The organism is Spirosoma sp. KCTC 42546 (assembly GCF_006965485.1).
Classification (GTDB): Bacteria; Bacteroidota; Bacteroidia; order Cytophagales; family Spirosomataceae; genus Spirosoma.
On sequence record NZ_CP041360.1, the window covers coordinates 3,286,560 to 3,344,230 of the forward strand.

The following is a 57,671-nucleotide window of genomic DNA, read 5'->3' on the forward strand; positions in this document are numbered from 1 at the left end:
TGCCATTTATAGTCATTTATTGTCGTTAGCATAGTCGACTACATCGAGAAATACACATCAAGCACGACCATTTAATGACAATTAATCTGCCTGAAAGATCTTTTCTAAACATTTAACGGTGATCAAATACGTGGGTTTTACGCCCAATGTGCCCAGGCTGCCCGATGCCAGCGTAGCCCCCGTAAGCAGTGGGTTGTCAGAGGCATAATAAGCATACCGAACCTTAATACTGGCCGGAACACTCCCCCGTATTTTCGACTGTGCCTGAATTGCTTTCTGATAATGAGCACCTTCCATTTCCAGGCCAATGGCTTTCCAGGACGATTTGCAGAAGTAGTTAAGAACATCTTTGTTTTGCAGCGAGGTGCCCAGTACCGTAATCATAGCGCCTTCGTACACATCAATGCCATGTCCTTCAAAGTCCGCTTTGGTAAAATCGTTGTCGAGCGGATAATTGTCGGCTGTACCTTCAAAGATGTGTGCTGTTGGAATCATCAGGTCGCCTTTCTCGCCAGTCAGGATGCCTGCTTTCCCGATCACTGAAATCGACGCTACGTTCAGTGGAACCGTTTGCTCATTGTATTCGAAGGGTTTCAGCAACTCGTCCATTGTTTCAAACGCCTGCTCGCCAAAGGCGTAATCCATGACCAGCAACAGAGGTTGAGTCGCCTGAATATGCGCTGGGTCATGAGCAATCTCGGCCGATAACTGGGTCGTATCCAGGCGAGCGGTGTCAATCAATTGTACCAGCAGACTGGTGCCGGCCAGATCTTCCAGTACGTGCAAACCGTGTTCTGTTGCGTACTCCGTGACCCGTTGGCGTAGTTCCCGTTGGGCAGGTTGACTTAGTTTTAAGGCCAGGTCGTAGAGGTTATCCCAGGTGGTGGTGTCCACTAAGGCCGCAGGTGCGTACAGGCAATTCATTACACTGTGCGGGTTAGCACTGATAATATGAATCGGCCGATCCTGTAGGTTATGTTCCCAGATGTATTGTTTCAGGCGTGTAGCCCAGCGTTCGCCATATAGGTGCTGGCCAATGCGCTCACGGAGCATCGGCGTAAAATTGATTTCACGGCCTAGTTTTGGCTCACCAATTTCCTTAATCGACACGCTGCCTAAGCCGTATACAATCTGAAATAGTCCGTTGTTGGTCCCCGCGGTTTCCTCAAACCGACGATAGGCCTGCTGAGTTTCTTCAAAGGTTCGGCCTAGAATAGAACTTAGGTACATAAGTGCCAATTCGCGCTCGTCGTCATTGACGGTTCCCCCAGATTGTACGATGGCTTCCAGTTTCTCCCATTCCCGCGTTCGGCTGCCCCGTTCCTGAAAGGCATTTCGACGAATTTTATCGGCCTCCATGAACATAAACGTCAGGTGCGTTAGGATGTCATAGATTTCACTTCGGCCATTCGTTACCTCGATCACCATCTGTTCACTGTCGATACGGTAACAGTTTCGACGGCGTTTGGCCGGTACCAGAACCGGGAAATGAGAATGCTCGAAGCCTTCGCGAGAAGCCAGCGAAATAACCCGACACGCTTCGATACCTTTCGGAAGTCGGTCCATTACATAAACGAGACCATCCAGTTCAACGCGTTGCGGGTCGCCAACCAGCCCATAAATTTCGGGTTGAAGCGTAAGCAGGGCACGGCGAATTTCTTCACCCGATACGCCCGATGGTTTGTAAAATCCCCGGTTGAACAAATGCCGCATGGTTATGTATAATCGTTCAATGGCAACGCGCGACTCCTGAGCGCGGGTGAGGGGAGGAGAAGGGACGAGATTCATGAATAGGGATTGTCAGTAATTTAATGGCAAGTTACGCGGAAAAGGCTTTTTGACAGGATTACAGCTGGGCCGACATGGGATGAATAGGATTGCTTGTCGTTAAAAATCCTGTTCATCCGGAAAACCCTGTCAAAAAATAAAACGGGTTGGGTACTTTTGACGAATGAAAGACCCGATTCGGCGTATAGGATTGCTTTGCTTGTGTATCCTATTGCTCAGCCAGTCCATTCAGGCACAATCAGTACCCATCGCACCCGCTATGCCTGATCCGTCAGGGATTAATCAGGGGCGATTTATTGGTGTGCTGGTTGGTACAGCCGCTTTTTACACCATTACGCTGCTCATGCTACGTAAACAATGGTACAAGAAAAAAGTACCCTTTCATACCTTTAATGACAATGGCGAATGGCTCCAGATGGATAAGGTGGGACATGCCGCAACGGCTTACTGCATGAGTCGGGGGGGCTATGAGCTAATGCGCTGGAGTGGTGTCGATGAGCGAGCCAGTATCCTGACAGGTGGGTTACTGGCCTTGCTGTTTCAGACAACTCTTGAAGTCTACGATGGACACGCCGAAGGCTGGGGTTTTTCGAAGGGAGATATGTTTGCCAACGTTGCCGGAACAGCTCTCTTTATGGGGCAGCAGTTTGGCCCCGGACAGCAAGTGGTGAGTATGAAATATGGGTTTCGGAAAACAATATTTCCGCCCTACCGACCGAATCTGCTGGGAAAAACGACAGGGCAACAGATGCTCAAAGATTATAATGGACAACAATATTGGCTATCCGTAAATCTGGCGTCGGTATTACCGGTTGGGCCAGGTTTTCCGCGTTGGCTTAATCTGGACCTGGGCTATAGTGGCAGTGGTATGATTGGTGGGCACGAAAATCCGGTGACGTTTGATACGAATGGGAACGAGGTGAAATTTACCCGTTACCGGCAGTTCTTTATCTCGCCCGATGCTGATCTATCACGTATCGGTACGTTCTCTCCATCCTTACAGCGGTTCATTGGCACGGCACAATTTTTCAAAATCCCGGCTCCGTCTCTGGAGTTCAATCGAGTAAAAGGGGTACGATTTCACCCACTTATTTTACCAAAAGAATAATAGAGTAAACACAGAGCCAGGGAGAACACAGAGTTATTAATTTTCTCTGTGTTCTCCCTGGCTCTGTGTTTACTTGAAAACTACAGGCGTCCTCCGCCGATATCGAAACCTAGTTTGATTCCTAAATAGGCATTTTTGCTGTCAATGGTGGTGCTTGAAAGCTTATTCGAAGTTGTGGGTACAGCGTTGTATTCAACACCAATTACAAAATGCCCGGTCTTAAGACCCGCCCGAATCATACCACCAAACTTAGTTTCGGCCACCAGAGAGACCTGTTGAGGAGATTGACCGTCGACAACTGTAACGGTACCGCCCGACGCTACCCTGTAAACCCCTAAACCTGCGCCCAGAAACGGACGGGTATTGCCTGTCCCGAATAAATAGTTGCCCGTAATCAGGTACGAGCCAAACGCACCAATATCGCCCGTAACAGAATTGCCATTGCTTACGATACTCCGTGCAACCAAAGCTGTTTCCAGACGCAGGCCCAGATCAAAATTATCGCTCAAGCCGTACTTTGGCTCAATAGCAAACAGTACTCCTCCCGATGCGCCTACGCCAAGTGGCTTGGCGAAACCAAGGGACACATTTACTTTGAATGGTTTAAACTCCTGGGCAGTAGCCGACAGGGCCACCAGCATGCATAAAGAAAAAAGGTAACCTTTCATAAATAATAAAAAGTGAATAAATGATCCTGTACGAATCAACTTGAACCGTACGTTAGTTAGACGAATCAATCTAATTTAGTCACTTTATTTTTTATATTGGTATACTCATGCTTTATTTTATTTCACCTGGCGTTACCACAATGCGTTTATGTCGGTTTTGGCGAAGTATACTTACCGGGATTTGGCGACCAATGGTATCATCGGTTAATAGCAGGTGCAGATCATCGACACTGGTGACAGGTTGCCCATTGAAGCCAACAATAATGTCGCCCTGAAGCAATTCGCCATTGCCTGCAACCCCGTCTGGCTCTACGCTGGCCACCATTACGCCCGTTTTTGCTGTAAGCTGGTTATACTGTTTAATGCGTTCTGTAAGATTAATGAGTTGACCGGCAATGCCAAGGTAGCCTCGTCGTACACGACCGTGCATAATGAGTTTTCCGGCCACTAAGGCAGTCAGGTTTGAGGATACCGCGAAACAAATTCCCTGGGCAGGCAGAATGACGGCGGTATTTACGCCAATAACATCACCAGCCGAGTTAACTAATGGCCCCCCTGAGTTGCCCGGATTCAATGAGGCATCGGTCTGAATGACGTCGTCAATCAAGCGGCCCGATTCTGAACGTAGTGTCCGGCCGAGGGCGCTTACAACACCTGCTGTTAGCGAGTATTGGAAGCCGTACGGATTGCCTACCGCAATGGCAATTTGCCCAACTTGTACTTGTTTCGAATCGGCAAACCGAATGGCTTTAAGACCATCTGCATAGATTTTTATCACCGCAATATCCGTAGCCGGATCCCGACCAATGAGTGTTGCTTCATAATCTCGGGAGTCGGGAAGCGAAACCATAATCGTCGTGGCTCCGGCTACAACGTGGTTATTGGTGATGATATACCCATCGGTTGAGATGATAAATCCAGAACCCGAGCCACCGTCCGCATCACCCCGATTGGGAGCGCGCCGTTGGGCAGGAGTTGCAGGTGTCGATCGGCCGCTTACCTTAATTTGAACGACCGACTGGCTTACTTTTTTAGCTACATTTACTACTGTAGTTGAATAGGCGTCTAACAGCGCTGCATCCTGATTAGAGGGCTCGCCAGCCTGCGAAACCGTATCGGAAAATGTTACAAAATGCGTGTTCATTCGTAAAGTTGATTCAGTTAGGCTGAATTAAACATCACGATCTGTTCCACCATAATCTTTTATTGGTAAACCAATTGTTTATCAGTCATTTTGTCATTTTTAAGGCGCTGTGAGTTCGTTGAAAGCTAAAAGATGCCTTTATTTGTATCAATTTCGGTTAAAATGGCAGCACTAACGTATGACCTTTGAAGAATATCTGAGTCAAAAGAAAATCGACGCGAATTTATTCCAGCAAGGCGAATTTGCGCGATTTAGTGAATGGAAGCGTGAGTTCGGTCACATGCATCCGGAAAGCTTTACCGCTCAAAAGAAATTTCTTTTGAATGATACCCGAAGGAAGTACCTTGCTCGTTGAACGTGTATTAAGCGGTCTGAAGGTCAGACTGCCTTTTTATTCTAATCCTCTACTTTTTCTGCATGAGCCTTACATTAGGAGAACTACGTGGCATCACAGATGCCGTTCTGAATGCCCTGAAGGCACAAGGCATTAGCGATGGTGATTCACTTCTGGAAGCAACCAAAACGCCTAAAGATCGTAAAGATCTGGCTGCTATGAGTGGTGTTGACGGAACCACTATTCTGGAACTGGCCAATCGGGCCGACTTAGCCCGTATCAAAGGCATTGGGCGGGTCTATAGCGACCTTATGGAAGAAGCTGGTGTTGATACTGTAAAAGAACTTGCTCAACGGTCAGCTGAAAATCTGCACGCAAAACTGATTCAAATTAACAGTGTTCGGCAGTTTACCCAACGCCCGCCTTCGGTAGAACAAATTGGTGATTTTGTAGAGCAGGCAAAAAACCTGCCCAGGATGCTGGAATACTAAGAAAGGGGGTGTTACATACGCCCCCTTTTTTTAGGCTAAAAGTTAGGCCTTTACACCTGGTTCCCGCAGATAATTTTCTAAACGGCTTTCTAACTCAGTTTGGCTCAGGTTGGTGAATAGCTCGCCGTTTAATGCCAGAGACAAACGCCCACTCTCTTCCGAAACCGCAATTACGGCAGCATCTGTGGCTTCGCTCATACCCAGCGCGGCCCGGTGGCGAAACCCCAGAGAAGGCGGTAACTCATCATCTTCCGAAACCGGCAGAATGCATCGGGCCGCTCGTATCCGTCCCTCACTGATAATAACAGCCCCGTCGTGTAATGGGCTATATTGGCTGAAAATGGCGAGTAGTAGTGGTTTCGATATGTCGGCGTCGATAACCTCGCCCGATTGCGCAAATTTCTCCAGATCATCGTTTTTCTGAAGCACGAGCAATCCGCCCGAAAATTCGCCACTCAATGCTTTACAGGTATCCAGAACAGGCTTCAGAGGTGTCTGCGTTTCTACGTTGTCGGTATCTCGCAGTAACCAGCGACGAAACAGCCGACTATTTGTTAGGTTCGTTGACTTACCTATGAGCAGTAAAAAACGCCGTATCTCGTGCTGAAAAATAATAATCAACGCCAGGGCACCCACGCTGATGAAATATTCCAGAATGGTCGTCATCAGGTTTAAGCCCAGTGCTTTTACAAGCAAATAGGCCAGATAGACCAGCAGATAGCCCACAAATACCCGGCTGGCTACGCTTCCCCGAACGAGGTTATAAATTTGATAAATCAGAATAGCCACCAACCCGATATCGAGCAGGTCTAACCAGCCTATGTCTAAAAATCCCAGGCGAAATGCCAGCATGAATACGTGAAGAATGTTTCGGGGCTAAAGATAAACAGAACTTACTGGTTTACCCACGCTATTGCATTAGCCACTACAGGCGATCGCTAGCTTAATAAGAACAACTACCAGCCAGATAACCCAGCCATAGCTCCTGGATTTGGTTTCAGAAGCGCCAGGTTTATGGTGATAGTTTTCTCGGTATATCTGGTAATTGCTTTGAATTGTCGTTTTAAGGCCTGAATCACAATTGGTTCGAACGAGTTGGTGGGTGATTTCATAAACAAAATCACGCAGATAATGCTGAACGGCCACTGTATAATTCACCGCAGCTACGCAGTAGTCATTAACCACATGCCAAAAAGCGCTTTTGGGGAGGCTGTTTAAGAAATCAGCCCAGTCATCGTATACAATATAGCCAAAGGTTGTTGGATCCCGTCTATGGTTCGGTACTTTCTGGGCTTCCTCCAGTTGAGCTGTGATGTCTTGTATAAATTCGTAAATAGTTTCCTGAAGCGTATACGGTAAGGGATCGGGTAATGAAAAAGCAAGGGCCAACGGGTCTATAATCGTTGAAAATTGCCGACGCTTCAGAAGATAAGAGCAATACGCTTGAAGGCCATCGGCCAGAATTTCATCAAAAAAAGGGCTCTGCTGGCCGCTCCAGTGCTGATCGCTGATTGACTGTATGGGAAACTCAGCACCTGTCGGATTTTCGAGCCAGGCCAGTAAAGGTTTATCCTGAAAAATGGCAGCGTGATCGTTCAGGTGCTGCAGCTCTTTCAACTGGTCAATAGCTTTCAGCGCTTCATCTTTTGTGTACTGTTTGTTTCCTACGGCAATGGTAATGTCGGGTGTTAAGTTAAACTCGGCCAGTATTTTTTTACGCACCTGAACCAGGCCTGCTGGATTGAGCTGGCTGGGCTCGATTTGCAGGCTATCTAACAAGTGTAAAGGTGATTGGTAGGGCATTGTAGAAAATAGCGATTAACCGAGTCCAGTACCTTTAATTTTAGTTTCAATGACGTCACTGTTTTTAGTCAGACCGAGCAGATTGAGCAAAACGCCCCGCAGCTCGTCATAATTCTGACGATCAAGGGCTTTTTCGCCCCGTTTGATTTCAGCCTGTGCCCGCTGGTAGTCCGTATAGTCATCTGGCGACTGACTGGCGTATGAATGGAAGAAATGGACCAATATCGTGGGGGTATAGAGGACTGCGTCGTTGTAGATCCGACGGCATTTAGCCAGATGGGCCTCCACCCGAAAGTACGTATTCCCCCGCATGGCTTCGGGTTCATCGGCTTTTAACTGCTGAATTTCAGCGCGTACCTTTGGTGAGAGTTCCTGGAGTGTATCTGCCCAATACTGGAGCGATTCCATAAGGGTATAGTAACGCTCCTTTGTACGTAGAACCCGATTGCTGACGGGGCCATTCGTGTATAGCTGCCGGGCCAGTTTTCGTTTGGCTTCATCGAGTTGATATTTCTCGTCGGTGAAAGCGGCCGGTTGCAATGTTTTCGCCTGATGCTGTAATGTTCTGGCCCGGTCGGTCAAATCCTGAATTCGGGCGGCTGCTTCGTAGTCTTCCGTTTGTAGTGCCTTCTCTAAATCCAGTTCAAGCTGACTGCGTAATTCAGTTAACTCGTCGCGTAATTTGGTTAGACTCACATACCGTTGGGTAGGACTAAACACCTCATCGAATTGCTGGTCGGTCATACCCAGATGGATACTAACCGACACATCCCGGGATTCACTCATGTCTAGTTTAATCTCCACATCCGACCCTTTCACCAGATCCGTGGGCAGATCTGCGGCCCGAACCTCAATGACCCCTATATTCTTATTCGTGCTGGGATGTTGGGTTGCATCACCTTCAAGCAGATTAATGATCAGACTTTCGTCGGAGCCTTTTCGAATCGTTCGGCTAATTTCCCGGTAAATTGTTTTGGTGAGCGGCAATACACTGTTCCGGCTGAACACCAGTTCGCAGCGGGTTGCATTGTTGTGTAGATCGTCAACTTCCAGGCAAATGTCTTCGGGTAATGGCTGGCCATACAAACTAAACAAGCCGTGGGTAATGTCAACGGGATCGACCTGAACAGCTACTGGGTTGTTATAGGAATCGAAAAGGCTGATTGTAAACGTATTGACCCGGTTCGGAAGCAGCCCAACGAACTCGCCGAAACGGGCAGTAAGCGGCCGTAGTGCTGTATCAAAACCACCGTCATTACGTGTAATTCGATAGGAGAGACCCTCCTGGAAATTGATCACATTTGCCGAAATGTATTCTTCCAGATCTTTTGTCGTTTTGCTGTAACCCGTCTGAATGCGTATTGAATTGACTCCTTCGGCAGCCTGAGTCGTGGGCTTGACCAGTTGCCGGATGGGTGTATTACCCGCAAAATAAGCTGCCCCAACCGCCACCGCCGTAGTGGGATCGGCTTCGGTATTGATCGGTAGCCCCGTTCGTTCGGCAAGTGTTGTTCTAACGTAGGGAATATAGGTGCTTCCACCAATCAGGATGATTTCAGCGAGGGCATCGGTGCTTACATTATTGCGGACCATAATCGTTTCCAGCATCTCGATAGTCGCGTCGATACGGTCGCGGATAAGGGCATTAAATTGCTCCCGCCCTAGGGTGATCAGTAGATCGACTTCCTCTCCGTCGCCCATATCGAACGTCACTTCAATTTCCGTTGTCAGCCGGGTGCTGAGCTCTTTCTTAGCTTCCTCCGCTTTAAGGAGAAGTATGTGGTATAGTTTTTCGTAGCGGGCATCGCGCGTGAGAAGCTGACTGGCGAGGTCGGTCAGGCCAGTTTGCCGACTAATTTCCGGTATCAGGATGTCTACTACCAGACTATGATCGAAGTCCATGCCGCCAAGGTAATTGTCGCCCTGATGATCAAGAACGCGCATTTCATTGTCTTCTATACCGATCAGGGCTACATCGAACGTGCCACCCCCCAGGTCATACACCAGCCATTTCCCACGTTCCTTTTCGGTCGTGTACTTGTTGAAATAGGCCAGGGATGCCGCAATGGGCTCCTGAAGCAAAACCACCTCCTGGAAACCGGCTGCTAAACCAGCCTGTTTGGTGGCGTTGCTCTGAACGGTATCGAAACTAGCGGGAATGGTAACGACTATACTTTGGGGGATTTCGCCCGAATGAATGAAATTCTTAAGTTCTTTCAGAACAAGTGCCGACAGGTCAATGGGGCTAATGGATTCGCCACGCGATTGAATCTGATAGGTCTCGCTCGTGCCCATTTTACGTTTGAAACTCGAAAACACGTTGAGCGGGTCCTTCAATAGCCACTCACGGGCTTTATCGCCCACAAATACGCGCTCTTTACGAAAGGCAACGCAACTCGGTAGCGTCTCTTTCAACCCAATTGGGTTTTTGAACACCTCTACCTGAACCCCCATAAAACGGGCAATTAGCGAATTCGTTGTTCCTAAATCTATCCCGAAATTGATCGTTTGCATGACGAGTTGATTTACACGCTCTCGACAATGACGATGCCTGCCTGAACGATTTGTCCGTTTATAGTGACGATGGGTTTGATGACCTGGGTAATAGTCAGATTATCCGTTGACTCCCCGGCTACACTGGCTTCAACGTCGGTACGGGTTTCGGAGTAACGTTCCCCATCGGGGCTATGATAACTTACCCCTAACTCAAGGAGCGCCTGCCGAATCCGTTGAAGAGGGCGATTATACCCGCTACCCGCTTGCTTGTCTTTTTCTGCCTTTTTCTCGAGGGCGTGCACTTGATTTGCAATATCAACCAGGGGGCGCATTGGGGTTTAGGTATTGATAAGTTATATTTTTTAACCACAGAGGCACCGCAACGGCGGACCGTAGAGAACACAGAGGTTTAAAAAATTAAAATTATCAATTTAAACCTCTGTGGTTAATTTTTTATTTCTCAAATTTCAATCGTTTGGCCTTCGATGGCGAGGTAGGTTTCTGGAAAAACTGCCCGGGCTTCGTCTAAAAAAGGCTCAAACTGTTTGTACCGCGATGAGAAATGGCCAATTAACAAACGACCAACACCGGCTTTGGCCGCAATGGTAGCTGCTTGCTCGGCAGTAGAATGAAAAACTTCGGCAGCTCGTTGGCTATTGTCCCGCAAAAACGTTGCTTCATGGTAGAGCAAATTGACGCCCTGAAGTTGCGGAATTAACTCCTCCACGTAGCGAGTGTCGGAGCAGAACGCGTAGGAACGGGGAACAGGGCCTGGTTCGGTGTATTCGGCGGCTGCGTAGAGGAGTTGACCCTCCGCGTCCAGAATATCCAGTCCCTCTTTCAACCGTTTTAAATACGCAATTGGGACATCGGCAGGGAGCTTCTCCCGCAATAGATGAGGTTTAGCTGGTTTTTCCCGGAAAAGATAACCTGTACAGTCGATCCGGTGCTGGAGCGGAATCGACTGTACCGTCATGAGCGGATGATCGAGTAAGAAGGCCGGTTGGTCTGGCTCAACGATCTGAAAATGCAGTTTGTAGCCTAAACGAGAGTCGGACACTCGAAAAATAGTGGTCAGGACCTCATCCAGACCGCGAGGGCCAAACAGGTACAAATCTTCTGTACGGCCAGCCATATTCAGCGACGACAGGAGAGGAGCCAGGCCAAAGTAATGATCACCATGCAGGTGACTGATGAAAATATACCGTAGTCGCCCCGGCCGAATGCGTTGTTCGATTAACCGGAACTGAGTACCTTCTCCACAGTCAATAAGTACATAGTCATTCCCAACCGCCAGCAACTGGGCCGTTTGGTGGAGCCTAAGTGTGGGTGTAGCAGAGCCTGCCCCCAGAATTGTGAGGGCGAAGGGTAAATGAGTAGAGCGATGATGTTCCGATTCGTGTTGGGTCATTGTGGCCACATTAGGTCCGGCCAGGTCAGGCTTCGACACTCCCTCCGACATCGTACTCATCATCTTCTTCACTCCGAAAATCATTTTCAAGCTCATTCATAAACACAGCGTCTACCGCTTCTTCCACCGTTGGCATGATCGTTAGATCGGTGAGGTTAGACCTGTCCAAAAGTTCAATCAGATCATCATTCTTGGTAACGGCAACCAATAGCCCTTCTTCATTCGTGCATTGCCGACTGACTTTCCGAAGAACCATTACGCCAGCCGGATCAACCAGTTGAACGGGTGCCATATCCACAATAATATTACTGTATCCCTCGCGGAATAAACCACGGCTAAGGGTTTCGAAATTGGCGGGCACCTCCTCTCCAAACGTGTTCTCGGCTAATCGGATAAGGGCGTACTGTTCGTTTTTCTCGATGGTATAATTCATAGACTGCTTAATGTGTACTGAATAATGATCAAATTCTGATGTAGTTTGGTTGAACTCATTTTACATTATTCACTATGCATTTTACATTATTAATTTATTGCTCTTAGTATATTCGTTTCGATCCGAGTAAGCGGATCCGTTGCCTCATCGGGTTGAAAAGGCTGACCCGTAACGGTCTCAAACAGTTCAATATAACGCTTCGAAATTTGATTTACCCATTCGTCAGACATAACGGGTACTGTCTGGCCGGTTTTACCCTGAAAGCCGTTGGCAATAAGCCATTCTCTAACGAATTCCTTCGATAATTGTTTTTGTGGCTGACCGGCTTGCTGGTTTTGCTCATACGTGTCTGCGTAGAAATAACGCGACGAGTCAGGCGTATGGACCTCGTCAATCAAATAGACCTTACCATCCAGGTTGCCGAATTCATATTTCGTATCTACAAGAATCAGGCCTTGTTTCGCAGCCATTTCGGTGCCCCGTGCAAATAGGGCCAGCGCGTACTTCTCCAACTGAACATACTCGCTTTCCTGAACGATACCCCGTTCCAGAATTTCTTCGCGACTGATGTCTTCGTCATGGCCTTCGTGGGCTTTGGTCGATGGGGTGATGATTGGCGTTGGCAGGCGGTCATTTTCGCGCAGGCCATCGGGTAAAGATACACCGCAGAGAGTCCGGTGTCCATCGCGATATTCCCGCCAGGCATGGCCTGCCAGATAACCCCGAACAACCATTTCAACAGCATAAGGCTCGCATTTCAGGCCGATGCTTACGTTAGGGTCGGGTGTATCGAGAAGCCAGTTGGGTACAATGTCGGAGGTCGCTCGCAGAAAATAAGCGGCCGTCTGATTAAGCACCTGTCCTTTGAACGGAATAGGGCGGGGTAATACGACGTCGAAGGCTGAAATACGATCTGACGCAATCATGACGAGTTTCTCGGGAAACGCGTACACGTCCCGAACTTTACCGCGATAAAATCCCGTTTGACCGGGGAATTGAAAATTAGTTTCCTGAATGGCGTTCATGTAACGTAGGTTGTGGTTCAACGTTCGTAGTTTGAGGTTCGAGGTTTATAGTTGGCTGAACTCCAGGCTAACTACAAACCTCGAACCTCAAACTACGAACGTCGAACCATTTTATAATTTCTCAATAACAATAGCCGATGCGCCCCCGCCCCCGTTGCAAATACCGACGGCCCCGTATCGTCCACCGTTTTGCTCTAATACGTTGGTGAGTGTTGTTACGATTCGGGCACCGGATGCGCCGAGGGGATGGCCAATGGACACCGCCCCCCCAAAGGTATTTAGTTTCTCCTGCGGAACGTTCAGCACCTTACTGAACACCAGCGGAACAACGGAAAACGCTTCGTTTACTTCAAAAAAGTCAATAGCATCGACGGTTAGCCCGGCCCGTTGAAGCGCCAGCGGAACGGCTTTGGTTGGTGCTGTGGTGAACCACTGAGGCTCCTGCTCGGCATCGGCATAGGCCAGAATCCGGGCCAGCGGTTTCAGTCCCAGTTCGTCGGCTTTTCGTTGGCTCATCACAACCAGGGCAGAAGCCCCATCGCTGATGGGCGATGAGCTGGCTGGTGTGACCGTACCACCGGGTGTAAAAGCCGCTTTCAGCGTCGGAATTTTGTCGTAAATAACGTTTTTATATTCCTCATCTTCGCTCACCGTCACGCTGCCTTTGCGCCCTGCCACCTCTACAGCTATGATTTCGGCACTAAATCGGCCACTTTGCGTGCTGGCCTCTGCCCGACGGTACGACTGGACGGTATACGCATCCTGTTCCTCCCGGCTAATTTCATACTGCTGGGCGGTCTGATCGGCAAAAACGCCCATGGCACACTGATCGTAAGCATCCACAAGTCCATCTCGGGCGAGGCCGTCGACGAGTTCCGCATTGCCATATTTGTAGCCAAAACGAGCTTTGGGAACGTAATAGGGAGCATTCGACATGCTTTCCATACCCCCGGCTACAATGACATCGGCCTGGCCGAGTTGAATGGCCTGGGCTGCCAGCATAATCGCTTTTGTGCCCGATGCGCATACCTTGTTGATGGTTGTGCAGGGGATGTTGGCAGGCAATCCTGCTTGGAGAGCCGCCTGTTTGGCAGGAGCCTGGCCAACGTTGGCCGACACCACATTGCCCATGTACACTTCCTGCACCTGATCGGGCTGGACGCCCGCACGGCTGAGAGCACCCCGAATGGCCGCTGCGCCCAGCTCAACGGCAGACAGGGTTGAGAGTACACCTCCAAACCCACCAATGGGCGTTCGAACCGCAGAAATAATGACTACCTCGTTCATCTGTTTGTTGTACTCGTTTATGGTAGTTGGTAGTTGGTTTGAGGTTTACGGTGGGCTGGCGCAGTTTGTTATGCATGCGCCAGCCCACCGTAAACCTCAAACCAACTACCATAAACTCAATTTCACCAACGGTTCTCTCCTTCTTTCGGCTTCGTTTCAGCAGGCCGGGCTGACCGTGTCAGGGCATAGGGGAGGTCATCGCTCCGCATGGCATCAAGGAGTTGCAGCGCCTGCTCTTCACTCAGATTCAGCCGTTGGAAACGACGCAGCAACTCATCCTGACGATCCGATCGTTCGACACTCTGGCCGCCCATCGGCCGGGGTTTGTTAACCAGCTTTGGTTGCTGAGCCGATGAATTCTGCTTCGCGTGTTTGGCGGGAGATTTTCCCGAATAATAGGTCTTTATAAGTTCAAAATTATACCGGGCCGATTCATTATCCGCGTTTTCGAGTAGCGCCTGCTGAAATAAAGTCAGAGCAGTGGCACTGTCGCCTTCCAGACAAGCCATCACCCCTAATTGCGTAGCGGCTGCGGTTCGTAAATCAGGCCGATCCGATTGAAGCAGTGTTTCGTACTGCGGTTTAGCCCTGGCGTATTGCTTCAATTTAAAATACGTATGCCCCAGGTTTAACCGCACGGCCGGATCAATCGTGGTGGTCCGGGTGCTCAAATACGCGTAAAGGGTCAGGGCACGCTGGTACTGACCGGCCTGATAGGCGGTCTGCGCTTCCTGTCGAGCCTGGTTGTTCTGCGAAATATGGTTTACCGGAAGCATGTCGGTTAACCAAAGCCAGGCAGCAATCAGTATGTAAATCATAATGACATAACGTATGGCCGCCCAAAAATAAGACGAAACGGTGAGACCAACTCACAGCCGGAAGGTTCGGATGGTCAGAATTAAGTCAATGGCCAGAAAACCCAGGGCTGCCAGCAGGAAATAATAATATTTATTGGTGGAGACAGCTATATGATGCTGATTGATGACTCCACCTTTCAGGGATCGTAAAATGCCCGCTAACTCATTCACATACCGGCCATTGGCGTCCGCTTCAGTATAATGACCGCGTCCGTCGCGGGCCAGCTCCTGCAAAAAGGAGCGATTCAGCCGACTCCGTACAATCTGATTATCGTCGTCGCGTACAAAATCGCGTCCTTTCCGAATGGATGAACCGGCTTCGGAGCCCACGCCGACCGTAATGAGGGGCATTCCCTGGGCGCGAAGGCGGGCAAACGTAGTTCGTTCGCAGGGTCCAAAATTTTCGCCATCGCTAAACAGTACGATCGATCGAACGCTCTGATGAGTGGAGGAGTCCGTGAGCAACTTCTGATAGGCCAGTTCAAGGGCGCTGCATAAATCGGTGCCGCCGGTAGGGGCAACACTGGTATGAACCTCCCGTATGAATTGCTTGAGGGCATCCTGATCGGCAGTTAGGGGCGATAGCACAAACGACTCCGACGAGGCCAGCACGACCCCAAACCGGCTGGCGGGGAGTGTATCGCACAAGTGCTGGATATCGTACTTGACCCGTTCGAGCCGGGTTGGAACCACATCGTTGGCATCCATGGACCGGGAGATATCGACAACCAGGAACGTATCGTGGCCCGTTGTGGTCAGATCCCCTTCGGCTTCGCCAAACGATGGCCCTAGTAAGGCAACAATTAATAGCGTGAGGTAGCTGCTGCGAAGAAAAAACTTAGGGACAACCCCCCAGGCCGACGTATTTAGCTGGCGTGCGAGCCGAAATGTGCGCCAAATGTAGAGCGCATAGAGGCTAACGAACAGGGCTATGAAAAAAAAATCGGTACGGGAAAAGGGGTATAACCAGTTCATTTAACGCAAGTAGTAAGCTGATGCTGACCTAGTTTAGGTATGGGGCTAATGCATCAGGAAGGCCAAAATTAGCGATTAAGAAAAGATTTTTAGAGAAATAGCTTGACAAAAAGATTGTATTCCCCTACCTTTGTGTCCCAATCATTTAAGAAGGAAGTGGTTGGCTTCGGAGAGATGCCTGAGTGGCCGAAAGGAACAGTTTGCTAAACTGTCGTACTGGTAACGGTACCGAGGGTTCGAATCCCTCTCTCTCCGCTGAGTACAAGAGTAATCCTTCGGGGTGTAGCGTAGCCCGGTATCGCGCCTGCTTTGGGAGCAGGAGGTCGTAGGTTCGAATCCTGCCACCCCGACACTAAAAATCAGCCACTTAGCTAACTGCTAGGTGGCTTTTTTCGTTTCATGTACAACGATAGGTACAACAATATCCTGGATCAGTTCCAAAAGTTGTGGAGGGCATTGTATTTTTTTAGGTTTGTGAATTAATCAAATCTAGTTGTTTTGGAGAGTTTCTTGCCCATCGTTCAGTTTCTGTTGCCTGAGTTCATCCTACAAAATTTTGAATTGACCTCCATCGACCGCCCTGAGGGAGTCTTTCATGTTCATATCGAAGAGAAAAATGCCGATGAGACGGACCCTCAACGGAAGAATCTGCTCTCCAAAGGCTTTTTCCCCACTATCACCGTCCAGGACTTTCCCATCCGGGGCCACCAGGTATTCCTGCATATCAAGCGCCGTCGCTGGCTTAATACCAAAACAGGAAAAGTCGTTTATCGAGACTGGACTCAAGTAGCAGAAGGAACGCGGATGACCGGTGAGTTTGCCGCTTTTTTAAAAGACATCAGTCGATACCAACCCGATTAATATCCGATCAATTGGCGGATTTTATGGGGTTGGTGACCGAGCCTTATTGCGCCAATATCGTGATTTTCAGAGTGGCTTTACCGATTGGGATCAACGAGGCCACGCTAAAGAGTGGCTGTTGTATGCCCACAATCTGGGGTCGCATCTGTCATTGGATGAAACCAGTCTGTCGCAGGGAGAACTCTACACCATCCTGACGAATAAAGCGGCTAAAGGTGGCAAAGGAAGTATCGTGGCCATTGTCGCAGGAACTAAAGCCGATACAGTCATTGAAGTCTTGCGTAAGTTGCCTGAAAGTCAGCGCAAAAAGGTAAAAGAGGTTACTCTGGACATGGCGGGTAATATGGCTCTGATTGCTAAAAAATGTTTTCCCAAGGCTACTCAGGTGACTGATCGGTTCCATGTGCAACAATTAGCGCTGGAGGCTGTTCAGGACATGCGGATTGCGTATCGCTGGCAAGCCTTGGAAGCCGACAATGAAGCCCTGGAGCAAGCTAAGCTTAACCAGACCGACTATCAACCAGAGATGCTTGCCAATGGCGATACGGTCAAACAACTGCTGGCTCGCAGCCGCTATGTGCTCTATAAAAAGGCGACTAACTGGACAGAAAGCCAGCGTGAGCGGGCTATGCTGCTATTTGAGCGTTATCCAGATTTGAAGACAGCCTATGAATTGAGTCAATCCTTGAGCTACATCTTTGAGGCTACCACCAATAAGCTTTACGGCTTAGCTCGGTTGGCTAAGTGGCATGAGGGGGTACGTCAAGCGGGCTTTAAAGCCTTCAACACGGTGGCCCGCTCCATTCAGAACCACTATGAAACGATCTTGAATTATTTTGACAATCGCAGTACCAATGCCTCAGCCGAGTCCTTCAATGCCAAGATCAAAGCGTTCCGGGCTCAGTTCAGAGGGGTTCGCAACGTAGAATTCTTCTTATATCGGCTCACTCAGTTATATGCTTAATCCAAGTTGATCCACAACTTTTGACCTTGATCCAATATCCTTCCTCCTCAACTACAATTAGCATTACATTAAGTTAGTGCGTTTGCGTTTTCATACAGTATACTTCCTGAATCGGTCTCTTCTTGTCAAGCTAACTCACACACCGATTGATGAAAATTGCAGATAACCCGACCTCCTTACTACTCAAAAAAAGAATTGCCATGCTTGAAGAGCGAGCAATTACTTCTGACCAAAAAGCTGAGGTGGCTAGATTAAAGGAAAAGTTTAATGAGCTAAGTACTATAGGCGATTCGTTTAACTCAATATTCAGCTCAAAAGGGTGGATAGCATATGATTCGATGGATATGCGGGTAATGAGAAAAGCCATTGAATTATCGAAGTCAAAAGGTATGAGTCAGGCCAATGATCACTTGGTTGACTACTATGATCAAGACGTTGTCAGATCAGGAATTACAGGCCTCTGGGGCACCGAGCCGTTTAGGGCTCGGCTACACCTCATCAAACTAGCTTATGAGGATTTTTTATGTGGTCGGTACTATGCTTGCATTCCGGTACTACTTATGATGATCGATGGTGTTGTGTCAGATGCTGGCAATAATTTGGGCTTTTTCTCAGAAAAATCCGATGTCACAGCATGGAACTCAATAGCAGGTCATGAAACAGGGTTACTTGCAATCAAAGCGATCTTTTATGCGTCAAGGGGAAAGACAGAAAAGAATAAAATTACTTTACCCTTTCGAAATGGTATCATGCATGGAAGAGATCTGGGCTATGCTAATAGAGAAGTTGCAGCAAAGTGCTGGGGACTACTCTTTAGCATCCGTGATGTGCTGGCTGCTAAGCGTGATGAGGAATACAACAAGAAAAAGCATGACATAGAAAAAGCGAAGTCAGCCGAAGACATTCAAAGCGAGATGAGGGCTATACACCATAGCTTGCAAGAAGTCATCGAAATGGATTCATTTAAACGTATACCGTTGCTTATGGGAATTGATATTCCTACAACGGGTACTCCTGACGATTACCCGCCTAACTCACCAGAAGAAGCGTTAGTTGAATTTATAGAACTTTGGAAAGCTAAAAAGTATGGCCCAATGGCTGAATATATTTACTTGTCTAGCTACTTGACCAAAACCAAAATGGCTGGCCGACTACGGCAAACATTTACGGGTAAGCAACCTCATCATTTTTCGCTGATTGAAGTTCAGGACTTATCTTCTTGCAAGTGCGATATAAAAACTATAGTAGGGCTAGCACACAAGAGTGACTTTCCCATTGATTACACAGTAACTTTTAGATTGTTATACTGCGAGTTGAATAGTACAGAATTAGTTGTGAATCCGGCAAAGGAAGGCCGGTGGAAGATCGTTGATAGTTTTTCCACTATAAACCAAATCGGCACTAGCTTAGAATACTTGGAAGAGTGATATGGTAAAATTATCAATTCGACTATTTACAAGCATAATACTGATTCTGGCACTCAGCCAGTGTAAGCAGCTAACCATACCAATTCCGGCCGGTAAGACACCCACGCTTGAGAATAAAATGCCGATAGATAACGCTGATGAGCTAAGCATATATTAATATTAGCATAACTAAGCCACTACTATTTACATATTTGAGCTGAGCTTTTGTTCGAATGAAATTTAAGTTTAAATTTTATAATATTCAGAACCGATGGGTGATATGTTGCCTGAATTAAATTCAGATAATTTAAATAAAGCTGGCGAACTAGTAAAACAGACGGCAGGCTACCTGAAACTTGCTGATATTATCCGCAATATTTTAGGCGAACAAGCAGCACTATTTTTATTTCGGAAAAAGACAACTTTAGAAGCCGAAAGAGCCCAACAGTTGGCGGAAGTTGAATTGTCAAAAAAATTTATTGATAAATCAATAGATAATTTTGCCTCAACCGAAGAGGGTAAATATACCATGAGTGCCGTTGGAGCAGCGTTCGCTCATCAGCAACTACGCAAATTTAACAACCTAAGTAATATAATAGATACTGCCTTAGAAGAGCTTGAACAGAAGGAATCTGCTATTTCAGAAAAGGCCGTTGATGAAGATTGGGTGACTCGATTTTTGAATTATGCCGGTGACGTTTCGAATGATGAGATACAAAGATTGTGGGGGCGTGTCTTGGCAGGAGAAATAGCTAGACCTAGTTCCTTCTCCGTCAGAACAATTGAATTTTTAAAAAATGTCTCCAAGGTAGAAGCTGAAATTATTAATGATATGGCAAAAGTTTGCTTATCTATGAATGTTATAGCTTTTTTACCTGGAAGAATCAGCGATTATACTTCTGAAAATCAAAGTAAATTAAGTCAAGATGATTTAACTCGTTTAGATGAGCTTGGGTTAATTCAACTTCAAAATAAAGTAATAAATTTAACAATCACTCATAGTCAAAATCAGACTTATATTACTTTTAACTATGGAAGATTTATTGTCTTTTTCGACGTTATAACTGACCTGTATAATATATATATACCCGCTATAAGTTTGAATCAAACGGCCAATGAACTAAGGCAATTAATTGATTTTGAAATAGATACAAAGATTCTTATGCAAGTAAAAAAACTCATTATAGATGCAATTGGCAATAAGCATCCTATGACCTGTAAATATATAGATTCGCGTTATTTAAAGATTGAAAATTACGGGAGAGGCCAAACAATATTAATCTATTTTCGCACATCAAAAAATGAGAAGGAAATAATACTAAATTAAAGCAATAGATGGCACAAAGGAGAAAGCTTCAAGTATTTGTCTCTTCTACCTATACGGACCTTAAAGAAGAACGTCAAGCTGCTGTTGAAGCTATCTTGACGGCACGCCATATTCCCGCTGGCATGGAGCTATTGGCTGGCTAGAATGAAGATTATACTAATTCAATACTGGTTTGACGCATCTCTTATATATGGAAACGCGGTTATCGATACCACTTTATCGGCCAATAATTCGACCGCTTCTTGCACGCATTGTTGAGCCTGCTCCAGTGTGGTAAAGACCCGACTTTTTAGCTGTCTGCGCACTTCCTTGAAGAAACGTTCCACTGGATTTAATTCGGGGCAAGCTGTCGGTAAACGAATAAAGCGCAACTTGTCCTTAGCAAAAAACTCGGCTTTATGGGCCGTGGCTCCATCAGCAATAAACAAAGCCTTGCTGATTAAACAAGTTTGTACTTGCTCGATGAACCATTGAAACTGCTCCCCATCCAGTCGGGGTAAAAAAGCGGCAAAGCCTTCACCCGTCAAGGGGCAACTTGTCAAATAGAGCCACACGCTTTCATAGCCAATCTTGACAGGAGCAACCGGGCGATGACCCATAGGTGTCCACTTAGTGCCAAGTTCAGTCCGGGTACCAGTCCGTAATTCATCATGGAAAAAGATGGCCTCATCAGCGTAGCCTTGCCTTAGCTGTTGAAACTTTTTTTAAAAGCCTCGACTGCCCCCGGTTGCTGACGGGCATTAACCGGGCGGCCCTGTTTGGGCTTGACTTCGAGTCGTTTGCAGAGTTCACTGACGCCACCAATGGTGTAGTCAACTCCAAACGAGTCCGCCAAGAAGGTTTGAATATTGGCTAAAGTTTGGGCCTGATTAGTGAGCAGATAAGCCCGGAGTCGGCTGATTTGGGTAGTGGAGAGTTTGCCCCAGTAGGGCACGTATTGGGATTGAAGCAAGCCGGTAATTCCTTTTTGTTGATAGCGTTGCCAAAGCCGTTGCGCTTGTCGAAGGCTCAGGTTAAGTTGCTTGGCAACGGCCAGTTGAGTCGTAAGCTGTCCTGCTTTAAGAATCCGCAGGAAACGGACATAATCGCGCAGGCGGGCATTGGTTTGTTGCTTTTCAAGCCTGAGCAGATCGTCCAAGTCTTGGGTGATTTTACTAGCGTAATTCATACTGCAAATATACGACTTACCACATTTGAATTAGTATAATTTCTCTATCCGCTGCCAGGTTTCGCCCAATCGTACCAGAAACTGAGTTAACTGAGTAGCATTAAAGATACGGGTCAGATCTGCCTGGGTAATTGGATACTCCTTTGAAGGTTCGTAATCAGATTCAGGATCGAAACCAATAGCTCTGTGTGTGCACTCTTGCAGTAGCTCATTAACCAGCTCTACAGGACCAGAAGTACCTGCTTCGTTGAGGAAGCCATTAATTAAGCGGTGTAGCTCCCTATACTGGCTACTGAGTAAAGGGTTTGGTTGCCGATTGTCAACCGTAGAAGACGTTTGGGCCTCGTTTTGGGCCGATTGTGGAAGGGTAGTTGCATAGTCTCCCTTACCCACGTAGTTTTGCTCCGTGTTCATTTTTACTTAGTAGTTAAAATGCTCACAATGGCCCCAACGTTCATTCCACCAAGTCTGTAGCGTTGGGGTTCCCTGTGTTTAGGCAGATGATTTTCACCTGCATGACATTACAATATTAGATAAACTTAGAATATGTTCAAAGCTTTGTGGTAATTTTTTTTATTCAAAAATCAATCGAGCTTTTAGATTCAAAGCCTCGGCAATCTTCTGAACCGTCTCAAGTGAAAGATTCGCTACGCCGTTTTCATACCTATTGAATGATGCCTCTGTGATGCCCATTTTTTTACCTATTTCTTTTTGAGTTAACCCTTTGGCTTTTCTCGTATCGCGTATGAGTTGCCCAACCTGAACTTTTATGTCTTCCATGATTATGAGGTTTCATTCACAAAGATAAGACTCAAACTTAATACATATTCTAAGTAGCATCTCGGTTAATCGAGCGGCAAAATTACATGTAGATACACGTTATAGATAAGTTAATTCAGTCCATCCAATTACCCTACCAGATGCGTAATACGTGTAATCTCACCGAAAAAAGGGTGTTTTTCCCGTAGGAAATTTATAGTTAACAGCAGTTCTTGCAGAAGAATTACTAAAAGATAATGCGGATTTTTGAAGATAAAATCAACTTATCTAAAGTCATAATTAGAAATTTGAATCATAATCATAGACTTATATTGTGATTCAATCAATTAGTAGCAATTCAGAGATAATTGAATGTAAAGAAATATATTTTTAAGGGTTTTATTGCATTATAACCAAAAAGCAATGCTGACTACCACGAAGTTTCAATCTTATGTTCTAACCATAACAACATTTATAGTTTATACATTATGGTTTAAGTACAATGAATATATACAAATAAATCCATATTTAAAGCTTATTTCTACTTCATTATTATCGCTGGGTTTGTATAAACTTATTACTATTTTATTTCTGGCAATATTTCAGAGAATAAGGTTGGTAAGGAAATTTTTCCTCGGCCCCAAATATTTAGAAGGAACTTGGGTTGGATTTTATATAGGTATTGGTGGGAGCGTACGCTTTATAGTTGAACATTTTGAGCAAGATTTTGAAATATTAATTGTTAGAGGAAGAGCTTATAATGATCAAAAAAAATTTCATACATCATGGATCTCATATCCAGCAAATATAGATATAGTAAAGGGTGAATTAACTTATATGTATGAGCTAAAAGGAGCACAGCAAATTTCAAATGGAACAGGCATAGTTTATTTTAATTTTTACCGTAAAAATCAAATTAGTGCCCCAACTATGATAAGTGGTTTTTCTGCTGACCTAGAAAATAAGGGTGTAAGAACAAAATCTTTGGAACATAAAATATCAGATGATGTCAAAATTACTGATTCTCAGGCACTAACAAAAGCAATTGAGTTTTATAATTTGAATAAAGATAATTTCTAAAGATAAAACTTTGCTTTTAGAGATTATTTATGGATATATAAGACAATAAAACTTACATATTGTATCCTTTAACCATAGCAATATGCAAATTTCAATAAAAATTCCCGATTTTCTTTTAGAGAAGCTTAAAAGGTCAGTTTATAATAAACTCGTAGAAGATGTCTTGTCGAATTATGTCGATTGGATAGCGCGAAATGAAACGGTTTTTTTTAGAGAATATACAGATCATGGCATAGATCATTTAGAAGGTGTATTAGAAACATCAGTTTCTTTATTAACCGATAAATCTAAGAATATTTTTAGTGACTCGGATGCTTGCTTATTGGTAATCTCAACTATCTTACATGATGTGGCATTACATATACATGAAGATCAATTTATTATATTAGTTAGTAAGGGTTCATATACAAATCATATTAAAGAGCTTGATTCAGAAACTTGGCACACCTTATGGATTAAATATGCGGCAGAAGCAAGTCGATTTAGTCAATCTCAATTACAACTATATTTTGGAGTGTCGGAAACTATACCTATCCCTGATTTGAAGTCACCTCAATCATGGAACCCATTGCAATATCAATTAATAGGTGAATTTTTGAGACGTAATCATCCAAGACTTGCTCATGATTTTGCCGTGTTTGGTTTCCCTGCTGTAGAAAACGGTAGCAATATATTTATTAAGCCTGACGATGGGAAATTTAAAAAATTCATAGACTTAGCAGGGTTAGTTGCAAGAAGTCATGGTACTTCTTTGAGAGGGTTATTTGATTATATTAAAAATACATTTGGTCATCTAAGAGATCAGGAAGGTTCGCATGCAATCTATATAATGACTGTTTTACGAATAGCAGATTTTCTTCAATTACAGTCTTCAAGAGCACCCAAAGGGCAAATGATTGTAAAAAATTTAAAAAGCCCTCTAAGTAGGAGAGAATGGAGTATTCATTCTGCAATTCAAAACATAGTATATGATCAACATGAAGATCCAGAAAGTGTTGAAGTAATTATTGATCCATCGAAAATCACTATTGAATTATTTTTAAGAATTCGAGATTTACTGAATTTATTACAAAAAGAGTTAGATTATTCTTGGGCTGTTTTAGGTGAGGTATTTGGCAGGTTCAATGAAAGTGCCCTGGGCTTAACGATTAGACGTGTACGCTCCAATATTGACGATAATAAGAAATTTAGTAAACAAGCAGGCTTTGTAACAGAAAAAGCTACATTTACAGCTGCTGATGCGGAACTATTAAAGTTATTTATTAAGCCTTTATATGGAGATAAACCGGAAATTGCAGTACGAGAGCTTATTCAAAATGCAGTTGATGCAGTCAGAGAGCGATTAATATTTGAACCCAATAACACTGATCTAGAAAACTCTCCTGCTGTTATAGTCTCTATCCATAAAGTTGAAGATAGTAAATGGATGCTTCGTGTTGAAGATAAAGGAATTGGCATGTCTTTAAATACAATAATTGGTTACTTTTTAAATGCAGGGGCCTCATTTAGATTATCAACCATTTGGAAAGAAAAATTTATTGACGAAAAAGGTAAAGCTAAAGTTTTAAGATCAGGCCGATTTGGTGTAGGTGCTTTAGCTGCTTTTATGTTGGCAGAAGATCCTACACAAATTGAAATGAAAGTGACAACAAGACATATTTCAAGTAATATTGATGGAGCTTATGAATTTACTACTAAATTATCCGATACTCCCATACAGATTAAATATGTTGATAAAAAAGAGCCAGGTACAGTTATAGAGATAATAACTGCAAACCCACCAGCATTCCTCCAGGAATCATCAAAGGAAAATACTTCTGAAAATTGGGATTGGTATTGTTTGGATAAGCCTATAGTCGAGCGGTTAAGTTTAAATGGAAAGCGCCTTCAGCAAATGGTTTCATTGCCATCCTCATTAGAAACATCTAAATACGATTACCATTGGATAGAGCCAAAAGATTATGAAAGTATTGGTTGGACGTACTCTGATTTTCCGCCAGTCGTTTGTAACGGTATAATAGTAATTGGCAATAAAAATAGTGCAAAATATACACTTGCAGATGGTAAGTTTATTAATAAAGAAATCAAGATGAATTTGCCATCTTTGTCAATTTTCGATAAAGATGGCAAATTACCAATTACGTTAGATAGGTTAAGGATTGAATACAATCAATTGCAATTTCTTGGGGAAATTAGAGAGGATGTTGAAAAAAACATTTTAGCATTTTTTCTAACTGCGGCTCCAAATGAATATATTGTTAATAATAAAAATTTCAATGAGCCACTATTGAAAATTCATCCATCTTTAAAAGGTCATTTAAGTAAAATACCATGGATGTTTTCTGAGTCAGGAACTATACTCTATTGCCCTGAGTTGTTGAGTAGTTCAAAAAATAAAAATATTGTAGAAGTTGCTGATTCATCGCTTATCCCATACTTAACTTCTAACTTGCCTTTAAACTTGAAAAATCCATGTTTCGCTATTGACGTTTATTCAATATGGGATGATTTGCAGAGTAGATCACTGAAAGTAATAGGTGGGTCTAGATTGAAAATAGAACGACAACAGATTGATCAAGGCAAGCTATATAACATTTTAAGTTTATTAGACAATCGTATTGCCATAAATAGAGAAAACTATATTTCTCTTGATTCAATAAATAGTTTTCTTCGTCAAAAATTCGAATATACAAATTTGAATAGTTTTGATGATATACTCGAATTAATCGAAAGAAAACTGCAATTTTTTAGACCATATCTAGATACTGATTCTGATGATTATTATTTTGAAGCAATGACAACTATTCGTAGAAGAAGTTTTTCAATAGATGTATTAAAACGCTTTCTATATGAGTTAGAGGATGCGAATATAGCAACGGAAAGTCATAGTTTCTTTCAAATTTTTAATAACAAGAGAGAGACTGGCAATTTGTCTAAAAATAAAAATATCAAAGCAATAGTTGCAAATTTCCTTGGCAGGAATCATAGACAGTATGATAAAGAATTATTATATAGCATTGAACGCGAGATTGGGCATCTTTTTGATAATAATTTTCAATTTGATAATATTGAATACCATAGATTAAGAGAGGATATAATGCATAAGATTAATCGGCTAAATCAAAGGGCAACAAATTACACTGATTTAAGTTTTATATTGCAAGAAATAAAAAATTTAAATCAGTTACCACCAGTCATTGATGTTGAGAGTTTTGGCCAAGCCGATAGAACTCTAGATTGGATTAAGATTAAGACACTTGATTTTAAGAGAGAATCTGCATCCTTTCCAGTTGCTGAGATTGTATTAGATAATGATTTCAAATATACATCATCTAATAACTTCTTGGCAAAAATATGGATTGAATATATTGGTTATAATGAAATTCCATTTGATGAACCCTCAAGACGAGAGCTTATTGATAAAATTCAAACTAAAGTTAATATTGAAAGGCATATTTTGCATTGGAATAATGCCCTTAATGAAGAGGCTAATAAACGTGCCATCAAGTAAAATAATATTCATTTATCTTCTGTATGGTAATTGAAGGTTAATGAATATTATTTTCTAAATCACAGCGTAATTAGCGTAGCGTTACAGACCATACCCGAACGGTACGGACCAAGATTGTTTAAATAGAACAAATTATCGTTAATATCCAGACTGCCTAATCGTACTCCTTTCAAGCGAATAGGTACAGACAGATCCAGCGTAGCAATGTCCGAAGGGAGTAGGTAAAAGGAAGCATTTAGCATTCTTGGCCTTCTTAATATGCGTTTTGTGGCCGTAAAATAGCGCGCGATTAGGCTTTCTTCCATTTGCCCTGAAAGATCTGTAAACGCCAAAGAAAACGCTTTATCATCCGTTCTGTCTATCGACAGCGAAAACGTGCCCTGCATGATGTCAGAAATCGTTAAGGCTAGGTTCAGGCAAGTTATAGATGGCAGGTTTCTATTCCCTTAAATACATCTGACGCGTCGGTGCGATTGTCTGGTCATGGTTCAATTAATGTTTGCGCAAGCTGGCTCAACAAAGCCTCCAGTCAAACGGAGCAAGTCCAGTAGCCTCTCCGTAATGTATCGGTACTGGTTTATACAGATGCGTACTACCGTTCACTCAGTTCATGGAAGGGCGAAAGTGCTATAAGGTGTAAATTGCTTTCGTGCTGACTATCAATAAAGAGGCCGTTGAGTAAACCTTAAATACCAGGCAAATGGGCTACTTGATTACTTTCCTGATTGGCGTTCTTTTCCTTGCCGGTTCACTGTACTTAGTTTCTACCTCTGTTCATTTTATAAAGACCGGTACGCGTACCGTGGCCACAGTCGAAGAGCTTGTTCAGGAACGTAGCAAAAAGGGGAAGTCCACTTACCGGCCTATTTTTAGATTTACGACGATCACCGGTAAAGACATCCATTATGCCTACAAGGTGGCCAGCTCTCCGCCAGACTGGGCCGTGGGCGAAAAAGCTACCGTTGTGTATAAGCTAGACGATCCTGAAAATCCAATGGTGCTCAGTTACTTTGGCGCCTTTGGCTGGGCAGTCATTGCATTGGCCATTGCCTCCGTACTACTCATTGTTGGGGGCGGCTATTACCTGTTCGGCTATTACGCAAAGCAATTTTTAGTGTAGGTATTAGCCATTGCCGGACTTGGTCATCTCACTCTCCTTATTTTGTATTCACTATCCGTTGGCGCTCTAATTGTTGGCGAATCAATTGAAGCCGTCGAATGCTGGCTTTGTTCCCATCCTGAGCGGTGGCAACGGCCAGCTTTACACAGTTAAACAGATTGGAGGTTTTCGCCCAGGGAGAAATCACAAATGGTGTTTCGGGCAGGTGGCGACACCGGAAATAAGTAAGCAGTTCGTCTAACTCGTTCATAGTTACTTACTATACGATTGAGGAGGTGGCGAGGTTTTGAAAATCTACCATTCTTTACTAAAAGGTAGGTTGTTCCACCCAATTCATGACTTGTCTGGTAAACCGGCTTACGATGGCATTGGGTTTTAGTTGATTAGCTGACCAGCTATTGGATCAAATGGATAGCTTTTTGTTTCCAATCAGAAGGACTGGAATGCAGCAGGAGCCAGAGAAAGGAGCGAGTAGTGTGTTGCCGAAATCTGGATGGAATTTAGTAAATGTTAATAGGTAATTAAAAGGAGTAAACTACAGATATACAGTTTTTTAGCGACTCGAAAATTTATGGTAAATATTCATCCGTTCACTCATAAAAACGGAGTATTGGCAAGGTTTTGGCATCGTTTCATGTAAAAAAACAACAATCGTCATGGCCTCTCCCATAAACATCCATTTACTGAAAGAATACATCAAGACATTCATTGCCACGGAGGTAGTCTTTCCGGGTATTCCGCCCCGGCAGTGGGGTGCCGAGTTTAGCCGTTCGGAGTTGAATGCGATTTACGTTGGGCTAAAATTTGTCATTAAAAAGGCTCACCCCCTCCAGGACAGAGCGATGATTGCCGCCTTCGAGCAAATTGACGAGTCGGAGTCGTTGAATTTGCATTGGTTCTTGTACGATTATTGGCGCGAAGTGGTCATCATCCTGGGGCTCTACCCTAATTTGGGTGATAGCCACCCCTCCAGTTATAGTCCCAGGCAACCCTACCAGGGTTGGAGTTGGCACTAGTCAGTCAGAACTAGTTGCCTGATGTACCGTCGGCATAGGCGGTTGTGTGCAGAAAATTGGTATGGGTACGATGAAGATATAGGCTACCAGAGAGGGTTGAGGAAAGGCCTGGCCAACTCGACATGCTGATGAAGCGCTTGCGGGAAACAAAATAAATTTCCAACAAAAAAAAGCCCCTTCCTTTTCAGGTTGGGGCTTCGTATATAGGTTGGTTGTCTGCTCTTATGGACTAGAACGGCAGGTACTAGTCTTTAGATAACGGAACCCTGAAAAAGTCACAAAAAACGCTGGACTCAAGCGGGCCAGCGTTAAAATCTACTCCATAAGTGATTGCTAAGTGCAATTGGAAACTAATAGACGTTAAACTGGCTAATTAGTAACATGGGAATGATACAAACAGCTTGAGGCCGTATTTCCGGGTATGAAAAATGGCTACGCCTGTTAAGTTAGTTACGGACGCCTATGAGGCCCAACAGCCAGCTCCCCACGCGACGTATTGGACGTGTGGTTTTCTCGTCTGGAGAAACTGGACCTGCCTCGGGACCTGATGTGTCGGTAGTAAGCTGTCTTTTGATGGATTCAATTACAGTATCTGATGGCTTTTTGGATTGAATAAGCCGAACGGCTTCAATAGGAATTGTTAGTTGTTTACTCCCTGTTTTTGTTTTTACCAAAACTGAATAGTTCAGCTCGTCTTTGGGAGAATGCTCCAGATACTGAACAGCGCCAGCCATACCCAGTAACAACTCGATTGGCTCTTTGTCCGATTTGTAATATGCGTTCATTGTGTAGTTGTTTATACCGCTTCAGATCGGTCGATGTGCTTGGGTATAATGACGCATTGCTAAAGCAAAAAGCTGCAAAATCAACCACACTATGACTATGCCGCTCGATTAGTCTACACTTTTGGTGAAACAGCACGAGATCATACGCTTAGTGGGTAACAACGCTCGCTTATCGGCCATCTTTATCATCGTTGCTGATTTTCTTGCCTTTTTTACCACCCCCCGTATTCATTTGCCCAAAGCGCCATTCAAAGGTGAGCCGCACGGAACGACGGATAAAATAGGAGTGAGCTTCTGATTCAAAGGTCGGTGCCGATTGCCGGTTGGTCTGACTTACTCCTCGGTTAAACGGATTGTTCAGCCCGAGTGTCAGACTGGCCTTTTTGTCCATGAATTCGCGTTTGGCAGAAATACTGTGCCAGTAGAAACCCGTATTGATACCTTGCAGACTTAGCCAGCCCGAACTAAAGTTTCCATTGGCCTGTAGGGTATAGTTTTGAGGTAGTTTGTAGCTGGTGTTTAAATTGACACTCCAGACCAGCCCACTGTTACTCTGATTTAGCGCCGGGCTATTCAACATTACATAACGAATGTCGCCACCTCCATTTAAATTCCAGTTCTTAACCGGCTGACTGGATAGATTCAGGTTTAAACCAACTGCTTTTCGCTGGGCAATATTCTGGGGCTTACTGATGGAGATGCCGGCTGCGTCAACCGTTGAGAGGTAGTCGATCGCATTGTTGGTAAGCCGATAATACAGAGCCGTATTTACCGATAGTCCTTTCTTGGTACTCACATTGTACGAAAGTTCACTGGCATGGCTCAGTTCGGGATTGAGATACGGATTGCCCGTCTGGATATTTTTAGGATCGCTTTGGTTGAGCCAGGGATTCAGATACCAGACCATCGGACGCTGAATGCGTTGGGTATAGCTGATCTTCAGGGTATGCGTTTTAATACTTTTGGAGAGGGTGATGCTGGGAATCAAGTTCGTATACTCACTGGCGAGTTTGGTTTGCGTGGTCAGGAAATCCCCCCGAATATCGGTATGCTCAAAGCGGGCACCGGCATTCAAACTCCACTTCCGTTTCGTATCGATCCGCAAGGCAGTATAGCCCGAATAAATCCGTTGTGTGTAGTTGAAGTCGTTTGATTGAGAGGAGTCGGCTACCAGGGGACTCTGCCCATCCAGCGACTGCGTAACCCGGTATTCACTACCAATGTCGCGCAGAATACCTTTTGCGCCAATCTCAAGTTTGATATTGGTTGTGTCTCGTCGTCCATTAATTGTGAACGGGTGGGTGTAGTCAGTCTGGAAGGTGTATTCGGTATTGTTGCTGTAGTTGGAACTGTGTTGCCGATAGATCAGTAAATCGGCCGTGGAAAATCGGTCGGTGTCATACACGTAATTGTCAGGCATTCGGCTGAACTGGGTTAAGATCGAAAACTCCTGTCCGGGCTTTTGAAACGATTTAGTGTAGCCAAGATCAAATTGCCCATTGCCGTATGGATTCCGGAAGTTAACGTTATTTCGAAAGGCCTGCAATTCAGCCCCAGCCGGATTCGTCAGTCGGTTCACCACCGTGCTGTTATTGGGATAATAGCCACCCCATGCATTAGCCGCAAAGTTGATATGATTGGTAGAATCCGGGTCATAGTCAACACTCATCTCGCCATATCCGCCGGTGCCCGTATTGTCGGCACTACTCGTCTGGGTTAGTATGTTCAGCGGCACGCTTGGGCCATCACTACTGGGTAGGAGGGTGGTTCGGACGGATTGATTTTCGCGCTGGTTACGAAACTGGTAACCATTGGCAGATAGCGAAAGGCCAAACTTCTTTTTCTTCAGATTAAGGCTTGTACCGATTCCACGGTTTAGATTACCCGCCGTAACCGAAGCGGTGCCATTAAAGCCCTGGAGGGCTTTTTTTGTGATAATATTGATGATCCCGGCCGATCCTTCAGCATCGTACTTGGCACCTGGGCTGGTAATGACTTCAATGGATTTGATAACATTCGCGGGCATCTGGCGGAGAGCATCGGCCAGATTACGGGCCATCATGGCTGAGGGCTTTCCGTTGATCAACACCTTGATATTTCCGTTGCCCCGCATCTGCACGTTCCCATCCATGTCAACGCTTAGGGTAGGTACTTTTCGGAGTACATCGGCCGCCGTACCGCCCGCATTCGAGATATCTTTTTCCGCGTTATAAACGAGTCGATCGCCTTTATCTTCAACAATCGCTTTCTGACCAGCTACCGTTACTTCGCCCAGTGTTTTTCCTTCCGAAGCAAGCAGGATAGAACCGAGCTGACGTTCGGGTTGATCTGCGGTAAGTACGACCGGCAGATTTTTGGTACTGTATCCCACAAATGACACCGTTAGCCGATAACTGCCTACTGGTAAATTAGGCAGTATGAACATGCCTGCTCCATCGGTAGTGGTTCCGGTAATCAGTTTAGCGCCATTCATCAGGGCCACCGTGGCGAAAGGAACGGGCTTTGTTGTTGTTGAATCCGTAAGCGAGCCGGACAGCTTACCGGGGTTAAGGGCTTGGGCCAGGGCACTAGCAGCCCCGACGCCAAGCAGAAGCAGCGTGAAAAGATGTTTCATCGAAAAGTAGATCAGAAAGAGAACCTGTTAGAAGCGAGTGACTAAGCCAGCAGGGATTAAATTGTGGTGGATAACAGCAGCGTGATCCGGTTTCACGCTTATCCGTTACTTAAATGAAAGATGGATGTTGACACACATATGTTGCATCCTACGTTAAAATAGTCCTCAGATTTTTATGATCATTATGAGTTAGGTGTGATTTTACCCGCAATAGCCAGCATTCGAAGAACCAGAAAAATCATAATCGCATTCGCGGCCAGGCAATCATTACAATCATAAAAATCTGTGTTCTATTTCGTAGACGACTCAACCGGCAAAGTATTACAGATTGGTGCTAAAAAAAGTACAGCTGAACTCCCTAAGGTACTTGATGAGCCTAATTCCGATTAATTCTCAACTCAAACTGACAACCATGATCAGGCAAGAGAAAGATATTTGCCGATGTAACTAATGACTTGCACCATGGCTGATTTTGATCATCGAATCCTATTTGTGACTATCTACGCGGCTTTTAATGCACGGGCTATTGACGAGGTACTGGTTAATATGCATCCTGACGTCGATTGGCCAAACGGCTGGGAAGGAGGATGGGTAAAGGGGCATGATGCTGTGCGCGACTACTGGACCCGTCAGTGGAACGTAGTGAATCCGCGGGTTGAGCCACTACGCTGCGAAACCGATGTGAATGGCCAGATTGTTGTTGATGTTCACCAGGTTGTAAAGGATCTGTCAGGTACTATTCTGGCAGACGGGATGGTACAGCATGTCTACCAACTGGAGGATGGGCTTATTCGGCGGATGGAGATCAGGGAAGTTTGAGTAAGTGCCTACTTTCCATCCGCCAGCAAGGGTTACTTTTGGATAACCGGAAACTGCGAAATCCGTAGAGTCGTGCATCCATAGGGAACCAGGCTAATTTCTTCTTCCTGTTCGGCTTTCAGAGTATAGATCGGGCTGTACGGAATTGGTCCAGCCATCTCGCTATAGAGTTGCCAGAACGGAATACGCTTCGCTTTTACCCGAATTTCTGAAGGGGCATTTTCCAGATTCCAGGGGTAATTTGTTATCGTTTCTTTGTTGATCACCTTTGTAGTTTGGGCTAACTGCTTATCGGCTACGTCCAGTAATCCGAAGTTCCAGGGCGTGGTGGGACGAACCTCCGTATAGTGGTTACCGTAATTAATCGGGTCTTTGTCATTCTGGACACCGGTCGATTCTTCTCCCATTTTCAGCGCGTACGTCAGCGGGCCCCGTTCAATGGAAACGGAGTTTTCGTACCACTGATTTTTGAAGACGTGCATGGGCAGGCGCAATTCGACCACATCGCCCGATTTCCACGTGCGATTGATCACGACGATCTGATTACCTGCTGATGTTTTTAAAAGCGTACCGTTTACCGAAATACTGGCCTCCCTGCACCAGGCTGGAATTCGCAGGTGGAACGGAAATTTGAGTGGATTTGCAGACTTATCTGTCGTTAATGTAAACCGGATGAGGTCATTGAACGGGTAGGTAGTTTCTTCCGTGAAACTTACTTCATGGCCGCCCGCCACATAGGCCTTTACCTGACTGGGCGAATAAACCAAAGCCGCTAGACCCTGATCAGCGGTAGCATACCATAGGCTTTGGGTAAATTTGGGCCAGCCCTGGTGCATGTTGGCCGTGCAGCAAGGATAGCCCGTCAGCAAGCCCACGCAGCCATCGGTGCCGCCATGATTTTGATCGAAATTACGTACATGTCGCGTCAGCATGACCTGATTGGCCTGTTGAAAATACTGACGGCCCATAAAGTCATCGCTAACCTGAGCAGGCAAGGCATTAAAGGCGATTTTCTCCAACTGGTCGGCAAAGGATACGTTGCCCGTAATACCGACCATACTTTCCAGGCTAAACATCATTTCCACGGCCGTACAAAGTTCAGACCCCTGGGTGGGATTGTTTCCATGCAGGGCTTCGTCGCCCCCGTACAGGCCATGGGCCATCCCATTGTACCGGCGGATGTCGGCAAATCCTTTGGTTACGGCTTCCAGATACCTGGGTTCGGTATGCTGCTGGTAATAAATTATTGGCTCTTTAATTCCCTGAGCCAGGTTTACACAGTGAATACTGCCTAGTTGGGAGAGCATGTTGGTGTTCAGAAACCCGTTGGTATAATCGAAGGTTTGCTTGTGAAGGAGGTCGGCTAGTTTGAGCAGAAATGCATCGCCAGTTTGGTTGTAAAGCCAGTAAACAACCATCAGGTTATCGCCAGCCCGGTACCGCGCCCAGAACGTCCAGTGATCGAGCGGGTAGGTGGGGAGTTGCTGCAACTGATATTTGAAGTAGTTGGTCATCAGCTTAATCACGCGAGGATCTCCGGTTGCCGAGTGGTACTGCTTCAGGATTTTTAGCATCACCATTTTAGGCCACCAGTCCTGACAATTATCGCGTTGCAGACCTGCCTCATGCGGATAATCTTTTAATGGACCAAAATAGCCATTGGGTTGCTGGCTGTTAATGGCCCACTCTACCCAGGGTTTCGTTTTGGCAATCAGTTCTTTATCATCCAGCAGATAGGCGAGGGGCAACAGACCGTCGATCCAATACGGGCCCCGTTCCCACTGGTCACCATCACCACCCAGCCAGCCATTCCGATTGCCCATCACGGATGGATAGAGCTCATCGAGACGCCCCGATGCCCCCGTCTTTTGCCGTAAAAGCATTTCTTTAAGCCAGCCATTAGCCTTGATAGCCCCCAGCGGTAACTCGATATAGGGATTGGGACGAAGTGGCTTTCGGTTGTTTAGATAGGTCCGGGAGGGAATGGGCTTACCTAATGGCTGAGCACTTGTTTGGATGGCTATCAGTAAACAAAATAAACACAAAAGAGATGGGCGCATAAAAGGTCGAGCAGATGAATCGTTTCCTGTATCAGATGGTAAAGGAACAAATGACTAAAAATTACCATTTTGGGCTAGCCTACAAAACTTGACGACCGTTTGCACGGAAATTGGAGATGCAGGTTAGTCTTTTTGCTTATTTGTTGCCTAAAGGGTGGATTATGGTGTTGAATTGAATTAAATAGGAACATGAAGCTAGTATGAGAGTTCGTCAAATTGCGGTTTCTGTTTTAAGCATGTTCGTTAGTCATGCGGTTTGGTCGCAAAGCCCTGTTAGTGGAACTGGAAGCCTCAGTTCCGGTGGACGAACCCGTACGTTCTCCTATCATTTACCCACTAACCTTCCCAAAGACAATTTGCCAGTTGTTCTTGCCTATCATGGCGATGGTGGAACAGGGGCTTCCTTTCAAGCCTATGCCGGATTGGATGCGGTTGCCAATGCACAGAATTTCATTGTGGTCTATCCCGATGCCGTACCGGTAGGAGGGAGCCTTCAATTTAACAAATACGCCGATACAGCACCCGGATTTGGCACGGCTGGTGATGCAAACGGCCCCAATCCCGCTGACCCCAATGCGCCCGACGATGTATTGTTTACATCAGATCTGATTGACTATTTCGCTCAGAAATACCGCATCAACCGAAATCGGGTGTATGTGACCGGCCACTCAGGAGGGGGCTATATGTGCTATTTCCTGAGTATGGCGTTGCCGACTAAAATTGCAGCTATTGCGCCTGTTGCGGCCAGTTTATGGGGCAACAACAAGTACCTAAACACCTACTTCTCCGCAACTACTTACAAACCCATCCCCGTTTTGCATATTCACAGTAAAGGTGATCCGACGGTAGATGCCCCCATCATTCCGTACCCAAAAACACCGGCTTACGTCTGGCCACTCTCAAATTACTCAGGCCTTAACTGCAATAACTGGAGTACATACTCAACCACGGCCGTTAACCCGAACGTAGATTCGTTAACCTTTTGTGGGTCCGGGAAAAAGGTGGTGCTATTGATGACAAAAGACGCTACCCATGGCTGGAGTTCGCAGTTTAACGTGGCACAAACGATCTGGAATTTTGTAAAAGCCTATCAGCTCAATTCGTTTCCAGAAGTTGATAATCACCTGAAAGTAGATCAGTTCGGCTATCTGCCATTGGCCCGGAAAACGGCTGTGATCAGCAGCCCGCAAACAGGCTATAATTCATCAGAAACCTTTACACCCTCCAGCTATTATCAAATCCGCAAAGCCGCGAACGATGCCGTAGTGTTGCGGGGAACGCCAACAGCCTGGAATGGAGGAGCTACCCATGCTCAATCGGGCGATAAAGTCTGGTGGTTTGATTTTTCATCCGTTCAGGAAGCGGGCCAGTATTACGTCTATGATTCACTTCAGCATAAACGTTCCTACACCTTTGAGATCGGAAATACGGTCTACCAACCCGTTCTGAAGCAAGCTGCACGCGTTTTTTTCTATCAACGGAGCGGTTTTGCTAAACAGACACCCTATGCTCAGGCCCCCTGGACCGATGGCGCTGCGTTCCTGGGTACGCAACAGGATACCGATTGCCGACTCGTTAGTAACACGAGTGCGGCTACTTCGCTTGACTTACAGGGAGGCTGGTTCGATGCGGGCGATTACAATAAATACGTACCGTTTACCTACGGCCCACTTGTCGATATGCTCCTGGCTTATCAGGAGAATCCGGTAGCCTGGACGGATGATTTTGCCATTCCGGAGTCGGGAAATGGGGTGCCGGATTTACTGGACGAAGTAAAATGGGAACTCGACTGGTTACGACGGATGCAGCAGCCGAATGGCTCGTTGCTTCATAAAGTATCGGTCACGGATTTCAGTGCTACCTCGCCCCCCAGTGCCGATACGCACGTTCGTCGGTACGGAGCCGCCAGTACCGATGCCACGGCAACGGGGGCGGCTGTATTTGCGCTGGCAGCCATTCAGTTTAAATCGCTCAGTAACCCACAAATGCAGACCTATGGGAGCACACTTCAGGCCGCGGCCATCAGTGCCTTCAACTGGGCGACTGCCAATCCGGCCGTGCTATTTAACAACAATGGATTTCAGAGTGTTGCGGCTACCTATTCAGACCATGACCGATTAGCACGTCGGGTTGCCGCAGCTGCTTTTCTGTTTGTACTCACCGGCGACAATACGTACAAGACTTTTTTTGATGCGAACTACAGCCAGATTCACCTGCTTCAGTGGGGATTTGCCTACCCATTCGAGGCAACCTATCAGGATGCCTTATTGTATTATGCCCGCGCTCCGGGCGCTACGGCCAGTGTCAAAAATGCGATCTTATCGACCTATACAGCCAGTCTGAAAACGACGAATTCGGATAACCTGCCTGCTTACCTGAATCAATCCGATGCGTACCGGGCTTTTCTGAGCAATACCAATTACACCTGGGGTAGTAATGAGACAAAAGCTCACCAGGGGAATATGTTTTTTTCGATGAATACCTACAATCAGGATGCCGTCAACAAAACGAATTACCGGGATGCAGGCATGGGTTTTATTCATTACCTGCACGGTGTGAATCCTACGGCCTATTGCTACCTGACGAATATGGGCACTTATGGAGGAGAGTTTTCGGCGCCAACCATGTACCACTCCTGGTTTGGCGATGGTACCGTTTTTGATTTTAATCCGCCACCGGCCTATCTGATGGGCGGTGCGAATCCTACCTACGCACCCGATGCGGCATATTCAGGGCCACTAATTAGCCCTCCGCAAAACCAACCCATTCAGAAATCCTATAAAGCCTGGAATACCAGCTACCCAGAGAACTCCTGGCAGCTAAATGAACCCGCCATTTATTCGCAGGGGGCTTATTTACGACTGCTTGCTCAGTCAATATGTTATACGGATGTGGTGACCAGTGTAAAATCGGGTAGTTGGAATGATCCTTTTACCTGGGCGTGTGGTCGAATTCCGTCAATTACTGATCGCGTGAGTATACAATCATCACACATTGTTACAGTCGATGCCGTCGTCAACGCTAAAAAGCTGGAGTTGAAAGGGAAGCTAACCTATACCAATGGAAGTAAGCTCAATATAGGTAACTAACATTGCCAAACCTCCCAGTTCGCATCTATAAATGCTGACTGGGAGGTTTGTTAATAAATAATTGGTTTGTTCGCCTACTCGTGCGTAGCTACTATAGAGGAGGGCTCAGGCACTTTATCAACAAGGTCAATTTTCTCTACAGATACAACCAGTGTAGCCAGCGCATTTTTAGAACGTTCGTCAACCATCAGGACCCAGTCTGTTTTCACAATACGGTGGGTTTTATGGCCAATGGGATTATGTACAGTTGCGTTGGTGGCCTGCCGACGAGCCAGTGTCATGTTAATCGTATCACCTTCTTTGAACGTAGGCACAAAGCTGAAATAGCCATCTGCCACAACATTGCCTGCCTTGTTCTCAGAACCGGACTCGTAAAATATAACCTTCAGGTTTTCGGATTGATTGCTCATGTGGGGGTAGTAGGATTAAAGGTACTAACACGTACCTAACAGCCTGGCCCTGGTAAAAGTTATTAGTTTCGTTTCGATACAGCAGGTTTCGTAAACGGTAACGTAAATAACATTGGTAGCCGGTTTTTTGCAAAACAAGCGCAATCGGCGTACTTTTGCGGCTATAAAGAGGGTCCCGTAGCTCAGCTGGATAGAGCATCTTCCTTCTAAGAAGGCGGTCATTGGTTCGAATCCAATCGGGATCACATTGATAATCAGTCAGTTAGCTTAATGGCTAACTGACTTTTTTATTGACGGTTTAAATAATGGTTTAAACAAGTGTATTTCACATACGGGAAGATGCTCCTACTAAACTTACTATTAAATTAAACAGCTATGCACTGTACATTATTTGAGCCGCTAAACCTTAATGTCGGTGACACTATTTGGATTTTGAACAAAAGAGGGGAAGGCACCAATGGTAGGTATATAGGCGGTTATAATAGAACTCATAAAGTGTTTCAGTTCGCAAATTTCAGCAACGGTCAAACAGAATTGTTATCGGTAGATAAACTGCAAAGGATAGAGGTAGTACAAAGTAGACTTGCAACAAAACACTGGACAAATTTTTAAGCAACCTTTTGTAGTCGCCCATTATAATAGTCAAAAGGGGAAAGATACCCCAGCGCCGAATGCCTTCGTTGGCGATTGTACCGCACGGGCGGCCCTGCAAATCTCTATGTACTCAAAAACAGCTTGTTTAGCTATGGCTTGCGTTTGGAAATCCTGCTGATACACCAACTCTGACTTGAGGCTTTTGAATCGGATCGATCGCCGAAGCGAAAGCTTTCCGCCACTGCATTATCCCAACACTTACCTTTTTCGCTCATGCTTTGTACAACTAGCGGGTATTTTTTCAATAGTTTGGTAAAGCTATAACAGGCATACTGCACTCCTCGATCAGACCGGGGCGCCGGAGCGATGAAAGATTAAGGTCCGCTCGATAGGCCGCTTTTTAATGGCCATCTGCCAAGCCGGGATAGTTGTTTCAGCAGCCCTCATGGACGTACTCAAGGCCCAACCGCTCCGGCGGCCCGGCAATCACTTTTCGATCATACAAATCCATAATCATAGTCAGATACAGCTAGCCTTCCCCTGTACGGATATAGCGGGGCCGCCCGTGCGGTCAGATCCGAAACCCAGGCCAGGCCCGGTTTTACCGGATTGAATTGGCGGTTCAAATGGTTTTCTGCTACTGGGTAGGCGTGCTTTGAATCTGTAGTGGTGACCACATACTTCTTCTGAATGACGCTTTTGAGATTAGCCTGCCTAATGAGTCTAGCCACTCGGGGCCGGGATACCTTTACACCCTGGGCCCTCAGATCTCGAGTGATTTTGGGGCTCCCATACCGGCCTTTACTGGCCGTGAATAAGTTACTAATTAATTGAGTGATAGCTTCATTCTCACGTGCCCGTTTGGTGGGTCGTTGGGCTAGCCAATAATAATAGCTACTACGGTTTACTTGTAGTACTTTACACATCCGCACCGGCGGACCGGTCTCAACGGGGGACTCAACTTGGTGAGCTTTTATAAATCCAACTATTTCCCGTCGCTCCTGGAGAAGATGCCGACCGCCTTTTTTAGAATATCACGTCGCTTCGGCGATCCGATCTAATTCAGCCTGTTTGAGCTCCTTTTTTAGGCGTATTATTTCTTGTTGCTCTTGGTTCACCTGGGCCTGGCTAACGGCTAGGGTGCCTTGAGCAATCACTCGTTCTTTGCGCCACCTGGTTAGAATTTATGGGGTTATCCCCAACTCATCAGCGGTTGTCTTCAGAGAGCCTTTTAGATTCAATTATGGTTTAGTTTGGCGTTCAACGCGGCTCTCTAATTGCTCAATTCGTTTCTGTTGCTGAATCATGTACAACGTCAGTTCCTCAATTTTTTCCAGCAACGTAGCATTCATTTTGACTAGGTCAATTCCTTCTTTGACTAATTCAGTAGCCGACGGTACACCGGGTAAGTGTCCCTGCTCACGCACATAGTTTGCTACTGAGTCCAGCGGGCGGAGTTGATAGGTTGGTGAAAAGACTTTGTCGCTCCACTCAGTTACATTGCTGATACGTAGCTGATAGCGGGCCTTGATTACGTCGCCCCGTTCATTTACGGTTAGAAATTGATCCGTATGCTGGGTAGTAGGGCTGTTGGTCGTTAAATCGGCCAGTCGTAAGCCAGATACGTTCGGTTGGCCACTACTGATATGTAGCCGTGCGGTTGGGGCAGTAGTGCCAATACCGACGTTGGCCTGATTGCCTATCACCACTGCATTACTGACTGTAACGCGGGCACCGGCACCAATAGCTGTTGCATGGTGTAAGGCCATGGATTCCGCACTTGCCTGATGACCGATCATTGTGTTGCTGGTTCCTGCCCACTGACCTCCACCGGCCTCACCGCCAATAATTACATTGTGTCCTCCTTTCCCATCACCTGCCTGAGCGTTATAGCCCATCAATACATTATCATCGCTGGTAGTGATGGCTGTACCTGAATTGGGACCAATGATGATGTTATTGTTGCCCGTTGTATTATTGTAGCCTGCACCAGTGCCAACAAAGGTATTATTGTTGCCGAGTGAATTATTATAACCCGCAGATTGGCCAACAAAAGTGTTAGATAAACCCGTGTTATTAAAATATCCTGCATTAGATCCAATAAACAAATTTCGGGTGCCCGTTGAATTGCTATAACCTGAACTGTAGCCTATAAATGTATTCCAAGAACCTGATGCATTAGAATACCCTGCATTACTGCCCAAAAAAGAATTGTTAGAGCCTGTATTGGTACCTATTCCTGCCAGACTACCAACATATACATTTTCACTACCGGTTGTGGAACTTGAACCCGCAGAGGTTCCGACAAATGTATTGCGTACACCTGTCGTATTACTATGGCCTGACAAAACACCCAAAAAAACATTACTGTAACCGGTTGTATTGGCATCTCCTGACACATTTCCAAAAAACACATTGCTGTAACCCGTAGTGTTATTATAGCCTGCCTTTCGCCCTACAAATGAATTTCCAAAGCCAGATGTGTTCGTAAACCCTGCAGAGCTACCCACGAACGTGTTCTCGATGCCATCAAAATTGAATAGCCCAGCATTAGCTCCTATAAATGAATTGTCATTACCTGTTCTGTTAGTATTGCCTGCTGACCGTCCTAAAAAGACGTTGCTGTAGCCACTGGTATTATAGAACCCTGCATTTCCTCCCACAAAAGTATTGCTTCCGCCCGTTGTATTAGAATATCCTGCAGCAACTCCTAAAAAAGCATTGCCTCCACCTGTAGTAGTAAGGCGTCCTGCATTAAACCCATAAAATACATTATCTGTGCCACTGGTTAGAGAATAACCCGCGTAAGCACCGGTAGCTGTGTTGTCTTGACCAGTCAGACTGGTATTTCCGGCATTTATACCTACTAATGTGTTAAACTGACTAGGAGAGTTTGTTGCGGGCGAAGTGGCTACATAGTTATTCTGTGCTAACAAGGGGAAACCGAATAAAAGTGGAAATAAGTAAAATATTTTTTTCATTGTATAGAGGCATTGGTTTAGTTGATTCTTAAAATAGCTTCGGCGTTTTTTAGCGCAAATATGTTGCCATAAAACTTGAGTGTTACATTATTAAAGTAAACTATTTAGGTAATTACGTGCCCAAACTTGTACTTAGAACAAAGAAATAGTGTAGTACAGGCACATGGGGTGTTCAATTGATTGGCAGATAAAAAAATGGGTCGGGGGAACCACCCACCCGACCCAATGAGCCGGGGGAACCACCCGCCCGGCTCTGACCAAACCAAGTAGCCAGTAAAGGCCGCTCGTTTGGCTCAAACGTACAAAAGGTAAACCGTCAACTCAACCGTCAACCAATAGCTACTTATTGGCTATTCCGTCAACCAATCCGGCAACCGGGAAAATACCCATATTTAATTTATTGATAATCAGATAATTGACTCGTTAGGTTGTAATCCAATCGGGATCACGCTGAAAATTAGCTAGTTAACTGTATTGTTGGCTAGCTAATTTTGTTTTGGTTTAAACAACTTATACGCTCCAAGCGTAAAACACTCAAGTAGTAGGATAAAATTGGCTTTATGCCTTTTGCCTTATTAAGCCATTCTTCGGTCCGTATAAGCTGCTGTCAGGTACTCGATGCCCACCCAGACGAAAGCAAAGCTATGTATGGGATTACGAGCTGTAGTTTAAGGACAAGAAAAAGAAATTTGTTTTCGGAGCGTCACTTGTTCTGTTTAAAACAGAGAACGTTAATGATTAGTAGTCTAATTTTGTAAACAGTAACAACTTCAGTAGAGCCCCCTCACCGCGTTTGCAATCTGGAAGCAATTAATGTCTATTCAATTAAACCGTCTGTAATGAAACGCATTCTGTCAATCGTTCTATCGCTGACTACACTTCTTGCCTTTGGCCAAAACGCCGAAATTGGCCGGCAAGTAAACCAACCCCTACGCAAGAATAGCATGCCACTTACTGATAGTCTGAAATTGAACGCTCTAAAGACTGATGCAATTAACCAGCCTTACAGCATGACGCTATCTGGAAATGTAACGATAGGTGGTATTAATAAGGTTGGCAAATTAACCTATAACACACTCAATACGGCCAATTCGCTCCACATCGGTATTGATCCTGTGAATGGGGACGACACAAAAGACCCCTCCGATTATACCGTTCAGACTGAAAGTTTTACCAGCGGGGTCGTGTTCAAAACCATAGACAAGGCTATCGAATGGATAAACGGTAGTTCGGCTTATAGCTACTTCGTTAGCATTCGTAACACTACATCAGCTAACCCGGTTGTACTGAGTTCAGACCATGAGGTCAATAACAAATTCGTTTTCCTGTATTCAGCAGCGTATCCTGCCCCCGCCTATATGGTCTTGAATGGGGGGCTGTATGCCAGTCCGGGTTCAATGATCCAATTAACTACGATTGATTTAACTTTAAATGGCTCGAATCGGATTGGATTAGACGGGGGCGATATCGTTGTTCAGGGTTCAACTATCCGGCCTTCAGCGTCCTGTTCAAACCTATATGCTCTTACAGTAGGGAGGATGTACCTTGATAATTCGACCTATGTTTTTAGTGCAAACAATCAGAGTATTTTACAACCATCGGGCGGCTATGGAGCACAGGTGAGTGTTGGGATGCATGGCCCTTTGTTGTTTAGTATGGGTTCGTTCACGGGTATTTCGCTTATTTCGGCAGCGCATAGGGGCTATAATCTTAGTGTGAAGTGTAAGGATAACGCTACATTCCCTACGACCTTAAACATCGAAGGTGGGCTTTTCCAATACGGACAGACCCTTGTGCAGGGACAAGCCATTTTCGACCCTACCAATAGTAGCTATAAGAGCGTATTACACGGTCCTACACCTATCCGAACTCCGGATATGAACAGTACCAGTGCCGATTTGACGGGTAGTTTAAAAACGGTGGTCGTTGATGAAAATGGACGTTTTGGGGTTCGTGGTACTAGATTTACCACCGCACAACGCGATGCCCTAACGCCTTATGAAGGCTTAGAAATCTACAATCTGACGACGCACACTAAAGAGTTCTGGAATGGAACTACCTGGAAAACCATTCTTACTAACTAGGCTACTGGTGTTAACCAGGTGGTTACCGGCACCTTATCGCCAGGGCAGTCAACAGTGCCTGATTAGTAAGCAAGAAAGATTACTTACATTGCTTATGCTTATGTAATTTGATGAGATGAAACCACATCATTTAGGGCACAAGATAAGGTTGACAAAGTGGCTACTAACAGCTGCTCTGCTTGGCAGTCTTTTTGCCTTTTTAGGTGGTGGCTTTTTGAGTCAAGACCGTGTAAAAGTCAGCCCAAAGACCGAGCTATGGCTTGTTGCTAAACAGGAGGTCCGTCACCGCGTGTCTGTAAAAAAGACGACAAAATCGAAACGGTTTTTTATCGCTTATAAGCACGTCCAGTTTGCAGTCTTAAGGTTTTATAACGCTTTGACTAATAGTCATATAAGGCTATTTTGCTCCAGTAAACCAGTACTCACACGTTTGTGTACGTTCGTCCAGTTGAAGGCTATTCCTAGTAGCCCCGACGAGCCATATTTGTCTTCTAGAGGTTAGTGCCTCCCCTATAAGCCTATTAAGTGGCTTTCTCATTATTCTTCTCAGTACTGCCTTCCAGCAGTCTCAACTCATTGATATATGCTTATCAAACGAATTAAGCAGCTTTTAAAGCTCATAGGCCTGGTGTGCCTTATTACACTGGCTTTATGTGGCATAGGTATTGTCGGTGTAGGCCCCGTGTTATCACCATCCAGGGAACGCTATATTGATAATGGAATCAAAACCGAATTCCTCCAAACGAAGGGCGACGAAGGGGATTCTATGGAGGAAGAGGAATCTAAATGTTGAATTTGATTCAATATCGATAAAGAAAAATAGTACAAGATTGTATGCACTTTTAGTGAGGGAAATTCTTGTACCAGTTTCAACTTCGCATGCTCCTGATTTCTTTGAACAGTAATCGGGAACATACAAGACCGGACGCTTACTATGTTGGCTTTATTGGGCAGAGATCTGTTTTAGATACAAATAGTTAGTAATGTAGTGAATGGTTATGTCATACAGGCTACATCAATTTGATGTGGCCTGTTTTATTAATTCATTTTCCGGAGTAACCTTCCAATCACATGTACAATTGGCCCAGAATCGAACTGGACCAGCATACTGCCATTTCGACCCCGAATACACTTGTTGTCTTCCTGTAGCACGGCCCTGCATGACAGACCCTTCAATGCAGGATCCGTCATGCGGTCACCCAGATACTTGTAGTGTCTTTTAGTTTCCATATATAATCTATTTGTTAACTCTTTATTTATTATTTACGATAATTTAGTATGTTGCATACATCATAAATCAATGTGTATGAAAAAAGCGCTACCCCCCAAACAACTTATCAACCATATCGAGCCTCAGTCCGTCCTTTACCTGACGGGAGATGCTAATTACAGCCGTATCCATTTGATGAACGGAACCGTATTTTTGTCTGCTTATACCTTAAAATGGTTTGCTCAGAAGTGGCCTGAGTTTCTTCGCCCTCACAAACAAGCCCTGGTCAACCCTGCCTACATTCACCGCCTGCAAGTAGCCGCCAGCCTACGATCCCAAAGCTACGTAGTCATGCAGGATCAAGTTCAGCTACCCATATCCCGCCGTCGAGTACCCGTTATGCTATTTCAGCTAGGACGGGCGTAAACCCCCATTGTAAACACTTGACTTGAACGTTGCTCAGTTGCACTGACTGGCTTGATTTATGTTATAAACTAGCCGTGTAGAGAGGAATAAGTGTGTAAAATGTAATCTAAAATAGGGTTTCAGATAATCATATGTTTGCTGTTAATCGAAAGGTAAAAATAATTGATTTACAGATTTTTATCTGCTAAAAAAATCATGACATTTTTTCTCCTGTTCGTATAGAAAAAACGAACATTGGCAAGATTTTGGCAAGGTTTCATGTATGAAAGCCATCGCCATGTCACCGCACAAAAACATCTATTTACTGAAAGAGTACATCAAGACATTTCTGGCAACGGAGATCGTTTTTCCTGGTATTCTGCCCCGGCAGTGGGGTACGGACTTTACTCAGTCTGAGTTAGATGCGATTTACTTTGCCCTAAAATTTGTCGTCCATAAGGCTCATCCCCTTCAGGATAGACCCATGATTCTGGCCTTTGAGCAAATGGACGAGTTGGATAACCTGAACTTACACTGGTTTTTGTCCGACTACTGGCGGGAACTGGTTGTTATCTTAAGGCTCTACCCTAATTTTGGTGATAGTTACCTGGCCAGCTTAAATTGACGAAAGGATGATAAGCCGCTAGTTGTTTATCATTGTGTCAGCTGTCTTATTATCCCTAAATCGCTTTAAAACCTTTTCTGTCTGGAAGATCAGAAGCCTGCCCAACTCGTATTTCATGAAACCAACCACATGAGTCAACTTTTAAGCCGCTGGCAAAAAGTACAGTGTAGCCGTTGGCACCATGACTTGCTCCTGGTCAGGATGAGGCATTTGACCTAACAAGGGCGACCTGGCGACTACTACTTTATATGGAACTGGTTTACAATCAGGACTAAATACTGATACCTTGTGTTCCGTACCTGGCTGGAAGGTTGGCCCAAAAGCAGTATCAAAATCAATCCAGCAGTCAGGAGCTAACTTAGTGGTAGCTTGGCGTGAGCTGTCCTTGTAGAGTAAAAACTGAAGGAGTACTTCAGGATTTAATAAGGTAGCATTACTTTGCAGCGTGTTCATATAATGTAGTTGTTGTAGTATTGTATTACAAATAAAATATAAAAAGGCCAAAAAGCTAGTTATCTTAAGGGAAATGGTCTCTAGTTTGGCGCATGATTAATTATAGTTTCAAGCATACTTGCTTACAATAGGTAGCCGCAAAATTTATGGTCTGTCAAAACAGGGCTGCCAAAGGCTACCAAGACAGTAAGCAATAAAACACGTAGCCAGTTAGGCTTAATTAAGCAGGCAAATACAGTTGGTTGAAACAAATAAAACGGCTTACTACGTTAACTTTGGGTAAACGATAGGAATCATATTCGGTTGAGGTAGCAGGAATAGTCAAGCCTATTCCGATTTAGCGACACGACTTTTACTAGACCGCTTTTTCGGATCACTTATGCATATTGGTTTGATTGGTTGTGGGCTCTGGGGCCAGTTGATTTTAAAAACGCTGACGGAATTGGCTGTGACTGTTACCGTCTGTGATACCGATCCTGACATACGTAGGCAAGCTCTCCAACTGGGGGCTTTAGATGCTACGGCTTTTGTCGATACACTACTCTCTGTCGATGGGCTGATTATAGCCACACCCGCTTCAACGCATTGTGCTGTGCTGGAACAGATTGCGCCATTTGGCAAACCTATTTATGTAGAAAAACCCCTGGCCATCTCTTACCAGGAGGCACTCCGCATTGGCCGATTACCCTTGCCGCCCACCTTTATGATGCATATCTGGCGGTATCATCCTGGTATTGAGCTATTGCAAAAAATTAGTCAATCTGGTGAATTGGGAGAATTAGTACTGCTGAAAACTACCCGCTATAACTGGACAAGCCCACGCACTGATACTGACACGCTTCGAACGCTAACTCCGCATGACCTGTCTATTCTACTGCATATTCTGGGTCAGGTACCAACGCCAAAAGCAGCACTGGCCGAACGACATAATGGACAAATACGAGGCCTAACGGTATTGATGGGCGATAAGCCGGGCTGTATAATCGACGTGTCGACCCGCTATTCGGATAAACGACGGGAGGTGCGGCTCCATGGTACTGCAGGTGTAGCTGTATTGGCCGATGAGCGGGCCAGCGCCGTCGATATTTGGTACGGTACTGACCAGACATCGATCAGCCAGCGCCGGCACGAACGTCGTTTATTCGATTCAACAACTCCCTTACAACTTGAGTTGAGCGCTTTTATCGGTTATCTGAAGGGGGGACCTCCACCTATCAGTCCGTTAAAAGAAGGTATTGAATTAATGCGGATACTTGAAGAAATAGAACGGCTTACCTAACTACCTGTCTGCTCGAATGAACGAATCTATTCTGGCCACCATTATTTTACCTACTACCGCCGACCGGGGGATTTTGTTGCCGTTATGCGTAGGAAGTATACAACGACAGACGCTACAGGCCTTTGAGTTGTTTATCATCGGTGATGGGGTTGACGAGGGTACTCGAGCCGTTATTCTTGACTTGATGCGGGAGGATGGACGCATCCATTTTTTCGATCATCCTAAACACCCCCGCCGGGGTGAACTATACCGACATCAGGCACTACAGCAAGCGCGTGGCTTTTTTGTTGCGTATATCTGTGATCGTGATCTATGGTTATCTCATCACCTTCAAACCCTTGCCAAACACCTGAGTACGGCCGATTTAGTTGCCACAAATTATTATTACGTTCGGCGTAACCAGCAGTTGTTTCTGCCCTATTTGCCCGTCTCTCCGCAACAGGCAACTGTCCTTAGCATTTTATCGGCAGCAGGGCATCGGCTTGACTTTTACAAAAAACTGCCTTACGGCTGGCGGACAACCCCAGTGAACCGTCCAACCGATCTCTATATGTGGGAACAGATTATAGCCCAGCCCAATTGCCGGTTTGCTATAGCCTGGCAGCCTACTCTCTTATATTTCAAACGAAATGATCATCCTGGTTGGCCTACCGCTCAACGCTATGAAGAACTGGCCCGCTGGACTGCAATAATGCAAACACCGGTAGAGCTACAATCGGCTATAGATCAGGCTTTGGCTAGTTTGTTTTGTGAGAGAAATCAGTTCAAGCGGAGCTGGATACTTGTTCGAGGAAAACGCTTGTCCGATTTGCCTGACTGGCTTAGGGGTAAAGTTCAGCGTTGGCTAAAGAGACCATCAGATCCGTCAGCAGAGGAAAGCTGGCTGCCCGATCCGATAGAATCGGATCGCTGATTCCCCAGGGGATGTTTAGGGCTGGGTCGTCCCAGCGACAACCCAGATTATCATCTTGAGCATAGGTACTATAGCATTCCGAAACAGCTTGTAAATGGATCGAAGGGGTGAGGAAATACCAGCCATGTAAGAGGCCAGCTGGAAAAATAAGCGCCTTCATATCTGCCCCGAATAGCTCGTAAAGGGCGTATTGCTGATAGGTGCGCGAATCGGGGCGGGCGTCATACAGCCCAACCCGGCAATGTCCCTCAAGTAAGCAGAAGTATTCATCATGCCGTTGGTGAATGTGCAAACCTCGCAACACATTCGTTCCAGAACGGACTATACTCCATTGCGCGGGGGAAATCCCTACTCCCCATTGTAAAGCAAATGTTTCCGTAAATGACCCCCGCTGATCAGCTATTTCATTGAGTTGCCTTAACTCAACTCCATCCAAAAGTTTTCCTACAATTAATCTGGAAGTCACGGGTAAACTCGGCGAATGATTCATGAATAGGCTTTTTGTCTGCCATTGACACGCTAGCAATACTACTCATAAGTTTGGTGATTTGACCCATAGTTAGCAGGGTATTTTGATGAATAGTTACATTTATTGTAAAAAATATTGGATTGAGGTAGTAGCGTCAACTAATTTTTGGAGATCCAGTATGGAGTTACGGTAGGCTTATCTTCCAAGGTTAATGGACAGCTCATTAGGTGTCAAAAGATAGTCGGTCTGCAAAAAAAGTAGGCAAATAGAAATATGCTTGCCAGCTAATAACTATTTCCGTAGCTTACATAGGCAGACTTACGGCGGTTTCATTGAGCCTATTTGTAACTCAATTGACAACAAAAGTCCTGCATTACACCTGTTCGCTCCCTATCATTATGACCTGCCAGACCTGCGGCCATCATAACCAGGAAACGTTTTGTCCCAACTGTGGGGAAAAACGTTTCGACCCACACAGTTTAACCCTCAGTCACGTGGCTGAAGAAGTAGTTGAGAGTTTTACCCATGCCGATCATACACTGCTAAGGACGCTAAAAGCCTTACTGTTTCGACCCGGAAAGCTCACGGTTGAGTATGTAGCAGGTCGGCGGGTACATTATATGAAGCCATTAGGCCTATTTTTGGTGGTTAATCTGGTGTTTTTTCTGTTGGCTACTTACAATGCGTTTAACCAACCGCTAAGTAGCTTTCTCAATTATAACAACTATACCGTTTTTGGTACCAAAGAAGCAGTGCAGCAGGCACTGACTAGCTCAGGCCAGACGCTGGCAACTTTTCAGCCGATATTCGATGCGTCTATGAAAGCCAGTTCGAAAACCTATCTCATCATACTGATTCCACTGTTCGCGCTGATGTTTGGCGTGTTGATGTGGTCTGCCCATCGGACATTTATTGAGCATCTGGTCTTCTCGACACACTTCTTGAGTTTCGTATTGATCTTTTTTTTACTTCAGCAGTTCCTTGTCGTATTACCCTTCATCTGGATAATTGGGCAACTCCAATGGGAGGCCCGGGGAGATCTGATAGCAAGCCTTATTGGCCTGGTTTTTCTAGGCTTCTATCAGGCCCGCGCGTTTAGGCGATTTTACGGCACTGGTACGATCTGGTCTGTCTTTGCTGCCTTATTGAGTACCGTGTTGTTTGCTGGGGTGATCATGGCTTACCGACTGATCCTATTTTACAAAATACTGTACTTGACTCATTCATAAGCGTGCTTATTTTCCATAGTATCACACCAAAACTCAATCGCCATGATAAAAAGGAGGTTAGCTTGTTTCTACCTGATAATCGTCATGCTTTACCAGGGAAGGTCTGTTTTACGTGCTCAAAATAATACGCTGAACCAGTGTTTTGAAGAGCAAATCAATGCCAGGCACGCGGTAGTCACGAATAAATTGCCTAATCAATCTGCATCTGCATTGGGTGTACTTTTCGACCCTACACAGCAAAAGCTTCAGCAGATTGACCACGATTGGGCAGAATGCGTGAAAGGCCATCCTATACCTCTATCCACCTTTAAAACTCTCACTGGCGAATCCTATGATTCAGCTTCGTTAGCGGGTAAGATTGTCGTAATCAATTTCTGGTTCATGGGATGTGCACCCTGTCGGTCCGAAATGCCCGCATTAAATAGACTAGTAGATGAGTACAAGGGCAAAAATGTTCTCTTTCTCGGTTTTACTCCTGACAGATCGGCTTCGTTAAAACCCGATTTTTTTCAGCAGAATCGATTTGATTTTACCATAGTCCCTGATGCTAAAAACATGGCAAGTTCATTCCATTTCATGGGGTACCCAACTACCTATGTAGTAGATCAACGAGGTATTATTCGCGAAGCCTGGCTAGGAGGGGGTGGACTCAATAAACTTTATCCTTATTACAAAGCTAAAACTGCCATCGACACATTATTGCTGATGAGTAGTAAGTGATCTCCTTATCAGTAATGGAATTGTATACGTATGGTAAATGTTTCATGACTAGCTTACTCTCAGCTAATTTAATCTTAATAGAGCTAAGCTGATGAATAGTGATTGAAATGACAGCAACTCATTTTAAACAGATAATCCGCATAAATTCTAAGCCAGAGCCCGTTTCTCATGTTCCGAATTGACTACCCCAAAATCAATTAAATCATCAATGGGTTAAACCACATCAGGTTGTTTTGTGCCCATACGCCACATATGTGTGGAAAGTCTACTCCTTTTTCCACAACTTCTATAGTATGTTGAGGAATCGCTAAAAATGTAATTAACTGACTATCAGGAATATTAGGATGATATTAGTAGTTTGGCACAATTTGCGCTATAGAATAAGCAACATAGAATCAGCTAGCTGCCAGCAACCAAAGGCAGTGTATTTATAGATTGCATACTCAACGTTAAGAAAACTGAAAGAAAGAAGCCTGGCAATAGTCAGGCTTCTTTCGCTTTAAGCAGAGTACGCATTTACTACAGCGGTGCTGATTACGCTAGGTAAATGAGACTAATTACTGATACAGTCGTTGGTTCTTTTATGGCCGTTGTTTCTGTACGAATCAGCTCAGGAAGGTTGTGCAGCCATATAGAATTTTTGAGTATATTTACTCCTAAAGGATGATTGAATGGGGCGGGGCTGTATCTAATGATGAAAAAAATAATCTTCTTTCTGGGGCTGGGTTGTTCTTTGTTTACAGCCTGTCAACCGTCTGTAGAAGCTTCGACAGCCTATAATGTAGCTGGTGTCTACCAACTTGTTGGATATACCACACCGACTATAGGAGATGATAATCCCACTGGCACTGTAAGTGCTACTCAGATTGATGGACAACACGTCAATCTGGTGGTTAAAGGGACATCGGGCAAAGTGAAAATTACTTATTTATATAACAACGTTTATGTAGTTAGTGCTAGTCAGGCCATTGCAGGCCAGGATACGTATAGCTTACTGTATAAAGGTCACCAGATTGGGGTGGCAGGCAATGACGCCATCAGCCGATATGTAGAGTTATACCCCTCAACAACAATCACTCTAAAAGGGATAGAGTTTTAAGTGGATAGCCAATCGAACCATAAGGTATAGGCTCAATAATTGCCATTTATGCCTGACTGCTAGCCAACAGTATAAATAGCTTTTTAATCTCTTTTTAATGTTACTACCCATGTGATGCATGGTGTGATTGGACGGGAATAAAAAATGCCGACTCGGATGGGTCGGCATTTTTTGTTCGTATGGTACTGATAGGTTTATTTACGAATGTTAGTTTCCGCGTGCATACATAGTGAAGTAAGACGAGACAGCTTACCAGTATTTATTTGCTTGGATGGAGTCAGTACGTTCTTGGGTACTAGTTAGGTAGCTATCAGCCAAATTAGGGTAGAGCCCTAAGATGGTGACCACTTCACGCCAATAGTCGTACAAGAACCAGTGCAAATTCAACGACTCCGACTCGTCAATTTGCTCGAAGGCGGCAAGCATGGCCCTGTCCTGGAGGGGGTGAGCCTTTTTAATGACAAATCTTAACCCAGAATATATAGCATTCAACTCCAGGCGGCTAAACTCGGCACCCCACTGCCGGGGCGGAATACCCGGAAAGACTACCTCCGTGGCAATGAATGTCTTGATGTATTCTTTCAGTAAATGGATGTTTATGGGAGAGGCCATGACGATTGTAGTTTTTTGCATGAAACGATGCCAAAACCTTGCCAATACTCCGTTTTTATGAGTGAACGGATAAATATTTGCCATATATTTTCGAGTCACTAAAAAACTGTATATCTATAGTTTACGCCTTTTAATAAACTATTAATAATGATTGACTATTTATATGATATTAATTACAAATAGATCTTGCCTATCCTTATAATTTCGTGTATCCTGTTTAATTTCTTTGTTAATAAAATAGTCGCCATTAAGCCAATACCCAGCCCAATGTCTACCAAAAATCAGGTGTTAACCAGCTATTACGTATATAGTACAAAGTAAGTTTTGGAATAATACCTTCCGTGTATAGGAGCTATTTACATCCTGTTCGACTAATCAGCCCAGTTTGGCATATATTGGCGAATAGAATGTTCATACCTTTGCAAAGTAACTTGAGCAAGCTATTCTATTTAATAGAAAACAAAGCGTAAGCATGAATATGAGTAGGAGCAGCCATGAGCAGGTTTTTATTAGCAATACGTATTAGTTGTAGTCTATTTCAATAAAGTAAATCATAATGACAAAATCTGCAGATATCGGCTTAATCGGTCTGGCCGTAATGGGTGAAAATCTTGTGCTTAACATGGAAAGCAAAGGGTTTACCGTAGCTGTTTTCAATCGAACAGTTGAAAAAGTGGACAAATTTATCAGCGGAAGAGGGGCCGGGAAAAACTTCATTGGTGCCCATTCTATTGCCGAATTGGTTGCTTCTCTAAAACGCCCTCGTAAGGTGATGTTACTGGTAAAAGCCGGACAGCCCGTGGATGATTTTATTGAACAGATCATCCCGCATCTGGAACCGGGCGACATTATCATTGATGGCGGGAATTCTTATTTTCCAGACACCATTCGCAGGACCAGGTACGTAGAAAGTAAAGGGTTTCTTTATATTGGAACCGGTGTTTCTGGTGGAGAAATTGGCGCATTACACGGCCCTTCTATGATGCCAGGTGGTAGTGCGGATGCGTGGCCAGCGGTGAAAGGTATTTTTCAATCAATTGCAGCCAAAGTAGACGATGGTACGCCTTGCTGCGATTGGGTAGGAAAAGATGGTGCCGGTCACTTTGTGAAAATGGTGCACAATGGGATCGAGTATGGCGACATGCAGATTATTGGCGAAGCTTATCAGATCATGAGAGATCTGCTGGGGATGAGTGCTGATGAGATGCATGAGGTATTCAAAAAGTGGAATACCGAAGAGCTGGATTCGTATCTGATTGAAATTACAGCCGACATCATGGCCTACAAAGATGAAGACGGTACACCGATGGTGGATAAAATCCTGGATACCGCTGGGCAAAAAGGAACAGGTAAATGGACGGGAACGGCCGCCCTTGATCTGGGTATTCCACTAACTCTGATTGGTGAGTCGGTATTTGCTCGGTTTCTATCAGCGCAAAAGGAAATGCGGGTGGAGGCCTCGAAAGTGATCAACGGACCCAAGCCCGAATTTAGTGGTGACAAGGCGCAATTGCTGGACGATTTAAAAATGGCTCTTTATGGTGCCAAAATCATTTCGTACGCGCAAGGGTACAATCTGTTTATGGCAGCTGCCAAGGAGTATGACTGGCAACTGAATTATGGTGATATAGCCCTAATGTGGCGGGGTGGTTGTATTATCCGCTCTGCCTTCCTCGGTGATATCAAAAAAGCATTTGATACCAATCCTGCCCTCCCACACCTATTGCTTGACGATTTCTTCAAACAAAAAGTAGAAACAGCCCAGGACGGATGGAGACGGGTGTGTGCTGCTGCCCTACTCAACGGTATTCCTGCTCCTGCACTCACCTCGGCACTTTGCTATTTGGATGGTTTCCGTAGTGAATGGTTACCGGCTAATCTGTTGCAGGCACAACGAGACTATTTCGGTGCGCATACATACGAACGGATCGACAAGCCACGTGGACAGTTTTTTCATACGAACTGGACAGGAGAAGGGGGAGATACGGTATCGACGGCGTATAATAGCTAACCGAGTAGGCCGTCTCAAATTTTACAGGTTACTGTTCCAGTCATTTTGGTTTGACTGAATTGAATGCTGCTGATTTACTGATACAGAAATCAGTAGCATTCAATTTTAATCCCTGTGATTTACGGTAGTCTGCACATATTGTTCAATAAGAGGTAGGGCTGTTTCCACCTCCTTAATATACTGCCCAACAAGCGGAGATATAGCCGCAAAATCTTTCTTTGCCCCAATCAACGCTTCCGTTTCCAGAATTAAGCGGGTAGCTTCGCTCATTCCGAGCATTTTTGTGTGCACTTGTTGGGTATGAATGATTCGTTTTATTTCGTCTATATCCTGCCGATCTAGCGCTAGCTTGAGTTGGTCAATAGCCGGTGGAGTCTCCTCCAGGTAGATGTCCAGTAATTCGATGGTTAATCCCTGATCATTGCCTACGGCCTTTAGGAGTGGCTCAACGGAGAAACTAGTGGTAGGTGGAATAAGCGGTCCGTCTACCGTTGAAGTTGAGTCATCTGAAATCTTGACGGATAGATATTTTCGCAATAACAGCTGGAGTTCTTCCATCTGGAATGGCTTGGGAAGAAAATCATTCATACCCACTTTAAGGCATTCTTCCTGCTCACTAGGTAGGGCATGGGCAGTCATGGCAATAATTGGGATTGTACTTTTCAGTTTTGACCGGATCTGGCGAGTTGTTTCGTATCCATCCATAACGGGCATTTGGAGGTCCATTAAGATCACATCAAATGAATTTCCGTTTAGCAGATCCAGCGCCTTTTGCCCATCCGCGGCAACTTGAGCCTGATAGCCTAAGCGCTTTAGGACTTGCAGAACTAGTTTTTGATTCATTAAATTATCCTCGACGACTAAAACACGCACATTTCCTTCGATGGGCGTTGTTGTGGAAACAGGAGCCTGATGAACGCTGATCTGTTCTTTGGCAATCAGGTAAGGTATCTCCACAATAAACTGGGATCCTTTGCCTGGGGTACTTGTAACCGTAACGGAACCTCCCTGTAGTTCGGTCAGGGCTTTGACGATGTTAAGGCCTAATCCCGTACCCCCGTAATACCGGGTTGTAAAGTCATCCGCTTGCTGAAAACGCTCAAAAATAGTTGGTAACATATCCGGGGCAATACCAATGCCTGTATCCTGCACAATGAAACGGACACGTACAGATTCGCTGGTTGCCTTTTCTCCTTGTTCAACACGCAACGTTATATGCCCATGCTTGGTAAATTTGATGGCATTGTTGAGCAGGTTGAGTATAATTTGAGTAAGCCGGGTGGGATCGCCTAAGAAAATAGTTGGTAGGTCTGGGTCGACCTTAACGATCAACTGTAAGCCTTTATCAGAAACGGAAGCTTGACACATCGACCTGAGCGAAGCGGTGAGCATCTGGATACTGAATGGAATGGATTCCAGTTTAATCATTCCTGCCTCAAGCTTGGATATATCCAGAATATCATTGACAATGGTCAGCAGATTCTTACCCGCCGTTCGGATCAACCGAACAAACTCTTTCTGGTCCTGATCCAAAACTGTGGTATCCAGTAATTCAGAAAACCCAAGCATTGCATTTAAAGGCGTCCGAATTTCATGACTCATGTTGGCTAAAAAATCCTCTTTTACCTTTGCCGCTTTCTCGGCTATTTTCCTGGCTTCCTGTAATCGCTTTTGAGACTGGACGCGCTCACTAATGTCGATACTCGATGTAATTACATACTGTAATTGTCCCTGTGCATCATAAACGGGCGAAGCCGTACTCAGGAGTTGAATCGCTTTCCCATTTACCCGAAATTCAAGATCATCGGCCTGGGCTGGTTCACCTTTTAGAGCCCGGAAAGTAGGTCGCTGCTCAATCGGATAAGGCTCACCCTCTGGATAGCGGAAGAGCTGACCCCTGTTAAGTGCGTCTGAATAAGTAGTAAACTCTGTAATGTTATCGATTAATTGAGAAGCTGCCTGGTTGGCATAATAGAACTGACCATGTTGATTAATGATGACAACCGAGACAGGTACTGCATCCAGTAATTTCTTGGTTTGTTGTTCGCTTTCAGTAAGCTGTTGGTTAAGACGGGTGCTTTTTTGTAAGGATTGAAAAAGCATATAAATAGCCCACAGGATCATAATTAAAGCCGTAATGGCTCCAACCAGATTGCTGATTGTGGCATAGGAAGCAGA

53 protein-coding genes and 3 tRNA genes (1 of these 56 only partly in view) are annotated in these 57,671 nt (G+C 45.1%); 26 read left to right on the forward strand and 30 right to left on the reverse strand.

All coding sequences use genetic code 11. From position 1 onward, the window contains the following. Positions 1 to 81 precede the first annotated feature (81 nt). Positions 82 to 1,788 carry a hypothetical protein gene (locus EXU85_RS13350; protein WP_142772559.1) on the reverse strand — a complete coding sequence of 569 codons (1,707 nt, stop codon included), beginning with the start codon at positions 1,786 to 1,788 and terminating at the stop codon, positions 82 to 84. A gap of 163 nt (positions 1,789 to 1,951) precedes the next feature. Between EXU85_RS13350 and EXU85_RS13355 the strand changes: the two genes are divergently transcribed. After that, positions 1,952 to 2,896, forward strand: a complete 945-nt coding sequence (locus EXU85_RS13355) for a DUF2279 domain-containing protein (protein WP_142772560.1) — start codon at positions 1,952 to 1,954, stop codon at positions 2,894 to 2,896. A gap of 80 nt (positions 2,897 to 2,976) precedes the next feature. Here EXU85_RS13355 and EXU85_RS13360 read toward each other — a convergent pair whose 3' ends face one another. Continuing rightward, positions 2,977 to 3,564, reverse strand: coding sequence for an outer membrane beta-barrel protein (locus tag EXU85_RS13360; protein WP_142772561.1), 588 nt, complete (start codon positions 3,562 to 3,564; stop codon positions 2,977 to 2,979). Between the two features lie 112 nt (positions 3,565 to 3,676). Further along, positions 3,677 to 4,708, reverse strand: a complete 1,032-nt coding sequence (locus tag EXU85_RS13365) for a S1C family serine protease (protein WP_142772562.1) — start codon at positions 4,706 to 4,708, stop codon at positions 3,677 to 3,679. Between the two features lie 178 nt (positions 4,709 to 4,886). Between EXU85_RS13365 and EXU85_RS35340 the strand changes: the two genes are divergently transcribed. Continuing rightward, a complete protein-coding gene (locus tag EXU85_RS35340) occupies positions 4,887 to 5,063 on the forward strand; it encodes a hypothetical protein (RefSeq protein WP_168207786.1) in 177 nt (58 codons plus the stop codon). Between the two features lie 62 nt (positions 5,064 to 5,125). After that, positions 5,126 to 5,533 (forward strand): DUF4332 domain-containing protein, encoded by a 408-nt coding sequence (locus EXU85_RS13370; protein WP_142772563.1) that lies wholly within the window; start codon positions 5,126 to 5,128, stop codon positions 5,531 to 5,533. A 42-nt stretch (positions 5,534 to 5,575) separates the two neighbouring features. Here the strand turns inward: EXU85_RS13370 and cdaA are convergent, their stop codons facing one another. The 10 genes from cdaA to EXU85_RS13420 form a co-directional block, all read right to left on the reverse strand. Next, entirely contained in the window at positions 5,576 to 6,385 is an 810-nt protein-coding gene (gene cdaA / locus EXU85_RS13375) for a diadenylate cyclase CdaA (RefSeq protein WP_142772564.1), read from the reverse strand. A 66-nt stretch (positions 6,386 to 6,451) separates the two neighbouring features. Continuing rightward, positions 6,452 to 7,336 (reverse strand): hypothetical protein, encoded by an 885-nt coding sequence (locus EXU85_RS13380; RefSeq protein ID WP_142772565.1) that lies wholly within the window; start codon positions 7,334 to 7,336, stop codon positions 6,452 to 6,454. A 15-nt stretch (positions 7,337 to 7,351) separates the two neighbouring features. Further along, the gene (locus EXU85_RS13385; protein ID WP_142772566.1) at positions 7,352 to 9,850 is read right to left on the reverse strand and encodes an Hsp70 family protein; all 2,499 of its coding nucleotides are present in this window, start codon (positions 9,848 to 9,850) and stop codon (positions 7,352 to 7,354) included. A gap of 11 nt (positions 9,851 to 9,861) precedes the next feature. Beyond that, on the reverse strand, positions 9,862 to 10,164 hold the full coding sequence (locus EXU85_RS13390) for a hypothetical protein (protein ID WP_142772567.1): 303 nt from the start codon (positions 10,162 to 10,164) through the stop codon (positions 9,862 to 9,864). 128 nt (positions 10,165 to 10,292) lie between these two features. Further along, on the reverse strand, positions 10,293 to 11,243 hold the full coding sequence (locus tag EXU85_RS13395) for a ribonuclease Z (RefSeq protein ID WP_246859629.1): 951 nt from the start codon (positions 11,241 to 11,243) through the stop codon (positions 10,293 to 10,295). 25 nt (positions 11,244 to 11,268) lie between these two features. Then, entirely contained in the window at positions 11,269 to 11,676 is a 408-nt protein-coding gene (locus tag EXU85_RS13400) for an STAS domain-containing protein (RefSeq protein ID WP_142772568.1), read from the reverse strand. An 89-nt stretch (positions 11,677 to 11,765) separates the two neighbouring features. Continuing rightward, positions 11,766 to 12,701, reverse strand: a complete 936-nt coding sequence (locus EXU85_RS13405) for a phosphoribosylaminoimidazolesuccinocarboxamide synthase (protein ID WP_142772569.1) — start codon at positions 12,699 to 12,701, stop codon at positions 11,766 to 11,768. Between the two features lie 111 nt (positions 12,702 to 12,812). Beyond that, positions 12,813 to 13,988, reverse strand: coding sequence for an acetyl-CoA C-acyltransferase (locus tag EXU85_RS13410; RefSeq protein WP_142772570.1), 1,176 nt, complete (start codon positions 13,986 to 13,988; stop codon positions 12,813 to 12,815). A gap of 122 nt (positions 13,989 to 14,110) precedes the next feature. Continuing rightward, positions 14,111 to 14,806 (reverse strand): tetratricopeptide repeat protein, encoded by a 696-nt coding sequence (locus EXU85_RS13415; RefSeq protein ID WP_142772571.1) that lies wholly within the window; start codon positions 14,804 to 14,806, stop codon positions 14,111 to 14,113. A 51-nt stretch (positions 14,807 to 14,857) separates the two neighbouring features. Next, a complete protein-coding gene (locus EXU85_RS13420) occupies positions 14,858 to 15,820 on the reverse strand; it encodes a VWA domain-containing protein (RefSeq protein WP_142772572.1) in 963 nt (320 codons plus the stop codon). Positions 15,821 to 15,988: 168 nt separating this feature from the next. Here EXU85_RS13420 and EXU85_RS13425 point away from each other — a divergent pair. From EXU85_RS13425 to EXU85_RS13455, 7 genes are all read left to right on the forward strand, one after another. Beyond that, positions 15,989 to 16,075: transfer RNA gene (locus tag EXU85_RS13425), tRNA-Ser, on the forward strand. Between the two features lie 21 nt (positions 16,076 to 16,096). Beyond that, positions 16,097 to 16,170, forward strand: a tRNA-Pro gene (locus EXU85_RS13430). A 148-nt stretch (positions 16,171 to 16,318) separates the two neighbouring features. Continuing rightward, complete coding sequence (locus EXU85_RS13435) at positions 16,319 to 16,681, forward strand: transposase family protein (protein ID WP_142772573.1); 363 nt, start codon at positions 16,319 to 16,321, stop codon at positions 16,679 to 16,681. Positions 16,682 to 16,727: 46 nt separating this feature from the next. Next, positions 16,728 to 17,645, forward strand: a complete 918-nt coding sequence (locus EXU85_RS13440) for a transposase (RefSeq protein ID WP_246859202.1) — start codon at positions 16,728 to 16,730, stop codon at positions 17,643 to 17,645. A 149-nt stretch (positions 17,646 to 17,794) separates the two neighbouring features. Beyond that, complete coding sequence (locus tag EXU85_RS13445) at positions 17,795 to 19,072, forward strand: hypothetical protein (RefSeq protein WP_142772575.1); 1,278 nt, start codon at positions 17,795 to 17,797, stop codon at positions 19,070 to 19,072. Positions 19,073 to 19,331: 259 nt separating this feature from the next. Then, positions 19,332 to 20,378: a DUF2806 domain-containing protein gene (locus tag EXU85_RS13450; RefSeq protein WP_168207787.1), complete on the forward strand. Its 1,047-nt coding sequence runs from the start codon at positions 19,332 to 19,334 to the stop codon at positions 20,376 to 20,378. An 8-nt stretch (positions 20,379 to 20,386) separates the two neighbouring features. Beyond that, complete coding sequence (locus EXU85_RS13455; RefSeq protein ID WP_210422467.1) at positions 20,387 to 20,521, forward strand: DUF4062 domain-containing protein; 135 nt, start codon at positions 20,387 to 20,389, stop codon at positions 20,519 to 20,521. 18 nt (positions 20,522 to 20,539) lie between these two features. Here EXU85_RS13455 and EXU85_RS13460 read toward each other — a convergent pair whose 3' ends face one another. The 4 genes from EXU85_RS13460 to EXU85_RS13475 form a co-directional block, all read right to left on the reverse strand. Next, on the reverse strand, positions 20,540 to 21,040 hold the full coding sequence (locus tag EXU85_RS13460; RefSeq protein WP_142772577.1) for a transposase: 501 nt from the start codon (positions 21,038 to 21,040) through the stop codon (positions 20,540 to 20,542). Between the two features lie 23 nt (positions 21,041 to 21,063). Next, positions 21,064 to 21,546, reverse strand: a complete 483-nt coding sequence (locus EXU85_RS13465) for a winged helix-turn-helix domain-containing protein (protein ID WP_142772578.1) — start codon at positions 21,544 to 21,546, stop codon at positions 21,064 to 21,066. A 30-nt stretch (positions 21,547 to 21,576) separates the two neighbouring features. After that, positions 21,577 to 21,960 carry a hypothetical protein gene (locus EXU85_RS13470; RefSeq protein WP_142772579.1) on the reverse strand — a complete coding sequence of 128 codons (384 nt, stop codon included), beginning with the start codon at positions 21,958 to 21,960 and terminating at the stop codon, positions 21,577 to 21,579. Between the two features lie 159 nt (positions 21,961 to 22,119). Continuing rightward, positions 22,120 to 22,326: a helix-turn-helix domain-containing protein gene (locus tag EXU85_RS13475; RefSeq protein ID WP_142772580.1), complete on the reverse strand. Its 207-nt coding sequence runs from the start codon at positions 22,324 to 22,326 to the stop codon at positions 22,120 to 22,122. 402 nt (positions 22,327 to 22,728) lie between these two features. On the opposite strand from EXU85_RS13475, the gene EXU85_RS13480 reads away from it, so the two are divergent. Both EXU85_RS13480 and EXU85_RS13485 read left to right on the forward strand, forming a co-directional pair. Further along, complete coding sequence (locus EXU85_RS13480; protein ID WP_142772581.1) at positions 22,729 to 23,385, forward strand: hypothetical protein; 657 nt, start codon at positions 22,729 to 22,731, stop codon at positions 23,383 to 23,385. Between the two features lie 82 nt (positions 23,386 to 23,467). Beyond that, the gene (locus EXU85_RS13485; RefSeq protein ID WP_142772582.1) at positions 23,468 to 26,896 is read left to right on the forward strand and encodes an ATP-binding protein; all 3,429 of its coding nucleotides are present in this window, start codon (positions 23,468 to 23,470) and stop codon (positions 26,894 to 26,896) included. Positions 26,897 to 26,955: 59 nt separating this feature from the next. Here EXU85_RS13485 and EXU85_RS13490 read toward each other — a convergent pair whose 3' ends face one another. Next, complete coding sequence (locus tag EXU85_RS13490) at positions 26,956 to 27,282, reverse strand: hypothetical protein (RefSeq protein WP_142772583.1); 327 nt, start codon at positions 27,280 to 27,282, stop codon at positions 26,956 to 26,958. A 314-nt stretch (positions 27,283 to 27,596) separates the two neighbouring features. On the opposite strand from EXU85_RS13490, the gene EXU85_RS13495 reads away from it, so the two are divergent. After that, the gene (locus EXU85_RS13495) at positions 27,597 to 28,016 is read left to right on the forward strand and encodes a DUF3592 domain-containing protein (protein ID WP_142772584.1); all 420 of its coding nucleotides are present in this window, start codon (positions 27,597 to 27,599) and stop codon (positions 28,014 to 28,016) included. A gap of 37 nt (positions 28,017 to 28,053) precedes the next feature. On the opposite strand, the gene EXU85_RS13500 is transcribed toward EXU85_RS13495, so the two are convergent. After that, positions 28,054 to 28,266, reverse strand: coding sequence for a hypothetical protein (locus EXU85_RS13500; RefSeq protein ID WP_142772585.1), 213 nt, complete (start codon positions 28,264 to 28,266; stop codon positions 28,054 to 28,056). Positions 28,267 to 28,672: 406 nt separating this feature from the next. Between EXU85_RS13500 and EXU85_RS13505 the strand changes: the two genes are divergently transcribed. Beyond that, a complete protein-coding gene (locus EXU85_RS13505; RefSeq protein WP_142772586.1) occupies positions 28,673 to 29,032 on the forward strand; it encodes a hypothetical protein in 360 nt (119 codons plus the stop codon). Positions 29,033 to 29,478: 446 nt separating this feature from the next. On the opposite strand, the gene EXU85_RS13510 is transcribed toward EXU85_RS13505, so the two are convergent. Both EXU85_RS13510 and EXU85_RS13515 read right to left on the reverse strand, forming a co-directional pair. Continuing rightward, complete coding sequence (locus tag EXU85_RS13510; RefSeq protein ID WP_142772587.1) at positions 29,479 to 29,817, reverse strand: hypothetical protein; 339 nt, start codon at positions 29,815 to 29,817, stop codon at positions 29,479 to 29,481. A 169-nt stretch (positions 29,818 to 29,986) separates the two neighbouring features. Further along, the gene (locus tag EXU85_RS13515) at positions 29,987 to 32,431 is read right to left on the reverse strand and encodes a TonB-dependent receptor domain-containing protein (RefSeq protein ID WP_142772588.1); all 2,445 of its coding nucleotides are present in this window, start codon (positions 32,429 to 32,431) and stop codon (positions 29,987 to 29,989) included. A gap of 462 nt (positions 32,432 to 32,893) precedes the next feature. On the opposite strand from EXU85_RS13515, the gene EXU85_RS13520 reads away from it, so the two are divergent. Then, on the forward strand, positions 32,894 to 33,250 hold the full coding sequence (locus tag EXU85_RS13520) for a nuclear transport factor 2 family protein (protein WP_142772589.1): 357 nt from the start codon (positions 32,894 to 32,896) through the stop codon (positions 33,248 to 33,250). A 32-nt stretch (positions 33,251 to 33,282) separates the two neighbouring features. On the opposite strand, the gene EXU85_RS13525 is transcribed toward EXU85_RS13520, so the two are convergent. Next, positions 33,283 to 35,310, reverse strand: a complete 2,028-nt coding sequence (locus tag EXU85_RS13525; RefSeq protein ID WP_142772590.1) for a beta-L-arabinofuranosidase domain-containing protein — start codon at positions 35,308 to 35,310, stop codon at positions 33,283 to 33,285. Between the two features lie 200 nt (positions 35,311 to 35,510). Here EXU85_RS13525 and EXU85_RS13530 point away from each other — a divergent pair, with 200 nt between their 5' ends. Continuing rightward, the gene (locus EXU85_RS13530) at positions 35,511 to 38,399 is read left to right on the forward strand and encodes a glycoside hydrolase family 9 protein (protein ID WP_142772591.1); all 2,889 of its coding nucleotides are present in this window, start codon (positions 35,511 to 35,513) and stop codon (positions 38,397 to 38,399) included. Positions 38,400 to 38,473: 74 nt separating this feature from the next. On the opposite strand, the gene EXU85_RS13535 is transcribed toward EXU85_RS13530, so the two are convergent. Further along, positions 38,474 to 38,809, reverse strand: a complete 336-nt coding sequence (locus tag EXU85_RS13535; protein WP_142772592.1) for a hypothetical protein — start codon at positions 38,807 to 38,809, stop codon at positions 38,474 to 38,476. A gap of 171 nt (positions 38,810 to 38,980) precedes the next feature. On the opposite strand from EXU85_RS13535, the gene EXU85_RS13540 reads away from it, so the two are divergent. Continuing rightward, a tRNA-Arg gene (locus tag EXU85_RS13540) sits at positions 38,981 to 39,054 on the forward strand. A gap of 397 nt (positions 39,055 to 39,451) precedes the next feature. On the opposite strand, the gene EXU85_RS36140 is transcribed toward EXU85_RS13540, so the two are convergent. The 3 genes from EXU85_RS36140 to EXU85_RS13555 form a co-directional block, all read right to left on the reverse strand. Continuing rightward, the gene (locus EXU85_RS36140) at positions 39,452 to 39,586 is read right to left on the reverse strand and encodes a hypothetical protein (protein WP_168207788.1); all 135 of its coding nucleotides are present in this window, start codon (positions 39,584 to 39,586) and stop codon (positions 39,452 to 39,454) included. A 314-nt stretch (positions 39,587 to 39,900) separates the two neighbouring features. Then, a complete protein-coding gene (locus EXU85_RS36145) occupies positions 39,901 to 40,329 on the reverse strand; it encodes an IS3 family transposase (protein WP_142772593.1) in 429 nt (142 codons plus the stop codon). Between the two features lie 315 nt (positions 40,330 to 40,644). After that, complete coding sequence (locus tag EXU85_RS13555) at positions 40,645 to 42,384, reverse strand: hypothetical protein (protein ID WP_142772594.1); 1,740 nt, start codon at positions 42,382 to 42,384, stop codon at positions 40,645 to 40,647. Between the two features lie 839 nt (positions 42,385 to 43,223). Between EXU85_RS13555 and EXU85_RS13560 the strand changes: the two genes are divergently transcribed. From EXU85_RS13560 to EXU85_RS13575, 3 genes are all read left to right on the forward strand, one after another. Continuing rightward, entirely contained in the window at positions 43,224 to 44,468 is a 1,245-nt protein-coding gene (locus EXU85_RS13560; protein WP_142772595.1) for a hypothetical protein, read from the forward strand. A gap of 1,306 nt (positions 44,469 to 45,774) precedes the next feature. Beyond that, positions 45,775 to 46,104 carry a LytTR family DNA-binding domain-containing protein gene (locus EXU85_RS13570; protein ID WP_142772597.1) on the forward strand — a complete coding sequence of 110 codons (330 nt, stop codon included), beginning with the start codon at positions 45,775 to 45,777 and terminating at the stop codon, positions 46,102 to 46,104. A 262-nt stretch (positions 46,105 to 46,366) separates the two neighbouring features. Continuing rightward, positions 46,367 to 46,708, forward strand: a complete 342-nt coding sequence (locus EXU85_RS13575) for a hypothetical protein (protein WP_168207789.1) — start codon at positions 46,367 to 46,369, stop codon at positions 46,706 to 46,708. A gap of 141 nt (positions 46,709 to 46,849) precedes the next feature. Here EXU85_RS13575 and EXU85_RS13580 read toward each other — a convergent pair whose 3' ends face one another. Continuing rightward, a complete protein-coding gene (locus tag EXU85_RS13580) occupies positions 46,850 to 47,161 on the reverse strand; it encodes a hypothetical protein (RefSeq protein WP_142772599.1) in 312 nt (103 codons plus the stop codon). A gap of 379 nt (positions 47,162 to 47,540) precedes the next feature. On the opposite strand from EXU85_RS13580, the gene EXU85_RS13585 reads away from it, so the two are divergent. Both EXU85_RS13585 and EXU85_RS13590 read left to right on the forward strand, forming a co-directional pair. Beyond that, entirely contained in the window at positions 47,541 to 48,440 is a 900-nt protein-coding gene (locus EXU85_RS13585) for a Gfo/Idh/MocA family protein (RefSeq protein ID WP_142772600.1), read from the forward strand. A 16-nt stretch (positions 48,441 to 48,456) separates the two neighbouring features. After that, positions 48,457 to 49,353, forward strand: a complete 897-nt coding sequence (locus EXU85_RS13590; RefSeq protein ID WP_142772601.1) for a glycosyltransferase family A protein — start codon at positions 48,457 to 48,459, stop codon at positions 49,351 to 49,353. Here EXU85_RS13590 and EXU85_RS13595 read toward each other — a convergent pair. Further along, positions 49,262 to 49,843, reverse strand: a complete 582-nt coding sequence (locus EXU85_RS13595; protein WP_142772602.1) for a dTDP-4-dehydrorhamnose 3,5-epimerase family protein — start codon at positions 49,841 to 49,843, stop codon at positions 49,262 to 49,264. The two genes, EXU85_RS13590 and EXU85_RS13595, sit on opposite strands and share 92 nt — an antisense overlap. 473 nt (positions 49,844 to 50,316) lie before the next feature. On the opposite strand from EXU85_RS13595, the gene EXU85_RS13600 reads away from it, so the two are divergent. From EXU85_RS13600 to EXU85_RS13610, 3 genes are all read left to right on the forward strand, one after another. Beyond that, positions 50,317 to 51,051, forward strand: coding sequence for a DUF3667 domain-containing protein (locus EXU85_RS13600; protein ID WP_168207790.1), 735 nt, complete (start codon positions 50,317 to 50,319; stop codon positions 51,049 to 51,051). Between the two features lie 84 nt (positions 51,052 to 51,135). After that, the gene (locus tag EXU85_RS13605) at positions 51,136 to 51,771 is read left to right on the forward strand and encodes a peroxiredoxin (RefSeq protein WP_168207791.1); all 636 of its coding nucleotides are present in this window, start codon (positions 51,136 to 51,138) and stop codon (positions 51,769 to 51,771) included. Positions 51,772 to 52,462: 691 nt separating this feature from the next. Then, a complete protein-coding gene (locus EXU85_RS13610) occupies positions 52,463 to 52,870 on the forward strand; it encodes a hypothetical protein (RefSeq protein WP_142772605.1) in 408 nt (135 codons plus the stop codon). Positions 52,871 to 53,119: 249 nt separating this feature from the next. Here the strand turns inward: EXU85_RS13610 and EXU85_RS13615 are convergent, their stop codons facing one another. Then, a complete protein-coding gene (locus EXU85_RS13615) occupies positions 53,120 to 53,482 on the reverse strand; it encodes a hypothetical protein (RefSeq protein ID WP_142772606.1) in 363 nt (120 codons plus the stop codon). 556 nt (positions 53,483 to 54,038) lie between these two features. Here EXU85_RS13615 and gnd point away from each other — a divergent pair. Then, positions 54,039 to 55,493, forward strand: coding sequence for a decarboxylating NADP(+)-dependent phosphogluconate dehydrogenase (gene gnd / locus EXU85_RS13620; protein ID WP_142772607.1), 1,455 nt, complete (start codon positions 54,039 to 54,041; stop codon positions 55,491 to 55,493). A 105-nt stretch (positions 55,494 to 55,598) separates the two neighbouring features. Here the strand turns inward: gnd and EXU85_RS13625 are convergent, their stop codons facing one another. After that, positions 55,599 to 57,671: the 3' portion of an ATP-binding protein gene (locus EXU85_RS13625; RefSeq protein ID WP_246859552.1), read on the reverse strand. Its footprint extends 519 nt past the window's final position; 2,073 of the gene's 2,592 nt are visible here — the last part of the coding sequence; its start codon lies beyond the right edge, outside the window; the stop codon is at positions 55,599 to 55,601.

Coding starts and splice junctions, on each gene's coding strand:
- EXU85_RS13350 (WP_142772559.1), bottom strand. CDS start 1,788: ATGAATCTCGTCCCTTCTCCTCCCCTCACCCGCGCTCAGGAGTCGCGC.
- EXU85_RS13355 (WP_142772560.1), top strand. CDS start 1,952: ATGAAAGACCCGATTCGGCGTATAGGATTGCTTTGCTTGTGTATCCTA.
- EXU85_RS13360 (WP_142772561.1), bottom strand. CDS start 3,564: ATGAAAGGTTACCTTTTTTCTTTATGCATGCTGGTGGCCCTGTCGGCT.
- EXU85_RS13365 (WP_142772562.1), bottom strand. CDS start 4,708: ATGAACACGCATTTTGTAACATTTTCCGATACGGTTTCGCAGGCTGGC.
- EXU85_RS35340 (WP_168207786.1), top strand. CDS start 4,887: ATGACCTTTGAAGAATATCTGAGTCAAAAGAAAATCGACGCGAATTTA.
- EXU85_RS13370 (WP_142772563.1), top strand. CDS start 5,126: ATGAGCCTTACATTAGGAGAACTACGTGGCATCACAGATGCCGTTCTG.
- cdaA (WP_142772564.1), bottom strand. CDS start 6,385: ATGCTGGCATTTCGCCTGGGATTTTTAGACATAGGCTGGTTAGACCTG.
- EXU85_RS13380 (WP_142772565.1), bottom strand. CDS start 7,336: ATGCCCTACCAATCACCTTTACACTTGTTAGATAGCCTGCAAATCGAG.
- EXU85_RS13385 (WP_142772566.1), bottom strand. CDS start 9,850: ATGCAAACGATCAATTTCGGGATAGATTTAGGAACAACGAATTCGCTA.
- EXU85_RS13390 (WP_142772567.1), bottom strand. CDS start 10,164: ATGCGCCCCCTGGTTGATATTGCAAATCAAGTGCACGCCCTCGAGAAA.
- EXU85_RS13395 (WP_246859629.1), bottom strand. CDS start 11,243: ATGACCCAACACGAATCGGAACATCATCGCTCTACTCATTTACCCTTC.
- EXU85_RS13400 (WP_142772568.1), bottom strand. CDS start 11,676: ATGAATTATACCATCGAGAAAAACGAACAGTACGCCCTTATCCGATTA.
- EXU85_RS13405 (WP_142772569.1), bottom strand. CDS start 12,701: ATGAACGCCATTCAGGAAACTAATTTTCAATTCCCCGGTCAAACGGGA.
- EXU85_RS13410 (WP_142772570.1), bottom strand. CDS start 13,988: ATGAACGAGGTAGTCATTATTTCTGCGGTTCGAACGCCCATTGGTGGG.
- EXU85_RS13415 (WP_142772571.1), bottom strand. CDS start 14,806: ATGATTTACATACTGATTGCTGCCTGGCTTTGGTTAACCGACATGCTT.
- EXU85_RS13420 (WP_142772572.1), bottom strand. CDS start 15,820: ATGAACTGGTTATACCCCTTTTCCCGTACCGATTTTTTTTTCATAGCC.
- EXU85_RS13445 (WP_142772575.1), top strand. CDS start 17,795: ATGAAAATTGCAGATAACCCGACCTCCTTACTACTCAAAAAAAGAATT.
- EXU85_RS13450 (WP_168207787.1), top strand. CDS start 19,332: ATGTTGCCTGAATTAAATTCAGATAATTTAAATAAAGCTGGCGAACTA.
- EXU85_RS13455 (WP_210422467.1), top strand. CDS start 20,387: ATGGCACAAAGGAGAAAGCTTCAAGTATTTGTCTCTTCTACCTATACG.
- EXU85_RS13465 (WP_142772578.1), bottom strand. CDS start 21,546: ATGAATTACGCTAGTAAAATCACCCAAGACTTGGACGATCTGCTCAGG.
- EXU85_RS13470 (WP_142772579.1), bottom strand. CDS start 21,960: ATGAACACGGAGCAAAACTACGTGGGTAAGGGAGACTATGCAACTACC.
- EXU85_RS13475 (WP_142772580.1), bottom strand. CDS start 22,326: ATGGAAGACATAAAAGTTCAGGTTGGGCAACTCATACGCGATACGAGA.
- EXU85_RS13480 (WP_142772581.1), top strand. CDS start 22,729: ATGCTGACTACCACGAAGTTTCAATCTTATGTTCTAACCATAACAACA.
- EXU85_RS13485 (WP_142772582.1), top strand. CDS start 23,468: ATGCAAATTTCAATAAAAATTCCCGATTTTCTTTTAGAGAAGCTTAAA.
- EXU85_RS13490 (WP_142772583.1), bottom strand. CDS start 27,282: ATGCAGGGCACGTTTTCGCTGTCGATAGACAGAACGGATGATAAAGCG.
- EXU85_RS13495 (WP_142772584.1), top strand. CDS start 27,597: ATGGGCTACTTGATTACTTTCCTGATTGGCGTTCTTTTCCTTGCCGGT.
- EXU85_RS13500 (WP_142772585.1), bottom strand. CDS start 28,266: ATGAACGAGTTAGACGAACTGCTTACTTATTTCCGGTGTCGCCACCTG.
- EXU85_RS13505 (WP_142772586.1), top strand. CDS start 28,673: ATGGCCTCTCCCATAAACATCCATTTACTGAAAGAATACATCAAGACA.
- EXU85_RS13510 (WP_142772587.1), bottom strand. CDS start 29,817: ATGAACGCATATTACAAATCGGACAAAGAGCCAATCGAGTTGTTACTG.
- EXU85_RS13515 (WP_142772588.1), bottom strand. CDS start 32,431: ATGAAACATCTTTTCACGCTGCTTCTGCTTGGCGTCGGGGCTGCTAGT.
- EXU85_RS13520 (WP_142772589.1), top strand. CDS start 32,894: ATGGCTGATTTTGATCATCGAATCCTATTTGTGACTATCTACGCGGCT.
- EXU85_RS13525 (WP_142772590.1), bottom strand. CDS start 35,310: ATGCGCCCATCTCTTTTGTGTTTATTTTGTTTACTGATAGCCATCCAA.
- EXU85_RS13530 (WP_142772591.1), top strand. CDS start 35,511: ATGAGAGTTCGTCAAATTGCGGTTTCTGTTTTAAGCATGTTCGTTAGT.
- EXU85_RS13535 (WP_142772592.1), bottom strand. CDS start 38,809: ATGAGCAATCAATCCGAAAACCTGAAGGTTATATTTTACGAGTCCGGT.
- EXU85_RS36145 (WP_142772593.1), bottom strand. CDS start 40,329: ATGTGTAAAGTACTACAAGTAAACCGTAGTAGCTATTATTATTGGCTA.
- EXU85_RS13555 (WP_142772594.1), bottom strand. CDS start 42,384: ATGAAAAAAATATTTTACTTATTTCCACTTTTATTCGGTTTCCCCTTG.
- EXU85_RS13560 (WP_142772595.1), top strand. CDS start 43,224: ATGAAACGCATTCTGTCAATCGTTCTATCGCTGACTACACTTCTTGCC.
- EXU85_RS13570 (WP_142772597.1), top strand. CDS start 45,775: ATGAAAAAAGCGCTACCCCCCAAACAACTTATCAACCATATCGAGCCT.
- EXU85_RS13575 (WP_168207789.1), top strand. CDS start 46,367: ATGAAAGCCATCGCCATGTCACCGCACAAAAACATCTATTTACTGAAA.
- EXU85_RS13580 (WP_142772599.1), bottom strand. CDS start 47,161: ATGAACACGCTGCAAAGTAATGCTACCTTATTAAATCCTGAAGTACTC.
- EXU85_RS13585 (WP_142772600.1), top strand. CDS start 47,541: ATGCATATTGGTTTGATTGGTTGTGGGCTCTGGGGCCAGTTGATTTTA.
- EXU85_RS13590 (WP_142772601.1), top strand. CDS start 48,457: ATGAACGAATCTATTCTGGCCACCATTATTTTACCTACTACCGCCGAC.
- EXU85_RS13595 (WP_142772602.1), bottom strand. CDS start 49,843: ATGAATCATTCGCCGAGTTTACCCGTGACTTCCAGATTAATTGTAGGA.
- EXU85_RS13605 (WP_168207791.1), top strand. CDS start 51,136: ATGCTTTACCAGGGAAGGTCTGTTTTACGTGCTCAAAATAATACGCTG.
- EXU85_RS13610 (WP_142772605.1), top strand. CDS start 52,463: ATGATGAAAAAAATAATCTTCTTTCTGGGGCTGGGTTGTTCTTTGTTT.
- EXU85_RS13615 (WP_142772606.1), bottom strand. CDS start 53,482: ATGGCCTCTCCCATAAACATCCATTTACTGAAAGAATACATCAAGACA.
- gnd (WP_142772607.1), top strand. CDS start 54,039: ATGACAAAATCTGCAGATATCGGCTTAATCGGTCTGGCCGTAATGGGT.